Annotated in this window: 54 protein-coding genes (2 of these 54 only partly in view); 37 read left to right on the top strand and 17 right to left on the bottom strand. The window is 62.2% G+C overall.

The genetic code is table 11. From position 1 onward, the window contains the following. Both ACFQND_RS09490 and ACFQND_RS09485 read left to right on the top strand, forming a co-directional pair. Window positions 1-346 carry the end of a DHA2 family efflux MFS transporter permease subunit gene (locus tag ACFQND_RS09490; protein ID WP_377413243.1) on the top strand. It extends 1,130 nt beyond the left edge of the window, so 346 of the gene's 1,476 nt are visible here — the last part of the coding sequence; its start codon lies off the left edge, out of view; the stop codon is at window positions 344-346. A 2-nt stretch (window positions 347-348) separates the two neighbouring features. Continuing rightward, window positions 349-1,137, top strand: a complete 789-nt coding sequence (locus tag ACFQND_RS09485; RefSeq protein ID WP_377413240.1) for a class II glutamine amidotransferase — start codon at window positions 349-351, stop codon at window positions 1,135-1,137. A 10-nt stretch (window positions 1,138-1,147) separates the two neighbouring features. Here ACFQND_RS09485 and gshB read toward each other — a convergent pair whose 3' ends face one another. From gshB to ACFQND_RS09470, 3 genes are read right to left on the bottom strand one after another with little or no spacing between them, the layout of a single operon-like run. After that, window positions 1,148-2,104, bottom strand: coding sequence for a glutathione synthase (gene gshB / locus ACFQND_RS09480; protein WP_377413237.1), 957 nt, complete (start codon window positions 2,102-2,104; stop codon window positions 1,148-1,150). 12 nt (window positions 2,105-2,116) lie between these two features. Beyond that, window positions 2,117-3,328 carry a benzoate/H(+) symporter BenE family transporter gene (locus tag ACFQND_RS09475; RefSeq protein ID WP_371439123.1) on the bottom strand — a complete coding sequence of 404 codons (1,212 nt, stop codon included), beginning with the start codon at window positions 3,326-3,328 and terminating at the stop codon, window positions 2,117-2,119. A 43-nt stretch (window positions 3,329-3,371) separates the two neighbouring features. After that, window positions 3,372-4,178 carry a spermine/spermidine synthase domain-containing protein gene (locus ACFQND_RS09470; protein ID WP_371439122.1) on the bottom strand — a complete coding sequence of 269 codons (807 nt, stop codon included), beginning with the start codon at window positions 4,176-4,178 and terminating at the stop codon, window positions 3,372-3,374. 170 nt (window positions 4,179-4,348) lie between these two features. Here ACFQND_RS09470 and ACFQND_RS09465 point away from each other — a divergent pair, with 170 nt between their 5' ends. Continuing rightward, entirely contained in the window at window positions 4,349-4,684 is a 336-nt protein-coding gene (locus ACFQND_RS09465; protein WP_371439121.1) for a hypothetical protein, read from the top strand. Between the two features lie 14 nt (window positions 4,685-4,698). Here ACFQND_RS09465 and ACFQND_RS09460 read toward each other — a convergent pair whose 3' ends face one another. Both ACFQND_RS09460 and ACFQND_RS09455 read right to left on the bottom strand, forming a co-directional pair. Next, window positions 4,699-4,977, bottom strand: coding sequence for a hypothetical protein (locus ACFQND_RS09460; protein WP_371439120.1), 279 nt, complete (start codon window positions 4,975-4,977; stop codon window positions 4,699-4,701). Between the two features lie 59 nt (window positions 4,978-5,036). After that, complete coding sequence (locus ACFQND_RS09455; RefSeq protein WP_371439119.1) at window positions 5,037-7,622, bottom strand: DUF1631 family protein; 2,586 nt, start codon at window positions 7,620-7,622, stop codon at window positions 5,037-5,039. Between the two features lie 339 nt (window positions 7,623-7,961). Here ACFQND_RS09455 and ACFQND_RS09450 point away from each other — a divergent pair, with 339 nt between their 5' ends. The 9 genes from ACFQND_RS09450 to ACFQND_RS09410 all read left to right on the top strand — a co-directional run bounded on the left by ACFQND_RS09450 (window position 7,962) and on the right by ACFQND_RS09410 (window position 16,971). Continuing rightward, window positions 7,962-8,486, top strand: coding sequence for a hypothetical protein (locus ACFQND_RS09450; protein ID WP_371439118.1), 525 nt, complete (start codon window positions 7,962-7,964; stop codon window positions 8,484-8,486). 127 nt (window positions 8,487-8,613) lie between these two features. After that, window positions 8,614-8,979, top strand: a complete 366-nt coding sequence (locus ACFQND_RS09445) for an SPW repeat protein (RefSeq protein WP_371439117.1) — start codon at window positions 8,614-8,616, stop codon at window positions 8,977-8,979. A 374-nt stretch (window positions 8,980-9,353) separates the two neighbouring features. Then, window positions 9,354-10,397: a LacI family DNA-binding transcriptional regulator gene (locus ACFQND_RS09440; protein WP_371439116.1), complete on the top strand. Its 1,044-nt coding sequence runs from the start codon at window positions 9,354-9,356 to the stop codon at window positions 10,395-10,397. Between the two features lie 111 nt (window positions 10,398-10,508). Beyond that, window positions 10,509-11,522: a Bug family tripartite tricarboxylate transporter substrate binding protein gene (locus ACFQND_RS09435; RefSeq protein WP_371439115.1), complete on the top strand. Its 1,014-nt coding sequence runs from the start codon at window positions 10,509-10,511 to the stop codon at window positions 11,520-11,522. A gap of 1 nt (window position 11,523) precedes the next feature. Beyond that, window positions 11,524-12,807: a glucarate dehydratase family protein gene (locus ACFQND_RS09430; protein ID WP_377413230.1), complete on the top strand. Its 1,284-nt coding sequence runs from the start codon at window positions 11,524-11,526 to the stop codon at window positions 12,805-12,807. A gap of 75 nt (window positions 12,808-12,882) precedes the next feature. Next, window positions 12,883-14,073, top strand: coding sequence for an ABC transporter substrate-binding protein (locus ACFQND_RS09425; RefSeq protein ID WP_377413227.1), 1,191 nt, complete (start codon window positions 12,883-12,885; stop codon window positions 14,071-14,073). Window positions 14,074-14,130: 57 nt separating this feature from the next. Further along, window positions 14,131-15,228 carry an ABC transporter ATP-binding protein gene (locus ACFQND_RS09420; protein ID WP_377413224.1) on the top strand — a complete coding sequence of 366 codons (1,098 nt, stop codon included), beginning with the start codon at window positions 14,131-14,133 and terminating at the stop codon, window positions 15,226-15,228. Between the two features lie 4 nt (window positions 15,229-15,232). Further along, complete coding sequence (locus ACFQND_RS09415) at window positions 15,233-16,117, top strand: ABC transporter permease (protein WP_377413554.1); 885 nt, start codon at window positions 15,233-15,235, stop codon at window positions 16,115-16,117. Then, window positions 16,114-16,971 carry an ABC transporter permease gene (locus ACFQND_RS09410; protein WP_377413221.1) on the top strand — a complete coding sequence of 286 codons (858 nt, stop codon included), beginning with the start codon at window positions 16,114-16,116 and terminating at the stop codon, window positions 16,969-16,971. The genes ACFQND_RS09415 and ACFQND_RS09410 overlap by 4 nt, the downstream gene beginning before the upstream one ends. A 183-nt stretch (window positions 16,972-17,154) precedes the next feature. Here ACFQND_RS09410 and ACFQND_RS09405 read toward each other — a convergent pair whose 3' ends face one another. Beyond that, the gene (locus ACFQND_RS09405; RefSeq protein WP_371439109.1) at window positions 17,155-18,057 is read right to left on the bottom strand and encodes a LysR family transcriptional regulator; all 903 of its coding nucleotides are present in this window, start codon (window positions 18,055-18,057) and stop codon (window positions 17,155-17,157) included. 135 nt (window positions 18,058-18,192) lie between these two features. On the opposite strand from ACFQND_RS09405, the gene ACFQND_RS09400 reads away from it, so the two are divergent. Beyond that, complete coding sequence (locus ACFQND_RS09400) at window positions 18,193-19,167, top strand: tripartite tricarboxylate transporter substrate binding protein (RefSeq protein WP_377413218.1); 975 nt, start codon at window positions 18,193-18,195, stop codon at window positions 19,165-19,167. Beyond that, on the top strand, window positions 19,164-20,339 hold the full coding sequence (locus tag ACFQND_RS09395; RefSeq protein ID WP_377413215.1) for a M20 aminoacylase family protein: 1,176 nt from the start codon (window positions 19,164-19,166) through the stop codon (window positions 20,337-20,339). Before ACFQND_RS09400 ends, ACFQND_RS09395 begins: the two co-directional genes overlap by 4 nt. Window positions 20,340-20,456: 117 nt before the next feature. Here ACFQND_RS09395 and ACFQND_RS09390 read toward each other — a convergent pair whose 3' ends face one another. Both ACFQND_RS09390 and ACFQND_RS09385 read right to left on the bottom strand, forming a co-directional pair. Beyond that, entirely contained in the window at window positions 20,457-21,719 is a 1,263-nt protein-coding gene (locus tag ACFQND_RS09390; RefSeq protein ID WP_377413212.1) for a CaiB/BaiF CoA transferase family protein, read from the bottom strand. Between the two features lie 23 nt (window positions 21,720-21,742). Further along, complete coding sequence (locus ACFQND_RS09385; RefSeq protein ID WP_371439105.1) at window positions 21,743-22,717, bottom strand: Bug family tripartite tricarboxylate transporter substrate binding protein; 975 nt, start codon at window positions 22,715-22,717, stop codon at window positions 21,743-21,745. Between the two features lie 95 nt (window positions 22,718-22,812). Here ACFQND_RS09385 and ACFQND_RS09380 point away from each other — a divergent pair, with 95 nt between their 5' ends. After that, window positions 22,813-23,751, top strand: coding sequence for a LysR family transcriptional regulator (locus ACFQND_RS09380; protein WP_371439104.1), 939 nt, complete (start codon window positions 22,813-22,815; stop codon window positions 23,749-23,751). 109 nt (window positions 23,752-23,860) lie between these two features. Here the strand turns inward: ACFQND_RS09380 and ACFQND_RS09375 are convergent, their stop codons facing one another. From ACFQND_RS09375 to ACFQND_RS09365, 3 genes are all read right to left on the bottom strand, one after another. After that, complete coding sequence (locus tag ACFQND_RS09375; protein WP_371439103.1) at window positions 23,861-26,080, bottom strand: malate synthase G; 2,220 nt, start codon at window positions 26,078-26,080, stop codon at window positions 23,861-23,863. A 49-nt stretch (window positions 26,081-26,129) separates the two neighbouring features. Beyond that, complete coding sequence (locus ACFQND_RS09370) at window positions 26,130-26,837, bottom strand: haloacid dehalogenase type II (protein WP_371439102.1); 708 nt, start codon at window positions 26,835-26,837, stop codon at window positions 26,130-26,132. Window positions 26,838-26,925: 88 nt separating this feature from the next. Next, window positions 26,926-27,654, bottom strand: a complete 729-nt coding sequence (locus tag ACFQND_RS09365) for an IclR family transcriptional regulator (RefSeq protein ID WP_371439101.1) — start codon at window positions 27,652-27,654, stop codon at window positions 26,926-26,928. A 116-nt stretch (window positions 27,655-27,770) separates the two neighbouring features. Between ACFQND_RS09365 and ACFQND_RS09360 the strand changes: the two genes are divergently transcribed. The 5 genes from ACFQND_RS09360 (at window position 27,771) to ACFQND_RS09340 (ending at window position 32,670) form a co-directional block, all read left to right on the top strand. Then, complete coding sequence (locus tag ACFQND_RS09360; RefSeq protein ID WP_371439100.1) at window positions 27,771-28,703, top strand: hydroxymethylglutaryl-CoA lyase; 933 nt, start codon at window positions 27,771-27,773, stop codon at window positions 28,701-28,703. Next, complete coding sequence (locus ACFQND_RS09355; protein ID WP_371439099.1) at window positions 28,696-29,898, top strand: CaiB/BaiF CoA transferase family protein; 1,203 nt, start codon at window positions 28,696-28,698, stop codon at window positions 29,896-29,898. Before ACFQND_RS09360 ends, ACFQND_RS09355 begins: the two co-directional genes overlap by 8 nt. Window positions 29,899-29,901: 3 nt before the next feature. Next, entirely contained in the window at window positions 29,902-30,885 is a 984-nt protein-coding gene (locus ACFQND_RS09350) for a Bug family tripartite tricarboxylate transporter substrate binding protein (RefSeq protein ID WP_371439098.1), read from the top strand. Between the two features lie 118 nt (window positions 30,886-31,003). Further along, entirely contained in the window at window positions 31,004-31,540 is a 537-nt protein-coding gene (gene speG / locus ACFQND_RS09345; protein ID WP_371439097.1) for a spermidine N1-acetyltransferase, read from the top strand. 176 nt (window positions 31,541-31,716) lie between these two features. After that, window positions 31,717-32,670: a LysR family transcriptional regulator gene (locus tag ACFQND_RS09340; protein WP_371439096.1), complete on the top strand. Its 954-nt coding sequence runs from the start codon at window positions 31,717-31,719 to the stop codon at window positions 32,668-32,670. A 55-nt stretch (window positions 32,671-32,725) separates the two neighbouring features. Here ACFQND_RS09340 and ACFQND_RS09335 read toward each other — a convergent pair whose 3' ends face one another. Beyond that, entirely contained in the window at window positions 32,726-33,175 is a 450-nt protein-coding gene (locus ACFQND_RS09335; protein WP_371439095.1) for a hypothetical protein, read from the bottom strand. A 130-nt stretch (window positions 33,176-33,305) separates the two neighbouring features. On the opposite strand from ACFQND_RS09335, the gene argS reads away from it, so the two are divergent. The 8 genes from argS to ACFQND_RS09295 all read left to right on the top strand — a co-directional run bounded on the left by argS (window position 33,306) and on the right by ACFQND_RS09295 (window position 41,756). Further along, the gene (gene argS, locus ACFQND_RS09330; RefSeq protein ID WP_371439094.1) at window positions 33,306-34,982 is read left to right on the top strand and encodes an arginine--tRNA ligase; all 1,677 of its coding nucleotides are present in this window, start codon (window positions 33,306-33,308) and stop codon (window positions 34,980-34,982) included. 74 nt (window positions 34,983-35,056) lie between these two features. Further along, window positions 35,057-35,701 (top strand): SPOR domain-containing protein, encoded by a 645-nt coding sequence (locus ACFQND_RS09325; protein ID WP_371439158.1) that lies wholly within the window; start codon window positions 35,057-35,059, stop codon window positions 35,699-35,701. Window positions 35,702-35,795: 94 nt separating this feature from the next. Then, complete coding sequence (locus ACFQND_RS09320; RefSeq protein ID WP_371439093.1) at window positions 35,796-36,458, top strand: thiol:disulfide interchange protein DsbA/DsbL; 663 nt, start codon at window positions 35,796-35,798, stop codon at window positions 36,456-36,458. A gap of 161 nt (window positions 36,459-36,619) precedes the next feature. Beyond that, complete coding sequence (gene lptA, locus ACFQND_RS09315) at window positions 36,620-37,261, top strand: lipopolysaccharide transport periplasmic protein LptA (RefSeq protein WP_371439092.1); 642 nt, start codon at window positions 36,620-36,622, stop codon at window positions 37,259-37,261. 7 nt (window positions 37,262-37,268) lie between these two features. Beyond that, window positions 37,269-38,084 (top strand): LPS export ABC transporter ATP-binding protein, encoded by an 816-nt coding sequence (gene lptB, locus ACFQND_RS09310; RefSeq protein ID WP_371439091.1) that lies wholly within the window; start codon window positions 37,269-37,271, stop codon window positions 38,082-38,084. Window positions 38,085-38,241: 157 nt separating this feature from the next. Then, window positions 38,242-39,789 (top strand): RNA polymerase factor sigma-54, encoded by a 1,548-nt coding sequence (locus tag ACFQND_RS09305; protein WP_371439090.1) that lies wholly within the window; start codon window positions 38,242-38,244, stop codon window positions 39,787-39,789. Window positions 39,790-40,015: 226 nt separating this feature from the next. Next, the gene (locus ACFQND_RS09300; protein ID WP_371439089.1) at window positions 40,016-41,356 is read left to right on the top strand and encodes a THUMP domain-containing class I SAM-dependent RNA methyltransferase; all 1,341 of its coding nucleotides are present in this window, start codon (window positions 40,016-40,018) and stop codon (window positions 41,354-41,356) included. Further along, a complete protein-coding gene (locus ACFQND_RS09295) occupies window positions 41,346-41,756 on the top strand; it encodes a putative toxin-antitoxin system toxin component, PIN family (RefSeq protein WP_371439088.1) in 411 nt (136 codons plus the stop codon). The genes ACFQND_RS09300 and ACFQND_RS09295 overlap by 11 nt, the downstream gene beginning before the upstream one ends. A gap of 53 nt (window positions 41,757-41,809) precedes the next feature. Here ACFQND_RS09295 and ACFQND_RS09290 read toward each other — a convergent pair whose 3' ends face one another. Continuing rightward, window positions 41,810-42,787 carry a D-2-hydroxyacid dehydrogenase family protein gene (locus ACFQND_RS09290; protein WP_371439087.1) on the bottom strand — a complete coding sequence of 326 codons (978 nt, stop codon included), beginning with the start codon at window positions 42,785-42,787 and terminating at the stop codon, window positions 41,810-41,812. A 164-nt stretch (window positions 42,788-42,951) separates the two neighbouring features. Here ACFQND_RS09290 and ACFQND_RS09285 point away from each other — a divergent pair, with 164 nt between their 5' ends. Beyond that, a complete protein-coding gene (locus tag ACFQND_RS09285) occupies window positions 42,952-43,845 on the top strand; it encodes a LysR family transcriptional regulator (protein WP_371439086.1) in 894 nt (297 codons plus the stop codon). A gap of 26 nt (window positions 43,846-43,871) precedes the next feature. Here the strand turns inward: ACFQND_RS09285 and ACFQND_RS09280 are convergent, their stop codons facing one another. Further along, window positions 43,872-44,864: a Bug family tripartite tricarboxylate transporter substrate binding protein gene (locus ACFQND_RS09280; RefSeq protein ID WP_371439085.1), complete on the bottom strand. Its 993-nt coding sequence runs from the start codon at window positions 44,862-44,864 to the stop codon at window positions 43,872-43,874. 22 nt (window positions 44,865-44,886) lie between these two features. Next, complete coding sequence (locus tag ACFQND_RS09275) at window positions 44,887-45,861, bottom strand: Bug family tripartite tricarboxylate transporter substrate binding protein (RefSeq protein ID WP_371439084.1); 975 nt, start codon at window positions 45,859-45,861, stop codon at window positions 44,887-44,889. A 273-nt stretch (window positions 45,862-46,134) separates the two neighbouring features. Here ACFQND_RS09275 and ACFQND_RS09270 point away from each other — a divergent pair, with 273 nt between their 5' ends. The 6 genes from ACFQND_RS09270 (at window position 46,135) to ACFQND_RS09245 (ending at window position 51,139) form a co-directional block, all read left to right on the top strand. Next, the gene (locus ACFQND_RS09270; RefSeq protein ID WP_371439083.1) at window positions 46,135-46,584 is read left to right on the top strand and encodes a hypothetical protein; all 450 of its coding nucleotides are present in this window, start codon (window positions 46,135-46,137) and stop codon (window positions 46,582-46,584) included. A 2-nt stretch (window positions 46,585-46,586) separates the two neighbouring features. Next, window positions 46,587-47,045, top strand: a complete 459-nt coding sequence (locus ACFQND_RS09265) for a MaoC family dehydratase (protein WP_377413199.1) — start codon at window positions 46,587-46,589, stop codon at window positions 47,043-47,045. Window positions 47,046-47,068: 23 nt separating this feature from the next. Further along, complete coding sequence (locus tag ACFQND_RS09260) at window positions 47,069-48,301, top strand: CaiB/BaiF CoA transferase family protein (RefSeq protein WP_371439081.1); 1,233 nt, start codon at window positions 47,069-47,071, stop codon at window positions 48,299-48,301. Further along, window positions 48,298-49,065 (top strand): enoyl-CoA hydratase/isomerase family protein, encoded by a 768-nt coding sequence (locus ACFQND_RS09255; RefSeq protein ID WP_377413196.1) that lies wholly within the window; start codon window positions 48,298-48,300, stop codon window positions 49,063-49,065. The genes ACFQND_RS09260 and ACFQND_RS09255 overlap by 4 nt, the downstream gene beginning before the upstream one ends. A gap of 9 nt (window positions 49,066-49,074) precedes the next feature. Then, window positions 49,075-49,833: an SDR family oxidoreductase gene (locus ACFQND_RS09250; protein WP_371439079.1), complete on the top strand. Its 759-nt coding sequence runs from the start codon at window positions 49,075-49,077 to the stop codon at window positions 49,831-49,833. A gap of 256 nt (window positions 49,834-50,089) precedes the next feature. After that, on the top strand, window positions 50,090-51,139 hold the full coding sequence (locus ACFQND_RS09245; protein ID WP_371439078.1) for a fatty acid desaturase: 1,050 nt from the start codon (window positions 50,090-50,092) through the stop codon (window positions 51,137-51,139). Here ACFQND_RS09245 and ACFQND_RS09240 read toward each other — a convergent pair. After that, window positions 51,127-52,860, bottom strand: coding sequence for an FMN-binding glutamate synthase family protein (locus ACFQND_RS09240; protein ID WP_371439077.1), 1,734 nt, complete (start codon window positions 52,858-52,860; stop codon window positions 51,127-51,129). The genes ACFQND_RS09245 and ACFQND_RS09240 overlap by 13 nt on opposite strands. A gap of 107 nt (window positions 52,861-52,967) precedes the next feature. Here ACFQND_RS09240 and ACFQND_RS09235 point away from each other — a divergent pair, with 107 nt between their 5' ends. Then, complete coding sequence (locus ACFQND_RS09235; protein ID WP_371439076.1) at window positions 52,968-53,780, top strand: UPF0149 family protein; 813 nt, start codon at window positions 52,968-52,970, stop codon at window positions 53,778-53,780. Window positions 53,781-54,146: 366 nt separating this feature from the next. On the opposite strand, the gene ACFQND_RS09230 is transcribed toward ACFQND_RS09235, so the two are convergent. Beyond that, a complete protein-coding gene (locus ACFQND_RS09230) occupies window positions 54,147-54,809 on the bottom strand; it encodes a helix-turn-helix transcriptional regulator (RefSeq protein ID WP_371439075.1) in 663 nt (220 codons plus the stop codon). Window positions 54,810-54,911: 102 nt separating this feature from the next. On the opposite strand from ACFQND_RS09230, the gene ACFQND_RS09225 reads away from it, so the two are divergent. Next, window positions 54,912-55,475 carry the beginning of an MFS transporter gene (locus ACFQND_RS09225; protein WP_371439074.1) on the top strand. Its footprint extends 912 nt past the window's final position, so the window shows 564 of its 1,476 coding nt (coding positions 1-564); it begins with the start codon at window positions 54,912-54,914; its stop codon lies off the right edge, out of view.

The following is a 55,475-nucleotide window of genomic DNA, read 5'->3' as shown; positions in this document are numbered from 1 at the left end:
GGCGTGGGCCATCATGGGGCGTATCGGGCTGGGCTTCATCCTGCCCTCGCTCAATCTGGGTTCATTGCGGCCGCTGCCCAAGGACCTGATGCCGCAGGGTGTCAGCGCCATCAGTTTCATACGCATGCTGGGCGGTGCCATCGGCGTGAGCCTGTGCGGCATCGTGCTGGAGTGGCGACTGACCGCACACGGTGACTCCCTGGCCAACGCCACCAGCAGCCTGGCGCGGCTGACCGCTTTCAACGAATCCTTCCTGATGCTGGCAACCCTGTGCGTGGTGGCCATGATGGCAGCCTCCCAGCTGCGTGAGCCGAAAGCTGCGGCTGAACCTTCAGGAGTGAAATAAGCATGTGCCAATTAATGGGCATGAACTGCAATGCACCGACGGATGTGACTTTCAGCTTCCGCGGTTTTGCGCACCGGGGCGGCCACACCGATCACCACTCCGATGGCTGGGGCATTGCTTTTTTTGAGGGGGAAGCCGGTGCCGGCTGCGACAAGGGCCTGCGCCATTTTGTGGACCACCAGCCGGCTTCCAGCTCGCCGGTGGCCGAGCTGATCAGCCACTACCCGATCAAAAGCCGCAATGTGATTGCGCACATCCGCAAGGCCACGCAGGGCCGCGTGGCGCTTGAAAACTGCCACCCCTTTGTACGCGAACTGTGGGGCCGCTACTGGGTCTTTGCGCATAACGGCGACCTTAAAGATTTTGCGCCGCGCCTGCACGGCAGCTTCCGGCCGGTCGGCAGTACCGACAGCGAGCGGGCTTTTTGCTGGATCATGCAGGAGCTGGCCAAATCGCATGCGGATGTGCCCAGTGTTGAAGAGCTGAGCATCACGCTGCGCGAGCTGGCGGGCAAAATAGCCGGCCACGGCACTTTCAATTTCCTGCTGAGCAACGGGCAGGCCTTGTGGGCCCATGCCTCCACCAGCCTGTATTACGTGGAGCGCAAACACCCGTTTGCACACGCCACCTTGAGTGATGAAGACGTGAGCGTCAATTTTGCGGAACACGCAGACCCTGCGGACCGGGTGGCCGTGGTGGTGACCGCGCCGCTCACCACCAATGAAAACTGGACCGCCTTTGCGCCGGGCGAACTCAAGGTGTTTGTGGACGGGGCGCTGGCGGCAGCCTAGTCTTGCCGCCTCAGCCCTTCAGGGCTGCTTCCAGCGCATCGATAAACATCGCCGCCACGTCAAAACCAGTCTGGTCAAAAATTTCCTGGAAACAGGTCGGGCTGGTGACATTGATCTCCGTCACCGAATCGCCAATCACGTCCACGCCCGCCAGCAGCAGGCCGCGCGCAGCCAGAACGGGGCCGAGCGCGTTGCCGATTTCCTGGTCGCGTGCCGACAAAGCTTGTGCAACACCCTTGCCGCCGGCCGCCAGGTTGCCGCGCACCTCACCACCCTGGGGAATGCGCGCCAGGCAATAGGGCACGGGCTTGCCGCCTATCACCAGCACGCGCTTGTCGCCCTGGGCAATCGCGGGCAGGAACTTCTGCACCATCACGCTCTGGCTGCCATCCTTGTTCAGCGTTTCTATGATGCTGCCCAGGTTCATGCCGTCCTGTGTGACGCGAAAGATGCCCATGCCGCCCATGCCGTCCAGCGGCTTGAGGATGATGTCCTTGTGCTCGGCGTGAAAACGCCTGATGTCGGCCGCCCTGCGCGTGACCAGCGTCGGCCCGCTGAACTGCGAGAACTCCAGCAGCGCCAGTTTTTCGGGGTGGTCGCGCAGTGCACGCGGCTTGTTGAAAACCCTGGCGCCTTCGCGCTCGGCCTGCTCCAGCAGGTGCGTGCTGTAGAAAAACTCGCTGTCAAAAGGCGGGTCCTTGCGCATCAGCACGGCGTCGAAGTCGGCCAGCACTTCAGGCCCATCGGGGCGCTTGCTGTCGGGTGCAAACCAGTTGTCCTTGTCGCCCGTGAGTGTGATGTGCCTTACCTGGGCGCAGACCTTGCCGCCGGTCTGCCAGCTGATGTCCTGCGTTTCGCAGGCGCTGATGCTGTAGCCGCGCCTTTGCGCCTCGCGCATCATGACAAACGTGGTGTCCTTGTAGATCTTGAAGGATTCAAGCGGGTCGGCGACAAAGAGGATATTCATGGATTTCAGTCGTTAAGGGGCCGGGCTGGCAGCGGGCTTTGCGTATTGTTGTACAAACAGCGCCAGCGCGCCTGCGACCACCCCCCAAAAGGCCGAGCCGACACCGGCTATTACGACGCCCGACAGCGTGACCAGAAAAGTGATCAGTGCAGCCTCGCGGTGCGCCTCCTCCTTTACCGCGGCGGCCAGGCCGCTGCCTATCGTGCCCAGCAGGGCCAGCCCGGCAATGGCCACCACGAGTTCCCTGGGAAAGGCCGTCAGCACGCCGGTGATGGCCGCGCCAAAAATACCGATCACGATATAGATGGCACCGCAGGACACCGCTGCGGTGTAGCGCTTGCCGGCGTCTTCATGCGCTTCTTCTCCCATGCAGATGGCCGCGGTGATGGCACTCAGGTTGAGTGCGAATGCACCGAAGGGCGCGAGCAGCAGCGTGACCACGCCGGTGAGGGTGATGACTTTTGAGACCGGTATGCCGCCGTCTGCCGCATCCGGCCCGTAACCTGCGGCGCGAATTGCCGCCACGCCCGGCAGATTCTGTGAAGCCATGGTCACCACAAACAGCGGGATGGCCAGGCTGACGATTGCTGCCAGCGTGAATTTTGGCATCACCAGTACCGGTGCTGCAAAGGAAAAAGTGACCTCGGACCAGGTCAGCTGCCCGCGGACAGCTACATAAACAATAGCGCCCAGCAGGGTCAGCACCACCGCATAACGCGGCAGCAGGCGTTTGGCGAGGAGGTAGGTGGCCAGCATCACCAGCACCAGCGGCAAGGCTGTTTGCGCCGCCGCGAAAGCCTGCATGCCAAAGCGCGCCAACACGCCCGCAAGCAAGGCGGAAGCAATTGCCACTGGGATGCGGTTCATGACTTTTTCGAACCAGCCGGTCACGCCGAACAGGGTGATCAGCGCCGCGCTGGCCATGAATGCACCCACCGCCTCGCCCATGGAGAACCCGCCTGCCAGCCCGGCCGTCGCCAGCACGGCAGCCCCCGGCGTGGACCAGGCCACCATCACCGGCTTTTTCAGCCACAGGGAAGGGATCACCGAGCACAGTCCCATGCCTATGCCCAGCGCCCACATCCATGAGGCAATCTCGGCAGGTGTGGCGTTGAAGGCGAGCGCCGCCTGGAACACAATGGCCACCGAGCTGGTAAAGCCGACAAGCACGGCAACAAAACCCGCCGTGAAAGCGGAAAGATTGAGGTCTTTGAAAAACTGCATTCCAGATTCCTCAGACGGCGCGGGGCGCAGGGGCATGCTGTCTTTATGTTTCATCCAGGTCTTTCATGGTCCACACAATGCGGGCGAATTCCGGTTTTAGCTGTGCCCTGGCTTCGCCGTCCAGCCGGGCCAGGCTGGCATGCAGCCTGATGCGGCGGGGCGAGATGGGCGCGCCGCGCGACGCAAAAATTATGCAGTTGCTTTTTTCCGGCGCAGGCACCTCGACCGCATTGCCGCCAAAGCTGCGCAGTATGCGTTCAGCCCAGACAGGGTAGTTGCTGTCATCGTAGTGCAGGTTGACGGCCAGCACGCCGCCCGGGTTGAGCGCGGCAAAGCAGTCGTCATAAAACGGTTGTGAGCACAATGCGGCAGGCTGGCCTTCGTGGTCAAAACCATCGATCAGCAGGACGTCAAAGCCGGCAGCCGGGGAGGCCATGAACGCTGCACCGTCGCCTTCCATGACCTGGAAGCGGGCGTCATCATCGGGCACGCAGAAGTCGCGGCGCAGGGCGATCACGTGCGGATTGTTTTCAAGCACGGTCATCCGGCATTCAGGCAACTGGCGGTAACAGAACTTGGCCAGCGAACCGCCGCCCAGCCCCACCATGGCGATGCTGGCCGGGGCCGGCTGCAGCAGCAGGAAGCCCATCATGGTGAGGGTGTAGTCCACCTCCAGCTGCCAGGGGCTGTGCCTGTTCATCCGGCTTTGCAGCTCGCCCTTTGTGAAGTGCAGCGACCTGGCCTGCCCGTCGTCGTGCACAAAGGGTTTGGTGAAGTCCTGTCCGTGCGCGCGGTCCGGCGTGGCGCTCATGCCGGGCGGCAGGTCGGGAAGTGTTGGCCATGGGGTCATGCGCGGATCTGCAGCCTTGGTCTGGGTGCGTACATGTTGACGCTAAGATTGGAGCGGTTTTATGAGTTTAAGGTGTTTTTCGTATAGTTCACGGGCGCAGCAAGCTATGATTTTGATAGCTGCCGTCAGGCGCCACGAAAACCCGCCCATTGCGGAGTGATTGCAAGCACATGGCCAGCCGGCAGCGTGGACACCATTACAGCGTTTATGTGATCGAGCTGGCGCCCGAGGTGTGGGACATCGCGCGGTTTCGCCGCGCCAACCCTGACTACATCCTCGGCAAGCCTTTTGTCTACGTCGGCATGACGGGGCTGGACGTGGACCAGCGTTTTGACAAACACAAGGCGGGCATTCAGGCGAATCGTTATGTGCGCGATTTTGGCTTGCGGCTGCTGCCCAAACTCTATGAGATGTACAACCCCATGCCCTACGAAGGCGCACGTGACATGGAAGTCGAGCTGGGCATTGGCCTGCGCGAGGCAGGCTATGGCGTCTGGCAGGCCTGATCTTAAGCAGGTGCTTATTCGATCGCGCTCACGGTCATGCCCTGCTGTTCGCAAAAGCCCTTGAGGATTTCAGCGATCCGGGCTTCCGGCAGAGTTGTCACCAGTTCCACAATCCTGTTGTCGCTGCCTTTGTGGCTGTCACTCACGGTAACTGTGGCCCGGCTGTCTCCGGCTGCCAGCAGGGCCTGCAGTGAGGGGCCCAGCGCATGCATGACCTTGCCGCGCTGTGCCGCGGGCGTCGTGGATTGCGCCGCGTAGTAAAGCTCAAAGGAAAAGTTTGTCTTGATGTCCATAGGAAGGCAGTTTGCACCCGGCCGCTGCACCCGTACGTAAGACAATGCCGCGCCTGCGTCTACACGGTCGCGGGCTCGTCCTGCGGCGCTGCGGAGGGCAAAAAGGCATTGCTGCCCTGGCGCAGGGGCGGTGCCTGCGCTGCGACTTCGGAGGCCACGGCATCCAGCGCCTGCGCCACCACGGCCTGCGTGTCGACCGGACGCAGCCAGCGCTGCATGATGAGTTTTTCGCAGCTGCGTTTGGTCATGGAGTGCGGCTGGCCGCCATGGCTTAAAAACATGAACAATGTCGCCTTGCTGCTGGCCCAGATCAGCTGGGCGCGCAGCCAGCGGCGCTTTGAATACAGGTCTACCCAGCTGCCGGTTCTCAGGCTCAGCAAAATGGCCTCGGCTTCCGGACTGGTATGCGCAGGCCGGCTTGTGTTGTCCCCTTCGGCTTGCGCTGTTGCGTCCGGGGCTGCTGCGGCGGCCTCCACGGCCATGGGCAGGGGCCTGGCTGCTGGCGGGGCTGCCGGTAACTCATCCAGGAGTTCACCCGGTGCCGTCGGCAGGGTGTCTTCAAAACCCGCTGCATCCAGGTCGTCACGGCCCAGCCAGGGTTGCTCGGCAACCCTGGCGCGCCGCTGTTCCGGCGTGGCCGGCAGTTCCTCGGGCTCCAGCGGGATGGCGCCGGACTCTTCTGCATCGCGCTTGCTTTTAAGCCGCCGCAACTTGAGTACCGGCTGGTGCAGCTTCATCAGCGACTCGAAGAATTTCTCGTTTTCCCTGGGGGTCTGTCCCAGCATGCTCAGGCCGCTGTGGAGCTTGTCCAGCAGGCCGGGGATCATTTCAATCAGTTTGGCGGGGCGCTTCAGGGTCACGTCGCGCTTGACGCTCCAGAGCAGGTCTGGCACGACCGAACCAAACCCTTCGGGGTCTACCTGGTTGCGCTGGTCCACCAGTTTGGCGTGGGCCATGGCCAGCGACCAGGGGCCAAACAAGAAGTCCAGCACCACGCCGGGCACATTGTCCAGGTCCGAACGGGCGCTCAAATCAAAGGCAATCTGGTCCGCACGCTCCTGGCGCTCCTCGGCAAAGTGCAGGGCCTGCAGGACCTTGTGCCGGGTTTCAAATTCACGCTGGTCCTGTGCGTCCCACGCATGTTCCAGCGCGGCCAACGCCGTGCCAAACGGTTTTGCATCCTCAATCGACAGGGCATTGAGTTCATTGAAGCTGCCTGTCACCGCCTGGAAAAAAACGGCGAATTCCGGACTGAATTCGTCGTTGTATTTAAAGCTGCGCTGGGCGACGCGCTCCATCAACCGCCTGCCGGGGTGCCCTTCATCGCTGAAAAAGCGCGGGTCCACCATCGCCAGGCGCAGCAGTGAAGGCTCCAGCGCCACAATGGCTTCGCGCACGGGCACCAGCAGGCGCGGGTCCTGAGCGACCTGGTTGACCAGCTTGCGCACCACTTCCAGGCCCAGCACCTGGCCTACCTTGGTGGCTTCCTTCCTGAGCTGGGTGCGCACGATGGCCCGCTCGCGCGAGCGTCCGTACGTACCCCAGACCTTGGCACTGAGAGGGCTTGATACGTCGACAAAACGTTGTGGCCTGTCCACTGCGGGCACGGCCTGGTAACTCGCTTCATCCTCGGCTGCCGGACCGGACAGCGGGGCGGCGGTGGAATCGGGCGCCGCCTTCAGTGCGCTCAGCTCTTCGTCAACAGTGGCGTAATACGAAGGTGCGAGGCCGTGGTGTGCATTGCTGCCGCCATGAAACAGGAAGTCCTGGAACAGTTCATCCCTGATCTCATAGTTCGACAGGTCGGCATATTGCGAAGGTGGCCTGGCCGGTTTGCCGCCTGCATAAGCGCCTTCTCCACCGCTGCCGGAACCTGTACCGCTGCCGCCTGGTAGTCCGCCCGGCGTGCTCCCTGCCTTGCCGCCTCCGGCCCGTGTTTTGCCTGCGATGCCGGCAGGTGTCTGCAGCACGCGGTAGTTGGCCGCCTGCACATTCGCCTGCTCCAGGAGGTGTATGAGTTTTTCGTAGATGCGCTTGAGTTCCCGGCCCATCGGGTCGGCCAGGTGCCTGACCCAGGTTGAAACAAGCGGCGGATCAGCCGCGGCGTTTGCCATCAGGCCTTGCAGGACCTGCGTGAAAACTTCCGGTCGCAGGGGATTGAGTTCGGGCCTGACATTGGCCAGGCCTTGCGCCGAACTGATCAGCGTGTCCAGTTCGGCCAGCGTTTGCTCTACACATGGGAGGATGTGCTGCAACAGGCGCGATGATTCGATGGCTTGCGTGACATCGGCATCGTCGACCAGCGAAAACGCATCCATTCCCAGGCTGCCGGTGCGGCGCAGGCCTTGTGCCGTGCTGGTGGCAAAAGCCGTGTTGCCGTTTTCCCCGGCGGCCAGGGCCGCCGCAATACCCTTGTCGAATGCAGCCAGAAGGTCTGCCTGGTAACGTGCGCTCCAGGCCGCCTTGTTATCCAGCAGGCCACGCCAGGCGCTTGCCAGCTCGTCCCGCTCGGACGTCTTCATGCTGTGTGTCTCGGCAGCCTGCAACGCAGTGATGGCCGTTTCAATGCAATGCTCCAGCGCGGGTTTGGCCGCCCTGGCCGCCTCTTGGAGGCAGGATTGAAGAACGTCAGGTTGCGAAGCCATCTGGAGCCGAGTTCCCGGAAAAAGTTTTGGTGAGGCTCCGCCCATCGGCGTGCAACCGTCAATGCCTGGGTCGAATAGCGCCTTAGGGTAAGGGTCAATCGCAATTGAATTGAGATGTTTGCAAAGTGTTTCAATTGGTTTCGAATGCACACATATGATTATTTTGCTTCATGTCTGGATCTTTATGCGCGACCCCGTATAGATCGTAAACAGGCTCTAAGATCAGTGCCTGTTTTAAAAGGTCTGTTTGGCGCAACGCTGCCGGCAACGGGCCCGGGTGTTGAGCGTGCAGCGTAGTTTGTCGTGAGGTTTTCCAGCTTGTTTCCTGTACGGTTGTTCTTGAGTCTTCGTTTCGCCCTTATGGCGGGTGCTGTCGCGGTGTGCGCCAATGCCTGGTCGCAGACCGTGCTGGAAAATGTCGGCTTGCTGGGCATGAGCCGTGAGCAACTTGAACCCGCGTTGCCGGGTGCCCAGCCGGTGAGGTCGCCCCGGCGGCTCTCGTCAGGGGCGTTGGGTTTTTTGCGGGTGCCCGATGTGTTGCTGGAGGGTTCGCATTTTGAGCAGACCTTGTATTTTGCGCACCAGAGGCTCGAACAAATGGACCTTGTGCTGCTGATCCCTGGCGCCGGCCCGGGCACGGACGCTGCTGCCACGCAGACCCAGGCAGCTCTGCTGCAGTCCCTGCGCGCGAAGCTGGGTCCTGAACTCGCCTCGTTCGCCACCTCGCCTGAAACGCTGCCGGATTCGGCCTCATGGGTCAGCGCTGGCGCCGATGTGATGCTGTTCCGTACCGGTGCCCCAAACCGCCCCACTGTGCGGCTGGTGATCAGGCAGCGGCACCTTGTGGATGCCAGCGAGCTCTAGGGCCTTGACCAGCTGCTGTTGCTGGAAAAAGCCGCTGTGCCTTGCGGGAATAACGGGGAACAAAGCGGCGTGCGACCAGTCTAAATTCTGTCGGCGGGATTTTTTTCTGTTGGCAGGAGGTGACATCATGAAGCAACTCAAGCACTGGCAAGATCCGCTTAACGGCCTGTTAGGCGTATGGATGCTGCTCTCTCCCTGGGCACTGGGATTCCAGGGCACAACGATGGCGATGGCCAACGCGTGCATTATCGGACTGGCCCTGATCGCCACCGCGCTGGGCGCGATCTTCGTTCCCCGCGCGTGGGAAGAGTGGACAGAAGCGGCTCTGGGCCTATGGCTGGTCATATCGCCGTGGGCACTCGGATTCAACACGCATTACCAGGCGACGATGAACGCCGTGGTCAGCGGCATGGTCATCCTGGTGCTCGCCTTGTGGACGCTGATGACCGACAAGGATTACAACGGCTGGCTGCGTCACTGGACGGCACATTGACTTGCGGGTCGTTGTACGCAGCGGACTGCAGCCGGGCGGGGTATGCGGTTTGCCCGACATCGCGTGTGCGTCGCGGTGTGGGGCTTTTGCTTGGGGAGGGCTGTCCGGGCTGCAGCAAGCGCCAGTCCGGGCTCTTCTTGGTGCCCTGATCCGGTCCGAATGCAAAACGGCGCCCCAGGGCGCCATTTTTTTTGAAATTCATGAAGAATCGGCCGGCAGCCATTGTGGATGTTACGCAAGCAGCTACTCAATCGATAGCAAGTGATTTTTCCGGTATCTGGCCCGGCGGGTAGCCGCGCGGCGGGCTGATGGCCGTACATGCCGCAGCATTCTTCGCCAACGGGGGGCTCAAAAGATAGCGTTAACATGACGCCATGAAAGAGCCAGCTGCGCCCCCCAGAAAGCTTCCCCGTGCAGCCCGGCCCGGCACGGGTGGCATCACCCTGAACGATGTGGGCAGGCTCGCCGGCGTGTCGGCCATCACCGTCTCGCGCGCCCTGAACACCCCTGCCGCCGTGTCGCCGGACACGCTTGAGCGTGTGCGCAGCGCCATCGCGCGCAGCGGTTATGTGCCCAATCTTGTGGCGGGCGGGTTGGCCTCCAATCGCAGCCGCCTGGTGGCTGCGCTGGTACCCACGATTGCCGGGCCGGTGTTTCTGGAAACCATACAGGCGCTGACCGACGCACTCGCTGATGCGGGCTGCCAACTGATGCTGGGCCAGAGCGGTTATGGCGGCGCGCGTGAAGATGCACTGCTGGACGCCATCATCGGCCGCCGCCCGGATGGCATTGTGCTGACCGGCATCATGCATTCGGCCGAAGGCCGCAAGCGCCTGCTGGCCTCGGGCATCCCGGTGGTTGAAACCTGGGACATCACGCCCACGCCGATTGACATGATTGTGGGGTTCTCCCACGAGAAAGTAGGCATTGCCGTTGCCGACTACCTGCATGGACAGGGCTTTCGCAAACCCGGCATCGTGATCGCCGGCGATGAACGTGCGATGCGGCGGCAAGCAGGTTTTGAGCAGCGGTTTGCAGAGCTTGGCGTCCGGGACATTCCGGTATGCCTGGTGCCCGCGCCTTCCGCGCTGGGCAATGGCCGCATGGGCTTTGCCGATCTGCGGGCCCGCCACCCCGGCATCGATGTGGTGTTCTGCGGCTCCGACGTGATCGCGCATGGTGTCATCACCGAAGCCCAGGCGACGGGCCTGTCCGTGCCGGGCGAGGTTGCCGTCATGGGTTTTGGCGACCTGCCGTTTGCGGCCTTTACCCATCCGCTGCTAAGCACGGTGCGCATTGACGGTACGGCGATAGGCCGGCAGGCTGCACGCTTCATCCTGGACCGGGTTGAAAACCGCGATCCAGGACCCCGGGTGCGCGACCTAGGGTTTTCGATAGTCAAAAGAGCCAGCGCCTGACTTGACTCGCTAAATCGTCCCATCTAACATTAATTTGTTAGCGCTAACATTTGAAGATCAAGGAATATCTTCAGCTGGTCAGGCGATGAATGACTCAAACAGGAGACCTCAGTGAGCACAAATTTCTCGCGCCGCAAGGCGGTACTGGGCCTGGGTGGCCTTGGCCTCGGCGCGCTGTTGCCCATGTCGGGCACCGCCCAGGCTGCCGACATCGCTACGCCAGGCTGGCCGGTCAAACCCATCACCTATGTGGTGCCCTTCACGCCTGGCGGCTCGACCGACGTGATAGGCCGCACGCTGTCGCAAAAACTCGCTGAAATACTCGGCCAGCCGGTGGTGGTCGACAACAAGCCGGGTGCCGCCGGGGCGGTGGGTGCAGCTTATGTTGCCAAGGCCAAACCTGACGGCTACACACTTTTTGGCGGCACCATCAGCACGCACGCCATCAATGCCAGCCTTTACAAAAACCTGCCTTACGACCCGGTAAAGGATTTCGAGCCGGTGGCACTGGTGGCCACATTGCCCAATGTGCTTATCGTCAACCCCGCCCTGGGCGTGAATTCGGTGGCCGAGCTGGTGGCGCTGCTCAAGCGCGACCCGTCCAGGCGGAGCTTTGCCTCGTCGGGCGCCGGCACATCCACGCACCTGGCGGGTGAAATGTTTGCCGAACTGATAGGCGTGCCGCTGACGCATATCGCCTACAAAGGCACGCCGCCGGCCATGATGGACGTGTCCTCCGGCCAGGTGCCTTTCATGTTTGACCAGATGACGGCTGCGGTTTCGCTGGTGCAGGCCGGCCGCCTCAAGCTGCTGGCCGTGACTTCGCCCAAACGCATGACGCTGGCGCCCAACCTGCCGACCATGATGGAAGCCGGCATCAAGAACTTCCAGATGTCGTCCTGGCAGGCTGTTTATGCACCCAAGGGCACACCGCAGCCCATAGTGCACAGGCTTAACGCCGACATCGTGAAGATCCTCAGGATGCCGGATGTGATGAGCAAACTCACCGACCAGCTGGGCATGGAAATCGTCGGCAGCTCGCCCGAAGAGCTTGCGGCCTTCATGAAGGTGGAGATCGCCCGTTGGGCTGAACTCGTCAAAAAATCCGGAGCCACGGCCAGCTGACATGAGAAAAGACATACGGATCAAACACGTGCGCGTCACGCCCATCGCCTTTCGCGACGGGCCCTTGCTGAACGCCAGCGGCATTCATGAGCCCTGGGCGCTGCGCAGCATTGTTGAAGTTGAAAGCTCCGATGGCCGCGTCGGCATTTCCGAAACCTATGGCGACGAGCCCATGGTGCGGGTGCTGGAGCAGGCCAGGATGTTGTTGATAGACCTTTCACCCTTCGATCTCAATGTGATGGAAGAGCGCGTGCGCGCCGCCATCAAGCCGGGCCGTGCAGGGGATGGCAGTGTGCAGTTTGAGTTGGCGCCCGGCTCGCACACCGCCAAAAATGCCGACAAGGTCATCAGCGCCATGGAGGTCGCCATGCTGGACCTGCAGGGCCAGATACTCGGCCTGCCCATCTGCGACCTGCTGGGCGGCGCGGTGCGCAGTGAAGTGCCTTACAGCGCCTACCTGTTCTACAAATACGCCGAGCATGCGGGCCAATCTTATGCGCCGGATGCCTGGGGCGAGGCGGTGACACCGGAGCAGATCGTCAGGCAGGCGCAAATGATGGTCGCGCAATACGGTTTCAAAAGCATCAAGCTCAAGGGCGGTGTGTTTGAACCGGCGCAGGAGATTGCCGCCATGAAAGCGTTGCGCCAGGCCTTCCCGGGCCTGCCGTTGCGGCTGGACCCCAATGCCAACTGGACGCTGCAAACCAGCATCGCTGCGGCCAGGGAACTGGACGGCCTGCTGGAGTATTACGAAGACCCGACACCAGGCCAGGATGGCATGGCCGAACTCGCCAAACACTGCCGCGCGCCGCTGGCCACCAATATGTGCGTCACGACCATGGAAGAGTTCAGGCGCAATGCTTCCACGCATGCCGTGAAGATATTGCTTTCGGATCACCACTACTGGGGCGGCCTGCGTGCCACGGCATCGCTGGCACGCATGTGCAGCGTATTTGACATGGGCATGTCCATGCATTCCAATTCACATTTGGGCATCAGCCTGATGGCCATGACGCATGCGGCGGCGGCCATCCCCAACCTCACCTATGCCTGCGACACGCATTACCCGTGGCAGGAAGAGGAGGTGGTCAAGGGCGGCAGGATTGTGTTCAATGAAGGTGCGGTCAAGGTCCCAGCCGTGCCGGGACTGGGTGTGGAAATCGACCAGGCGCAACTCGCCAGGCTGCACCAGCAATACCTCGATTGCGGCGTGCGCAACCGCAACGACCTGGCGCAGATGCGCAAATACGATGCCGCTTTTTCGGGGACCAGCCCGCGTTTTTAGGATTGCACAAAAAGAAAGACGACAAAAGCACAAGAGTCAGCAGCCAGTGTTCATCACCAAAACGGAGACAACATCATGAAGATCACATGCCTTTCCCAAATTCGGTTTTGCAGCCTGCGCGCTGCAGGGTTTATCGCGGCGGCCATCGGCCTTTCCGTGGTGGCCGCAGGCGCGGCTCAGGCCCAGCCTGTGACACTCAATGTGGTGGACGTGGCGGGCAACCTGGCGCTGACGCAGGACGCGCTGGAAGCCTTTGCCGCGAAAAACCCGACCCTGGTGTCGCGCATCACCTTCACCAAAGCGCCCGCACCCGAGCTGCCGGGGAAGATACGGGCAATGCAGGCCGCCGGGCGCACCGACATTGACCTGGTGCTGACCGGGACCGATGCGCTGGCTGCGGGCATTGCGCTCAACCTCTGGGAGCCACTGCTGCCGGCGCAGGCGGCGAAATTTCCGGGCCTGCTGGACAACTACCTGCCCAGCGCACGCAAGATGCAGGACCTCTCCAATGGCCAGGGCATCATGGTGACCTACATGCCGGCCGGCCCGCTGCTTGAATACAACCCAGACAAGGTAAAGGTAGTGCCCAAGACACCTGCAGAGCTGCTCAGCTGGTGCAAGGCCAATCCCAACAAGCTCATCTACGCCAGGCCTGCCAACTCCGGACCGGGCCGCACCTTCCTGATGGGCCTGCCCTACCTGCTTGGCGACAAGAACCCGAAAGATCCCATGGCCGGCTGGGACAAGACCTGGGCCTACCTCAAGGAACTCAACAGCTGCATCGAGTACTACCCCACGGGAACGGGCGCCGTCATGAAGGAGCTGGGCGAGGGCTCGCGCGACATGACCGTGACCGTGACTGGCTGGGACATCAATCCGCGAGCCCTGGGCGTGGTGCCCAAATCGTTCAAGGTGGCGCAGCTCAACGGTTTTACCTGGGTCAATGATGCGCACTACATGGTGATGCCCAAGGGCTTGTCTCCAGCCCGCCAGGCCGTGGTGCTGGACCTGATGGCTTTCATGCTCAAACCCGAGCAGCAGGCACTGACCTATGACGCCGGTTATTTTTACCCCGGCCCCGCCGTCAAGAACGTTCCCCTGAGCGCCGCGCCGCAAAAAAGCCAGGACGTGATCAAGGAGTTCGGCCGCCCCGAGTACGCCGACTGGATTGCCAAACAGCCGCACGCCCAGCCTCTGGAAGACAAGGCCATGGTCGCCGCCTTCAAGAAGTGGGACCAGGAAATCGGCTCCGGCAAGGCCAAATAAAACCCGCCAGCTTGCGAACAACACGCCCGCGCAAGTGGGCCACAACAAGGGGTTTTGATGGCCGGTCAGCAGAACGCCGCCGCGAATGGCGCGCGGAAAAATGAATTCAGGCAGTTGCGCCTGGACGGGGTGAGTCGCCAGTTCGGCGGCGCCAACGCCCTGGACAGACTCTCCCTGACGATAGAGCGCGGGGAGTTCATCGCGCTGTTGGGGCCATCGGGTTGCGGCAAGTCCACGGCGCTCAATTGCATGGCCGGATTGTTGCCGCTCACCAGCGGCAGCATCTGGCTGGACCAGCAACGCATAGACCCGCTGCCGCCTGAAAAGCGGGGCTTCGGCATGGTGTTCCAGAACTACGCGCTGTTTCCGCACCTGTCGGTCAGCCGCAATGTGGGCTTTGGCCTGAAGATGCGCGGCGTGCCGGCGGCGGAGATTGATCGCCGGGTGGCGGCAGCGTTGGACACGGTGCAGTTGCAGGCCCACGCCGGCAAGCTGCCCGGGCAGCTGTCGGGCGGGCAGCAGCAGCGCGTGGCGATTGCGCGCGCGATTGTCATAGAGCCGCCGCTGATCCTGATGGACGAGCCGCTGTCCAACCTGGACGCCAAGCTGCGCATAGAAATGCGCTCCGAGATACGCCGCATTCACCGGGCACAGGGTTGCTCGACGGTGTATGTGACACATGACCAGGACGAAGCGCTGGCCATGGCCGATCGTGTGGTGGTCATGAAGCTCGGCGTGGTGCAGCAGATAGGCACACCGCAGGATGTGTTTGCCCGGCCCGCCAAACTCGACATCGCGCGTTTCATGGGTTACCGCAATGTGCTGCCGGTCAATGTCATGCAATCCGATGGCGCAGGTGTGACGGTCGAAGGCGCGGGCAGCCTGCGCCTGCCGGGCACGGCCATGCAGGCCTTGCCGCTTGGCTCGGCAGTGGCAGCGATAAGGCCCGATGAAATCGTCATCGGCGAAGGCCCGAATGCCTTTGCCGGCACGGTGGAAACCGCGGAGTATGGCGGGCGCGAATGGCTGCTCCAGGTCAGGACGGTATTCGACGAGCTGCTGTATGTGCGTTCAGCGGCCGTGGTCACGCCGGGCGACCGCGTCATGCTGAGCGCCCCGCCCGAGCGTGTGCTGGTTTACGCGAAAGAGGATTGAGATGATGGCCGTCATTGCGAGTCCGCCGGGCATCAACCCGCGTCCGCCGTTCGACCCGGCCGTGCTGCTGGTGGCGCCGGCCGCTGCCTTGATGGTGATGTTTTTTGTTTACCCGTTTGCCTACGGGCTGCTGCTGTCCTTCCAGCCGGCGCAGGGCGGTGTTTTCCAGAACTACATCCACTTCTTCCAGACTGGTGATCTGTGGAAGACCATAGGCAACACCATGCAGCTGGCCCTGCCGGCCACCGTGATCAATGTGGTTTGCGCACTGGCGATTGCCTATGCCACGCGCAGCAAAAGCCCCAACCAGCGGCTGCTGTCCACCTTGCTGGTGGTGCCGCTCACGCTGGGCACGGTGCTGATTGCCGAGGGCATGCTGACCTATTTCGGCCCGCAAGGCTGGCTGGCGCAAAGCCTGCGCTGGCTGCATCTGTATGAGGGCTCGATACGTCTGACGCACAACTACTGGGGCGTGCTGATTTCCCTGGTCATCACCGGCTTTCCATTTGCCTACCTGCTGATCCTGTCCTATATCACCGGCATAGACCCGGCCCTGCCGCGCGCGGCCGCAACCCTGGGCGCCGACGGCTGGAACCGTTTCCGTCATATCTATCTGCCGCTGCTGATGCCGGGCCTGGTGATGGCCTTCTGCCTGAGTTTTGTGCAGGCCTTCTCGGTCTTCCCGTCTGCCGTGCTGCTGGGCTCGCCGGCCGGCACCACGCGGGTGATTGCCATTGCCGCCTACGAGGCTGCCTTTGAGCAATATGACTACTCGCTGGCCTCGGCCATCGCCATGATCATGGGCCTGGCCCAGCTGGTCATTGTGGTGGCGGCGCTGGGCCTGCGCTCCATGTTCTATCGCGGCCCGGTCGCCGGAGGCAAGGGATGAGCACAAACGCATGGAATGCTGGAGCCTTGCGTGATCGCGCCTGGCGCGCGCTGATCTGGGGCGTGATTGCCTTTTTCCTCGTCAACGTCGGCATGCTGATTGTGGCGGTCGCCACCAACTCCGTGGCCACACGCTGGCTGGGCACCTGGCTGCCCGAGGCCTACACCACGGGCTGGTACCTCTCGGCCTGGAAGGAGTTCCAGCTCGGCCACGTGCTGGTGGTGACGGTGGTGGTGGTGTTCTCGGTGGTCTTCTTTTCGCTGCTGCTGGGCGTGCCCGCGGCCTACACGCTGGCGCGCAAGGACTTTCGCGGCAAGAAGCTGCTCATGCTGCTGTTCCTGCTGCCGCTGATGGTGCCGCCGATTACCTACGGCATTCCGCTGGCCACCGTGATGTACCAGTTGCACCTGGCTGGCACCCTGCCGGGCGTGATCATTGCCAACATGATTCCGGCGCTGCCCTTTGTGATCCTGGTCATGACGCCTTTTGTCGAGCAGATAGACACCAATATTGAATCCGCTGCGCGCGTGTTTGGCGCCAACACCCGGCAGATGTTCATCTACACGCTGGTGCCGCTGTTGGCGCCCGGCGTGCTGGCCGCCGGCTTGCTGGTGCTGGTGCGCACCGTGGCCATGTTCGAGCTGACCTTCCTGGTGGCCGGGCCCGATTCGCAGACGCTGGTGGTGGCGCTGTACTACGCCGTGTTTGCGGCAGGCGTGCGGGCCGGGCAGTCGGTCGATGCCATGGCCATGATCTACATGGCGATCACCATGCTGTGGCTGCTGATCGCGCTGCGCTTCGTCAACCCGACGCAACTGGTGAGCCGGGTCAAGGAGCACCCGGTGAATGCCTGAGCGGGTTTTTCAAACAGTTTTCCGTTGGTGGAAATTAGGCGCGGGAAGAGGTTTCAGACTCTTCCCGTGCTGTTTTTTTAATGAAATCGACCTGTGGCCGCCGTGTAGTGAGCGCATTAAGCTATTGATTTGATAGCGTATGGGGTTTTGCCGGCAGGACCCGTGCAGGCCTGGCACAAGGCCTCAGTCGCGCAGTTGTTCGGATACAAACTGGCGAAAGATGCCCATGGACGGCGCTTCGGTGCGTCCGGCCAGCGTGACAAACGCGAAGCGCGCGCCGGTGCTCAGCGGTGGCTCGGTGGCCAGTTCGGCGAGCTGTCCCGCGGCGATGCCAGGCTTTGCGGGCGCCAGGATGCCGAGGTAGACCGCGTCCGAGGCCTTGACCGTTTCTATCAGGCTGATGATGTCATCGCAGCGCAGGCTGACGGCCTGCTGCGGGTCGGCACGCGGCCCGAAGTGGGTGACCAGGGCATGCGCCACTTCCGTGCTCAGGGGTATCGAGGCCAGCGGGTAGCGCAGCAGTTCGTCAAAAGACACAGGTCCGCCGGTCTGTAGCAGGGGATGGCCGCTGCGGCAGGCAAAACCTGCACGCAGCTCGGTCAGGTACTCGATGGCCAGGTCGGGTGCCGGGGCGATGCGGCGAACGTCTATCACCAGCGCGTCCAGCGTGCGCTGGCGCAACTGCATCAGTTGCAACTCGGTTGCGCCCGGCGATACGCTGACCTGCACGCCAGGGTGGTGCCTGGCCATGTGCAGCAAAAACGGTGTCATCAGCATGGCGCCAGGCCCCGATCCCAGGCCTATGCGTATGGCACCCAGGTCGCCCTGTTTGAGTAACTCGGCACTGCGGCGCAGTTCGGCCGCCTCGAACACCATGCGCCTGGCGCGCACCGCCACGGCCTGGCCCAGCGGCGTGAGTTCATTGCGTTTGCCGTTGCGGTCTATCAGGCACGCGCCCAGGTCCTCTTCCAGGGCCTGGATGCTGCGGCTCAGGGCGGACTGGGTGAGGTGTTGTTGCTCGGCTGCACGGCTGAACGAGCCGGTCCCGGCCACAGCCAGCAGGTGTTCGAGTTGTTGGAGGTTCATGGTTTTCGCGTCATAAATGAGTCAAATGAATGATAAGTAGAAAAATAATGCATTGGACACATCAATTCGGGCAATCTAGCATGCCCTGGCGTGTATCCCCCGTGCATCGATTCCAACAAGACAAGGAGACAAACCATGAACCTATTCCATAAAGTCAGCATGTTGCTGGCCGGCCTGTTGCTGGCTGGCGGCGGCGCCCTCGCCCAGTCGGGCAAGCCGGTCAACCTGATGGTGCCCTACCCGGCCGGTGGTCCGTCGGATTCCATCGCGCGAATCTTTAACGTGCCGCTCGGCAGAGAGCTGGGCGAGCAGGTCCTCGTGGAAAATGTGGGTGGCGTTGGCGGCGCGATCGCCGCGCAGAAGGTGCTGGCGGCGCCTGCCGATGGCCACTACATTTTTCAGGGCTCGCCGAACGAGGTGATTCTTTCGCCACTGGCCAACGCGGCCGTCAAACTCAAGACCGAAGATTTCCGGCTGGTTCATCCGGTCGCCGATGCGGTGATGGTATTTGTCGCGCGCAAGGACCTGCCTGCCAGTAGCGTGGACGAGCTGATCGCGCTGGCGCGCAAATCGGGCGACAAGCCGCTGACTTATGGCAGCGTGGGCATAGGCTCGCTCTACCACTTGATCCTCGAGAACGTGCAACAAGTCGCCGGCATCAAGCTAATACACGCACCCTACAAGGGCAATGCCCCTTTGCTGCAGGACATAGGCGGCGGATCGGTCGACTTTGCCGTACTGGTGTACAGCGCGGGCATGGGCGCGCTGGCCGATCAGGGTCGGCTCAAGATAATCGGCCAGCTTGGCGCGCAGCGTTCCGAACTGCTCAAGAACGTGCCGACGGTTAGTGAAGGCAAGGAACTGAAAAACTTCTCCTACAAGATATGGACCGGCTTCATGGTGCCGAAGAAAACGCCGGAAGTCGTGGTAAAGCACCTGCACGTGGCCATCGGCAAGGCCCTGCAGGACCCTGCAGTACGCTCACAGCTGGCGGCGCAGGCGCAGGTGCCATCGGCCCCGATGTCGCTGGCCGAATCGGCGAAGTTCTTCGAGACCGAGACGACGCGCTACCGCGCCATCGCCAAGTCGATCAATCTGCAACCGGAATGAGCACGCTGCTGCTTGATGCGCTGAACCAGAAGGCCGATGCGTTCATCAGCCTGCGGCGCGACATCCACCGCCACCCCGAGCTGGCTTTTGACGAACACCGCACCTCGGCGCTGGTGGCCGAAAAGCTGCAAAGCTGGGGCTACGCGGTCGAACGCGGCCTGGGCGGCACCGGCCTGGTGGGGCAACTGGTGCGCGGCGACGGCCAGCGCCGGCTCGGCCTGCGCGCCGACATGGACGCCCTGCCCATCCACGAGGCCACGGGCCTGCCGCACGCCAGTTGCCACGCCGGCGTGATGCACGCCTGCGGCCACGACGGCCACACAGCCATGCTGCTGGCCGCCGCGCAGCACCTGGCGCAGAGCGGGGACTTTTCCGGCACCCTGAACCTGATTTTCCAGCCCGCCGAGGAAGGCGGCGGCGGCGCGCTGCGCATGATGGACGACGGCCTGTTCGAAAAATACCCCTGCGACGCAGTCTTCGCCATGCACAACATGCCCGGCATCCCGCAGGGCCGGCTGGTGCTGCGCGAAGGCGCGGCCATGGCCTCGTCGGACTACGTCACGGTCACGCTGACCGGCGTTGGCGGCCATGGCGCCATGCCGCACCGCGCCGCCGACCCCGTCGTGGCGGCCGCCAGCATCGTCATGGCGCTGCAGACCGTGGTGTCGCGCAACATAGACCCGTTGCAGATGGCGGTGGTCACCGTGGGCGCGCTGCACGCCGGCAAGGCCAACAACGTGATCCCGCAAAGCGCGACGCTGGAGCTCAGCGTGCGTGCGCTGGACCGCGAGGTGCGCACCAGGCTGGAGCAGCGCATCAAGGCCTTGATCGCCGCGCAGGCCGCCAGCTTTGAGGTGCGGGCGCAAATCGACTGGCGGCCCGGCTATGCGGTGCTGGTCAACACACCGGACGAAACCGCCTTCGCCCGCGAGGTGGCGCTGGAACTGGTCGGCGATGAGCGCGTCACCCTGCAAGGCCCGGCCGTGACCGGCAGTGAGGACTTCGCCTTCATGCTCGAACGCGTGCCCGGCAGCTACCTGTTTATCGGCAACGGCGATGGCGACAGTGCCGGCGCCTGCATGGTGCACAACCCGGGTTACGACTTCAACGACGCCAACCTGCCAATAGGCGCGGCCTACTGGGCGCTGCTGGCGCAACGTTTCCTGGTGTGAAGCCGGCGCTGCAGCATGAAAAAACGACACCCAGGGTGCCGTTTTGCAGGTTTTTCAAGCCAAAAAGGCCCTTGGTCGGCGCTGAATGCGCGCCACCAGCTATTGATTTGATAGCAATCAACTTGCCGTTGAGTTGCCGGCTGGCAAGGCGGTATGCCGCACCACGCCGGCCTGCCCGAGTGCTGCGACGGCCTCCGTCTCCAGGCCCATTTCCGTGAGCAGGGCATGGGTGCTTTGTCCCAGCGCCTCGGCGCCTCGGGCACTGGACTCGCCTTCCTGCGCAAAACTGAAACCCAGGCCCCGTGTGCGCACCTCCTGCGTGTTCTGCGAAAACCGGAAGTCCGGCAGCTTGACGCAGCCGGTGTCGTCGACTTCCTGTAAAAACTCGCCGAGCTTGCGCACGCGCGCGGCCGGCACACCGGCGTCGCTCAGGCTTGTTTCCAGTTCGGCGGCACTGCGGCTTTCAAAAGCTGCGCGCAGGCGGCCGACCACATAGGCGGTGTCGCGCGGCACGACAAAACCGCCGCCCGGCGAATTGAACGCATCAAGGTCCAGCGCGCGGGCGTCCTCGCACAGCCCGTTCATGTCGAGTACGGCCGCGAGTTTGCGAAACTGTGCCGGCGTGTTGGCGGCGACGGCCAGCCAGCCGTCGGCACAGCGGTAGGTGTCGGCGGCGGGGCTGCCCGTGTAGCCGCGGTTGCCTACGCGCTGGGTCTCGGTGCCGTTGGTGAGGTAGGCGCTGGCATTCGGGTACATCAGCATCAACGAGGCCTGCACCATGGAGGCGTCTATGTACTGGCCGGCGCCCTCGCGCGTCCGGCGATGCAACGAGGAAACAATGGACAGCGCACCCAGCATGCCGACCGCCACATCGATCACCGGAAAGCCGACCTTGATGGGCGGCGCTTCTGGCTGGTCGCCGGACATCATCATCATGCCGGTCAGCGCCTGCACCACATGGTCGTAGGCGCCGCGCCCGGACCACTCGCCTTCCTGCCCATAGCCGGAGATGGAGCAGTAGACGATGTCGGGCTTCACGGCCTTGATGGATTCGTAGTCCAACCCGTACTTGGCCACCACACCGGGGCGGAAGTTCTCTATGAACACATCGGCCGATAGTGCGAGTGAACGCACCAGTTCCGCGCCTTCGGGCGTGCGTATGTCCAGCGCCAGCGAGCGTTTACCGGCGTTGCACGCCACAAAGCCGGCGGGCGTGTCGCCCTCGCTGGCGGACTTGCTGGCGCGCATCACTTCGCCGCCGTTGGGCGGTTCTATCTTGATGACTTCGGCGCCCATCTGGGCCAGGTAGAAAGAGGCCAGCGGCCCGGCGATCACATGCGACAGGTCGAGTACGCGCACGCCTTCCAGTGGTTTTGACATGGGGTTTCTTTTCTGATTGGCGCTTATGCCGTGATGCCGGCAAGCTGGATGATCTGTGCCCACTTGCGGTTTTCGCTTTGCACAAAGGCCGCAAAAGCTTGCGGACTGGCGCTGGGCGCTACCGTGGAGCCGCCTGCCTCGAAGCTTGCCTGGAGCGCGGGATCGGCCAGCGCCTTGTTGGTGGCGTCGTACAGCCGTGCCACTACATCAGCGGGTGTTTTAGCGGGCACCCAGAGGCCGAACCAGGATTCCTGCACCGTGAGCTCGTTGCGCAGAACCTCGTTCAGCGTCGGCACATCGGGCAACTCCTTCAGGCGGTTGCGGCTTGTCACGGCCAGCGCGCGCAGCTTGCCGCCTTTGGCCTGCGGCACGCCGGTGCCTGCGATGGGGAAGGCAAAGTCCGTGTCCCCACGCAGCAACGATGCAGTGATTTCCACAGAACCTTTGAGTGGGATATGCGTGGCCTTCAGGCCAGCCAGCGATACCAGCGTCGCGCCCGCGAGGTGAGCCGACGTGCCCACGCCGCCCGAACTGTAATTGAACTTGCCAGGGCTGGCCTTCGCGGCTGCGATGACGTCTTCCACTTTCCGGTAGGGCCCGTCCGCGCGCACCATCATCACCGTGGCTGATGAGGCCAGGCTGCTCACCGGGATGAAGTCAGCTATAGGGTCGAATTTGAGCGTCGGCTGCATGATCTTCTGGACCAGGTGCGTGTTTGCGCTCATCAGCAGGGTATAGCCGTCGGCGGGCGCTTGTGCCACATATTGCGCCGCGAGCACGCCGCCAGCGCCCACCTTGTTTTCAATCACGAGGGGCTGGCCCAGCATTTCGCCCAGTTTCGGGCCGGTCTGACGCATCTGCACATCGGGCCCGCCTCCCGCGGCCCAGGACACGATGATGCGCACCGGCCTGTTCGGAAACGGGTCGGCGGCATGTGCGCCTGTCGCGGCGAGCAGGGCGGCGGAACAGGTGCTGAGGCAAAACGAGCGGCGGTCCATGGTGTCTCCTGTATTGGTTTTAGCGAAGCATAGGCCTGGTATCGAATATCTAAAAGTGATATCTTTTCAGTCATTGCAAACCTTTGGTTATCTCCATGCCTGAACACACCCTGCGCGAAACCGAACGCCTGGTGGCGCGCCTGCGCTTTCGCCACCTGCGGCTCATCACGGAACTGCAGCGTGGCGGCAGCCTGCGTGCTGCGGCGCAGACGCTGAACCTGACCCAGCCCGCCCTGAGCAAGGCGCTCGCCGAGATCGAGGGCGCTTTTGGTTTTGCGCTGTTCACGCGCACTGCGCGCGGCCTGACGCCGACTGCGCAAGGCGCGGTGGCGCTTCGCGGCGCCGTGTTGTTGCTGGAGGAGCTGGCGCATCTGGGCCGTGAGGCTGCGGCCGGTGAAAGCGCTGCCGCGACAGTGCGCGTAGGTGCGCCGCCGTTTGTGGCGCAGGGTTACCTGCCCGAAGTTCTGGCCAGGCTGACCCGGTGTGACCCGCCGGTGCGCGTGCAACTGCTTGAGGAGCGGGTGCCGGTACTGATGCAGGCGCTGCAGCAGGGCGAGGTGGATGCGCTGCTCACCACCTACCCCATGCACATGCCGGAAGCCGGCGCCGTGCAGCTGCGTTATGAAAAACTGTTCGAGGTCGAGTTCAGCATCATCGCGCCGCCGGGCCACCCGCTCACCCGGGCCCGCCAGGTGAGCTGGCAGCGGCTGGCAGAAGAACCCTGGATCATGCCCGCCAGAACGTCCATGGCGCGCCGCATGATAGAGGAGTGTTTCATGCTCGCAGGTGTCGTGCCGCCGCTGCCCGTGGTCGAGTCGACCAGCCCGGTGACCAACGTCCAGCTGGTTGCTGCAGGGATAGGCCTGAGCATCGCGCCCGCCAACACCGTCCTGCGCCATGCGCAAAACATGAGCCTGGTGAAGCGGGTACGGGTGTCGCCGGCCATCCCGACGGGGCCGGTGGCGCTGGTCTACCGCGCGGCCGTGGCCAATCCGCGGGTGGCGCTGCTTCGGGATGCTCTCGGGCTGGCCTGAGCGCAAAAAAAACGGCACCTCAGGGTGCCGTTTTTGCAGGTTTTCAAGCCAAAAAGGCTCCTGGTCGGCTCAGAATGAGCGCAACCAGCTATTTAATTGATAGCGGTTTTCAGGCGCTTGCAGCTTTGACCTTGAGGCGCCAGGCATGCAACAGGGGCTCGGTGTAGCCGCTAGGCTGCTCCAGGCCCTTGAACACCAGGTCGCAGGCGGCCTTGTAAGCCATGGAGGTTTCAAAGTTGCCCGCCATGTTTTTATACAGCTTGTCGCCGGCGTTCTGCTTGTCCACCACGGAGGCCATGCGTTCAAAGGTTTCCCTGACTTGCGCTTTGGTCACCACGCCATGCAGCAGCCAGTTGGCGATGTGCTGGCTGGAGATGCGCAGGGTGGCGCGGTCTTCCATCAGGCCTACGTTGTGGATGTCGGGTACCTTGGAGCAGCCCACGCCCTGGTCAATCCAGCGCACCACGTAACCGAGGATGCCCTGGGCGTTGTTGTCCAGCTCCTGCTGTTTTGCCTCGGCGCTCCAGTCCGGCGTGGCCGTGACGGGAATGGTCAGCAAGCCATTGAGCAGCGCGTTGCGCTCCTTGTTGGCGTCGATTTTTTCAAGGTCTTTCTGCACCTTGCTGACCTTGACCTGGTGGTAGTGCAGCGCATGCAGGGTGGCGCCGGTCGGGCTGGGCACCCAGGCGGTGTTGGCGCCGGCTTTCGGGTGGCCGATCTTTTGCTCCATCATGGCCTTCATCAGGTCGGGCATGGCCCACATGCCCTTGCCGATCTGCGCCTTGCCGCGCAGGCCGCAGTGCAGGCCCACCAGCACGTTGTTGCGTTCATAAGCCTGGATCCACGCGCTGGTTTTCATGTCGCCCTTGCGGATCATGGGGCCGGCGTGCATGGCGGTGTGCATCTCGTCGCCGGTGCGGTCCAGGAAGCCGGTGTTGATAAAGGCCACGCGGCTTTTCGCTGCGGCGATACAGGCCTGCAGGTTGACGCTGGTGCGGCGCTCTTCGTCCATGATGCCGAGCTTGACGGTGCTGTCGGGCAGGCCCAGCACTTTTTCAACGCGGCTGAAGAGTTCGGCTGCAAACGCGACTTCTGCCGGGCCGTGCATCTTGGGCTTGACGATGTAGACCGAACCCTTGCGCGAGTTCTTGATGCCGGCCTTGCCCTTGCGCTTGAGGTCATGGATGGCGATGGTGGTGGTCACCATGGCGTCCAGGATGCCTTCGGGGATTTCCTTGGTGCTTCCGTCCGCGGCGACGTACAGGATGGCCGGGTTGGTCATCAGGTGGCCGACATTGCGCACAAACATCAGCGAGCGGCCATGCAGCGTGACGGCTTTGCCCTTGGGTGAGGTGTACTCACGGTCCGGGTTCAGGCCGCGGGTAAAGGTCTTGCCGTCCTTGGTCACGCTCTCGGTCAGGGTGCCCTGCAAAATGCCCAGCCAGTTGCTGTAGGCCAGCACCTTGTCGTCGGCATCCACCACGGCCACGGAATCCTCCAGGTCCAGGATGGTGGACAGTGCGGCTTCCACCACCAGGTCGCTCACGCCGGCGGCATCGCTCTTGCCAATCGGCGTTGCACGGTCAATGCGGATGTCCAGGTGCAGGCCGTTGTGCTGCAGCAGCACGGAAGAAGGCGCAGAAGCCTTGCCCTGGTAACCGATGAGCTGGCCGGCGTCTTCCAGCGTGGTGGATTTCCCGCCCTTGAGGCTGACCACCAGCTTGCCGCCCTTGACGGCATAGCCGGTCGAATCGATGTGCGAGCCCTTCTTCAAGGGGGCGGTGCGGTCCAGCACATGGCGTGCGTACTCAATCACCTTGGCGCCGCGCACCGGGTTGTAGCCCTTGCCCTTTTCCGCGCCGTCCGTTTCTGCAATGACGTCGGTGCCATACAGCGCGTCGTACAGGGAGCCCCAGCGCGCATTGGCGGCGTTGAGCGCATAGCGTGCATTGAGTATGGGCACCACCAGCTGCGGGCCGGCCTGTTTGGCGAGTTCGGCATCGACGTTGCCGGTGGTGATGCTGACCTTCTTGGGCGCGGGCACAAGGTAGCCGGTTTTTTCCAGAAAGGCGCGGTAGGCCTTCATGTCGGCGATGGGGCCGGGGTTGGCCTTGTGCCAGGCGTCCATCTCAAGCTGCAGGCGGTCGCGTTCGGCCAGCAGGGCGATGTTTTTCGGTGCGAGGTCGGCAACGATGGCGTCAAAGCCCCTCCAGAACGCCTGTGCCGACACACCTGTGCCGGGCAGCACCTGGTCTTCGATGAAGCGGTGCAAGACAGTGGCGACCTGCAGCCTGTGTGCCGTGGTGCGGGGTGTGGAAGTCGTGGTCATGGGTGAGTCCTCGAAAAGTAAATGAAAAGGAAAAAGTGAGCGCTGAAATTCAGTGGACAAGCAGCGTGAGCACATCACGCAGGCTGCTGCCGGTATGGCTGGGCTGGGTGCCCAGTGTCTCAAACGGCAACTGGTAGCGGTTGACCCACAGCGTGCGGTAGCCATACCAGGTAGCTGCAAGTGCATCCCAGCCGTTGCAACTGACAAAAGCCATATCCTGCGCCTTCAGGCCGGTGGCCTGCTCACCCAGTGCATAGGCGGCCGGATGGGTTTTGTATTTGCGGATGCCGTCCACGCTGATCACATGGTCCAGCAGGCCGTCGAGCCCGGCGGACTTGACGGCGACATCCAGCATGGACGGGTCGCCGTTGGACAAAATGCCGGTGACTATGCCTTTGTCTTTCAGCGCCTGCAGCACTTCCCGGTTTTCAGGAAAGGCGCTCAGGTGCCGGTACTGATTCATTAACTGCTGCTCGCGCTCCTGCGTGAGGTCGAGTTCCAGGCGCTGGCAGGCGTAACGCAGGCCAGCGCGGGTCAGCTCCCAGAAGGGCTGGTAGTGGGCGCCGTCATTGCTGGTGGTGACGAGGCGGCTGTATTCGATCTGCTTGTCACGCCACAGCACACCCAGTGCCTGGCCGTGACCGGGGAAAAGCTGCTCAGCCAGCAGACCGACGCTGTACACGTCAAACAGCGTGCCATAGGCATCAAACAGGACGGCACGCGGCGCGTCTGTGCTGGGGAGCCTGGATTTTTTCATCCCCCAACTTTATTCGATACCTGTTGGTCGATTAATCAATGAATAATCGTTTAATCCATGACTTTTATGGTGGTAATGATGGGGCTGTTCAGATCAGGCTGCCCAGTTTCCTGGCGGTTTCCAGTACTTTCCGGACATGTTTTTCGTCGTAGCGCTCTACCGGCATGGTCAGCGTCAGTGCGGCCGCCAGGCTGCCGTCGGTTCTGAAGACCGGGGCCGAAATGCCGGCCACCCCGGCCAGCCGGTCCCCGGTGGTTGAAAAGTAGCCTTGTTCCCGGATCCGGGCATACAGGTTTTTATCCCTTGCCGACACCGGTTGTGTGGGCTGTGGGCCAAAAGCGGTGAGGACGCGCCCGCCCGTTCCGCGGTTCATGGGCAGGATATCTCCGGCCTTGATGTGGTCGCGCACGGGCTGCGGTGAATCGACCCGGTACAGGCACAGCCGGGCGTCGCCCTGCACCACATGGTAGGCGGCGCTTTCGCGGGTTGCGGCGACCAGCGAGCGCAACAACGGCAGCACCACGCGGTCCAGCGAAAAGGATGCCGCATACACCGCATTGAGCCTGGCCACTTCGCTGCCCAGCGCATAGCTGCCGCTATCGAGCCGTTGCACCAGCCGCGCGTGCTCCAGCGAGGCGAGCAGGCGCAGCACCGTGCTTTTGTACAGCTGCGTGCGGTCGGCCAGCTCGGTCAGGGTCAGGGAGACATCGCCCTGGCGAAAGGCCGCCAGCAGCGTCAGTGCCCGGTCAACGGCGGCGGCGCCGCCGGGTGCGGCGTGGCTGTCTGCAAGTGATTCCGTTTGGGCTTTGCGGGGCATGGAGAGTCCTTTCAGGGGGCGATCTGGCGCTGGCTTGACAAGGTTTGGCTAATCGATAAATATTTCATTAGAGAGAATTAAGTTCTATCTTACAGAATTAATGAAAGAATGCAAACATGCCTGATCCACAAGTGCTGATCAGCGAAGTGGGCTCGCGCGACGGCCTGCAATCTGTCAGGGCCACCATGCCGACCGCAGACAAGCTGCGCTGGATAGACGCCCTGCACCAGGCCGGTGTACGTGAAATCGAGGTCGCCTCGTTTGTGCCGGCCCGGCTGTTGCCGCAAATGGCGGACGCCGCAGAGGTCGTGCGCCACGCCATCACGCTGCCCGGCCTGACCGTGATGGCATTGGTGCCGAATCGCAGGGGCGCCGAAGCCGCGCTTGCAGCAGGCGTGCACAAACTCACCGTGCCGGTGTCGGCCAGCGCCGCGCATTCACTGGCCAATGTGCGCAAGACGCGGGAAGACATGATTGAGGAGGTGCGTGCGATCTCCGATCTGCGTCGCGACATTGCGCCGCATGTCGGGCTGGAGGCGGGTATCTCCACCGCCTTCGGCTGCACCCTGCAGGGCGATGTGCCGGAGGACGAGGTGATCTGGCTGGCAACGCAATGCGTGGCTGCGGGTGCCGACGAATCGGGTTTGTCCGACACGGTCGGTTATGCGAATCCGGCGCAGGTGCGCCGCCTGTTCAGGCGCCTGCGCGCCGAAATCGGCGACAGGGCGGGCGCGGCCCATATGCACAACACACGCGGCCTGGGTCTGGCGAACTGCCTGGCGGCGTACGAGGAAGGGGTGCGTACTTTTGACGCCTCGCTGGGCGGCCTCGGCGGCTGCCCTTATGCACCCGGCGCTTCGGGCAATGTTGTGACGGAAGACCTGGTCTTCATGTTCGAGGCCATGGGCATTGCAACCGGCATCAGCCTGGAAAAACTCATCGCCGCCCGTGCACCGTTGATGGCTGGTTTGCCGGGCGAGCCGATTTACGGCATGACACCCGAGGCCGGTTTGCCAAAAGGATTTATTCAGGGAGCTTCTTATGTCTGATAACGCACCACAACCCGCGCCATTGCCTTACGCGGGTGTTCGTGTTGTCGAGTTCACCCATATGGTGATGGGGCCAACCTGCGGTTTGCTGCTGGCGGACCTGGGCGCCGAGGTTGTCAAGGTCGAGCCGATAGAGGGCGACAGCACGCGCCGGCTGCTTGGCTCCGGCTCAGGTTTTTTCCCGACCTTCAACCGCAACAAAAAAAGCATCGCGCTGGACCTCAAGCAGCCCGAAGGCGTGGAAGCGGCCTTGCGCCTGATCGCGACTGCCGACATCGTGAGCGAAAACTTCAAGCCCGGGACCATGAAAAAACTGGGCCTGGACTATGAAACCCTGAAAAAGCTGAACCCGCGTTTGATCTACGTGAGCCACAAGGGCTTTTTGCCCGGCCCTTACGACCACCGCACTGCGCTTGACGAGGTGGTGCAGATGATGGGTGGCCTGGCCTACATGACGGGCCGCTCCGGCGATCCGCTGCGCGCCGGCACCAGCGTCAACGACATCATGGGCGGCATGTTCGGCGCCATAGGCGCGATGGCCGCCTTGCGCCAGCGTGAGCTCACCGGAACAGGCTGCGAGGTGCAGTCCGCGCTGTTTGAAAACAATGTCTTCCTTGTGGCCCAGCACATGATGCAGTTCGCGGCCACAGGCAAGGCGGCCGACCCCATGCCCAGCCGCATCTCGGCCTGGGCGGTGTACGACGTGTTCACCGTGAAGGATGGCGAGCAGATATTCCTGGCCGTGGTCAGCGACAGGCAGTGGACCATTTTCTGCAAGGCCTTCGGCTTCGAGGACATGCTGGCAGACCCGCGCCTTAAAACCAACAATGACCGGGTTCGCGCACGCGACTGGATGATGCCCATATTGCGCTCACTGCTGGCCGGCCACAGTGCGGCAGAACTCAGCGCGGTGTTTGAGCAGAACGAGTTGCCTTTTGCGCCCATCACCAAACCGCAGGAGCTGTTTGATGACCCGCACCTGAACGCCACCGGCGGTCTCGCGCCCATACGCATGAACGACGGCAGCCAGGCCAGGGTGCCGCTGATGCCATTCACCCTGGGCGGGGAACGCCCCGGCATACGCCTGCAGCCGCCGTTGCTGGGGGAGCACAGCACAACACTGCTCAGGGAGGTCGGCTACAGCGATGCGCAGATCGCCGCCCTGAAAAACCAGAACATCACTACCGGAGACTGAATCATGCGATCCCTCACGCGCCGCGCGCTCTGCGCCTGCACCGCTACTCTCACAGCATCATTGATGGCCTTGCCAGTGCTGGCGCAGGGCGGCTGGCCCGACAAGCCGATACGTTTCATCGTGCCCTACACGCCGGGCGGTGCGACCGATGCCGTCACACGCCTGCTGGCGCAGAAGATCAGCGATGACACGAAGTGGGTCTTTATCGTCGACAACCGCGCCGGCGGCAATGGCAATATCGGCATGGACGCCGTGGCCAAGGCCAAACCCGACGGTTACACCATAGGCATGGGCCAGACCGCCAACCTGGCGATCAACCCGACCCTGTTCCCGAAGATGCCTTACGACGCGCTGAAGGATGTGACGGCGGCCTCCATCGTCGCCTCGCAGCCGGTGGTCATGGTGGTGCGCCAGGACGCGCCCTTCAGGACGCTGGCCGACGTGGTGGCCGCCGCCAAAGCCAGGCCCGGTGAGGTCAAGCAGGCACTCGCCGGCACCGGAACGCTGGGCCACATGGCCGGTGAGGTGCTGGCCAAACGAGCCGGCTTCAAGGTGCTGAACGTACCGTACAAAGGCGCGGCACCGGCGCTGACCGACCTGCTTGGCGGGCAGACCGATTACATGTTTGCCACGCCGCAGGGCGCCTTGCAGATGGTCAAGGGCGGCAAGCTGCGCGCGCTGGCCGTGACCTCGGCCAAACGCCTGCCCATGCTGCCCGATGTGCCGACCGTGGCTGAAACCTACAAGGGCTTTGAAGCGGTGGACTGGAAAGCCATTGTTGCACCGGCCGGCACACCACCCGAAGTCGTGAAGACACTCAACGCCGCGGTGGACAAGGCGCTGGCCAAGCCCGGCACCATCTCGCAGTTGCTGGCGGAAGGCAGTGCGCCTGTGGGCGGCAGTGTGGAGAAGGCCAACCAATACATCAAGGCTGAACACACCAGATGGGGCGCGGCGGTGCGCGATGCCGGCGTGCGGCCGGAGTAAATGCCGGCGACTCGGTTTTGCTATTGAATCGGTAGCTAGCTGCGCAGGATGTACGGGCACATAACCAGCTTCAAGTCATGCTTGTTGCCGGGGTCGAAAGAGGATAACAATAAGCTTCATGACGACACTCACCAAACCCGGCGTCAAATTGCGTCCACTCGAGCGTGATGACCTGCATTTTGTCCATCAACTGGACAACAACAGCCACATCATGCGCTACTGGTTTGAAGAGCCTTACGAGGCTTATGTCGAGCTGGTGCAGCTCTATGACCGCCATGTGCACGATCAAAGCGAGCGGCGATTCATCCTGGAAAGCGACACGGGCGAAATGGTTGGCCTGGTCGAGTTGGTGGAGATCAACCACATTCACCGCCGCGCAGAGTTCCAGATCATTGTGGCCCCGAAGGCGCAGGGTAAAGGTTATGCCGAGCTGGCGACGCGATTGGCGATTGAGTACGCGTTTTGCGTGCTCAACCTTCACAAGCTGTGCCTTTATGTTGACAGCGCCAACCTCAAGGCGATGCATATTTACAGCAAGTGCGGTTTCGCCAAAGAGGGCGAGTTGAAGAGCGAGTTTTTTGTCAACGGCGAATACCGCGATGCCATTCGCATGTGCATGTTTCAGGAAGCGTACCTGGCGACACAAAGGCGGTGATGGCGCGGGCTTTTGCTCTGCGGTTTTGCACCGGGGTTTCGCGGTCTTGTTTGTACGCCTGAATGCTTGTGAGGGGCCAGATGGTGAAGCAGGCTACCCTGGTTTTGAACTTAAAACCAGCGTAATCTCAAGATGTTTGCCTTGATTTTTGATTTTCTTGCATGTAATGTCCGCGCATGGACAAACTCAAGCAACTGCAGTCATTTGTGTCTGTCGCCACGCGCGGCAGCCTCACCGCCGCCGCCAGGGCCGAAGGCGTGGCGCCCGCCATCATGGGCCGCAGGCTGGATGCGCTGGAGGAGCGCCTGGGCGTCAAGCTGCTGGTGCGCACCACGCGGCGCATGACACTTACACACGAAGGCAGCGCCTTTCTTGAAGACTGCCAACGGCTTTTGTCCGACCTGGCCAGTGCGGAGGCCAGTGTTTCAGCCGGCGGCGTCAAGGCCAGCGGCCATTTGCGCATCACGGCACCGGCCGGTTTTGGGCGCCGTCATGTGGCGCCGCTGGTCACCAAATTCCGCGAACAGCATGCGGATGTGACGATCTCGCTGAACCTGAGCGACCGTGTGGTGGATCTGGCGGGCGAGGGTTTTGACTGCGCCGTGCGGGTGGGCGATCTGCCCGATTCATCCCTGGTCAGCGTGCGCATGGCCGACAACCGGCGCCTGTGCGTTGCAACACCGGCGTACCTGAAAACTCGCGGAACACCGCAACACCCGTCCGAACTTTCCCGGTTTGACTGCCTGACCTTGTCAAGCGAAGCCTCGCAGACACGTGGCTGGGCGTTTCGCATTCCGCGGGACGCGGAGGCCGTTGGTGAGCATGAACTGGTTTACCTCAAGCCCGGAGGACCGCTGGACTGCTCGGATGGGCAGGTGCTGCACGACTGGTGCCTTGCCGGCTATGGCATTGCGTGGCGCAGTACCTGGGAGGTCGAGGCCGAAGTGGCCGCCGGCCGCCTGGTGACTGTCCTTGACGCATTTGCCGCGCCGCCCAACGGCATTTACGCCGTGTTTCCGCAGCGAAAACACCTGCCGCTGCGGGTGCGTCTGTGGATTGACTTTTTAAAGCACCATTTCAGTGAGCCGGGCTACTGGAACGGCGCCAGCCCGGCCGCTTCGCAAAAATGAAATGGCCCGTTCACCAGTAGCGAACGGGCCATTGCGGCCTATGCCTTAAAGAAAATTACTTCTTGGCGTCTGCCTTGGCCATGGGTTTGGAGTCAGCCATTTTCTTGTCGCCGGAAGCGTCGGCAATGCATTTTTTCTCAAAGCTGGTTTTGGCAGCGCCGGCCAGTTTCTTTTCGGCAGATTGTGCTGCGCAAGCTGCTGCGGGGCTGGGGGCCTCGGCTTTTTTGTCGCCGCCGGCATCGGCAATACATTTTTTCTCAAAACTGGCTTTGGCGGCACCGGCGAGTTTTTTGTCTGCAGAAGCCTTTTCGCAGGCGGCGGCGGGGCTGGCTGCACCGGCATCGGCCACGCATTTTTTCTCGAAACTTGCCTTGGCGGCGCCGGCGAGCTTCTTTTCAGCGGATTGGGCGGCGCAGTCTGCCTTGGCATCGGCGGCATGGGCCACAGGTGCAAGGGTCATCGAGAAGGCGAAAGCGACGGCGATCAGGGACAACAGCTTTTTCATGAGTGGCTCCATGGATTAAGGGGGCGGTGACGGAATCGTCTTTGAGTTCCTCGTGGAATTCCAACATATAACGTGAGCGCTCACAAGGTGGATGACCTGTAGGCTGGCGTCTTAAACGTAAAATCAGGTAATGCTCTCGATTAAAAATGATCTGCTCGCAGCACTGGCTGACGGGCTGGAACAGCTTTCCCCCGGTGCCGGCGACAAAGCGGCTTTTGAGTCGCCCAAGGTGGCGGCCCATGGCGATTTCGCCTGTACGGCTGCCATGCAGCTGGCCAAGGGGCTCAAGCAGAACCCGCGCCAGGTGGCGGAAGGGCTGAAGTCCATCTTGCTGGCCAAGCCGGTCTTTGAAAAGTGGGTGGATGCGATTGAAATTGCCGGCCCGGGCTTTATCAACATCCGGCTCAAGCCTGTTGCAAAACAGGAGATCGTGCGTGAAGTTTTGCACGCTGCCACACAGTACGGCGTCAAGCCGGCGGCCTCCGGCCAGCGCATGATCGTCGAATTTGTCTCGGCCAACCCGACCGGGCCGCTGCATGTGGGCCATGGCCGGCAGGCCGCGCTGGGCGATGCGATCTGCAACCTGTTTGTGACGCAGGGCGTGCAGGTGTACCGCGAGTTCTATTACAACGACGCCGGCGTACAGATCCACACACTTGCAACCAGCACCCAGGCACGTGCCAAAGGCATCAAGCCGGGTGATGCCGGTTGGCCCGAGTCGGCTTACAACGGCGACTACATCGCAGACATCGCCGCTGACTTCCTGGCCAGGAAGACCGTCCGCTCGGATGACCGGGAATACACGGCTTCGGGTGATGTGGAAGATCTGGACTCGATTCGCCAGTTCGCGGTTGCCTATTTGCGCCGAGAGCAGGACCTGGACCTGCAGGCTTTTTCGGTCCGCTTTGACAATTACTACCTCGAATCCAGCCTTTACAGTTCGGGCCGTGTTGATGCGGCGGTCGCCAAACTGAAGGCCGCCGGCAAGACCTATGAGCAGGATGGCGCCTTGTGGCTGAAGTCCACCGACTACGGTGATGACAAAGACCGCGTGATGAAAAAAAGCGACGGCACCTATACCTACTTTGTGCCCGACGTCGCCTACCACCTGGCCAAGTGGGAGCGTGGTTACAGCCGCGCCATCAATATCCAGGGCATGGACCACCACGGCACCATCGCGCGTGTGCGGGCCGGGCTGCAGGCTGCCAATGAGGGCGTGCCCCAGGGCTATCCCGACTACGTGTTGCACACTATGGTGCGTGTGGTGCGCAACGGCGAAGAGGTCAAGATATCCAAACGCGCGGGCAGTTATGTCACCTTGCGCGACCTGATCGAATGGACCAGCGCGGACGCCGTGCGTTTCTTCCTGCTCAGCCGCAAGCCGGACACCGAATACATCTTTGATATTGACCTGGCGCTGGCCAAAAACAATGAAAACCCGGTGTATTACGTGCAATACGCGCATGCCCGAATCTGTTCCGTGCTGGCGGCATGGGGTGGCGATGAAACCAGCCTCAAGGGCGTGGACCTGTCACCGCTGGAAAGCCCGCAGGCGCAGGCCCTGATGCTGCTGATCGCCAAATACCCCGACATGCTGGCCAACGCTGCCAGCGGGTTTGCCCCGCATGACGTGGCTTTTTACCTGCGTGAACTGGCCGCCTGTTACCACAGTTACTACGATGCGGAGCGCATCCTGGTGGATGATGCGGTGGTCAAACTGGCCCGGCTGGCACTTGTCGCCGCCACCGCGCAGGTGTTGCACAATGGCCTCGCGGTGCTGGGCGTTGGTGCGCCCCGCAAAATGTGAACCTGGGAAATGAACCGAGCATGAAGCACTCTGACAAGAAAATGGCGCCTAAAGCAGGCCGGGCGGGCCTGGACATGGGCAAAAAACAGCGCGGGGGGACCTTGTTGGGCATCATCATCGGTGCGCTGCTGGGGCTGGGCGCCGCGCTGGCCGTGGCGGTTTACGTGACCAAGGTGCCGATTCCTTTCCTGAACAAGGGCCAGTCCCACAGCGCCGAAAACGATGCGGCCGAGGCAAAAAAGAACAAGGACTGGGACCCGAACACCTCGCTGGCCGGCAAAAATGCGGTCCGACCTTCTGCGGCGGCCTCTGGCCCGGTAGGCGCCGCCAGCGCGCCGGTTGCCACGGCACCGGCGGTGGCGGCAAGCGCAGCCAGGGCCGCGAAGGCTCCGGTTTCAGAGGATCCGCTGGGCGACCTTGCCAGGGCAAAAGCGGAGGCCAAGCCCAAAGCGGAGGCCTCGACATCCGGTGCGGGCGTCGATCCCTTCAGCTACTTCATACAGGCCGGCGCGTTTCGCACGCCTGAAGATGCCGAGCAGCAACGCGCCAAGCTGTCCCTGCTGGGCTTCCAGGCCAAAGTGACCGAGCGCGAGCAATCCGGCCGCACCGTTTACCGCGTGCGCCTGGGTCCTTTTGACAAAAAGGAAGAGGCCGACAAGACCAAGGAAAAACTGGACAGCAACGCCGTGGAAACCGCGTTGGTCAGGGTCCAGCGCTGAACTTTTTCGGGCAGGCGTGTTCAATCCCTGTCCTGCCCGGGTGTTCCGGGCCGGCAAGTTTTGAGCTGTTTTGTGATATCCAGGAGAAAAATTAATGCAACGACGTGAGTTTTCGCTTTCAGCCGCAACAGTTGCTGCCGCCTCATTGGGCGGCACGATGGCGTTTTCCACAGCCGCACAGGCCCAGGGCAAACCGCCGCAGGAAGGCAGTGACTACCTGGTGCTGGACAAACCCGCATCGACAGAAGCGCCTGCCGGCAAGATCGAGGTGGTCGAGTTCTTCTGGTACAGCTGCCCTCACTGCAATGCCTTTGAGCCGCAACTCGAAGCCTGGATCAAAAAAGCGCCCAAAGACCTCTATATCCGGCGCGCCCCGGTGTCGTTCCGGCCTGACTTTGAGCCGCAGCAGCGCCTGTATTACGTGCTGGAAAGCATGGGCAAGGTCGAGGAGCTGCACAAAAAGGTGTTTTACGCGATCCACGTTGAAAAACAGCCTCTGGCTACGGCCGACCAGGTAGCCGCCTGGGCGGAAAAGCAGGGCATCAACAAGGCCAAATTTGTCGAAGCCTACAACTCCTTCCCGGTGGTGACCAAGGTGCGCAAGGCCACGCAGTTGCAGGATATGTACAAGGTTGACGGCGTGCCGGCGATGGGCGTTGCCGGCCGTTATTACACCTCCGGCTCCCTGGCCCAGACCATGGAGCGCGCCCTGGTGGTGACGGATTACCTGATTGGCCTGGCACGCAAAGGCAAATAAAGCCGCCACGGCCAACTCTCCAGATGGCCTTGAGACAAACCCGCCCTGATCCGGCGGGTTTTTTATTTGCAAAGCCCGGCATCGGGTCCTGAATAAGCGGCTTTCGCCAGCTTGGGTGGCTACAATCAAGCCAACCTTCACGCAGCAAGATTCGTGCCTTTATGAAATACCCCACCTATTTAATGGCTGTCGCCGCGGCCGTCATTGCGCTGGCCGTGTTCCCGGCCGCCGCTGAGCAGGCCGACCGGGACATGCCGATGAACGCCGAGTCCGACGCCTTGCGGTACGACGACCTGAAACAAACCAGCGTGTTTACCGGCAACGTGGTCATTACCAAGGGTACAACCATCATTCGCGGCGAACGGGTTGACGTCACCCAGGACCCGGAGGGCTACCAGAAGGCCATCGTGATCGCCGCCCCGGGCAAGCTGGCTTTTTACCGCAAAAAGCGCGACGGGCTGGACGAGTTCATCGAAGGCGAGTCCGAACGCATCGAGTACGACAGCCGGCCCGATGTCGTCAAATTCATCCGCAACGCCGTGCTGCGCCGTTACAACGGCGCCGTGCTGGCGGATGAGTCCACCGGCTCCCAGATCAATTACGACAACGTCACGGATGTGTTCACGGTTGATGGCGGCCCGCAAAACCGCTCCGCCACCAACCCCAGCGGCCGTGTCCGCGCCCTGCTGTCGCCGCGCAGCAAGGCTTCTGCAGCCGGCGGCACCGCAACGCCTGCTCCTCCGGCCGCCGGGCCATCGCCCAGCCTGCGCCCCAGCCCGGCGCTGGGCTCCGAGAAGAATTAAGGCCGCCATGGAATTGCGTACTTCGAACGCTGAAACAGAACAGTTTGTGGTGGATGCGGCGGCGTCGGCGCCCGGCGAGCCGCCCAGCCGCCTGATCGCCACCGGCCTGCAAAAGTCATACGGCAGCCGCAAGGTGGTGAAGGATGTGTCGCTGGCCGTGCAAAGCGGTGAGGTCGTGGGCTTGCTGGGCCCCAATGGCGCGGGCAAGACCACTTCGTTTTACATGATCGTCGGCCTGGTTCGCGCCGATGCAGGCGAGATCACGATTGACGGCAACTCGGTGGAGCACATGCCGATTCACCGCCGCGCGCGCCTGGGCCTGAGTTATCTGCCGCAGGAAGCCTCGATTTTTCGCAAGCTCTCGGTGCAGGACAACGTGCGTGCCGTGCTGGAGCTGCAGCATGACAGTGCGGGCAAACCACTGGGCCAGGCCGACATCGAGCAGCGCCTTGACGCGCTGCTCAAGGACTTGCGGGTCGACCATTTGCGCGACTCGCCGGCGCTGGCCCTGTCCGGCGGTGAGCGCCGCCGGGTCGAGATCGCGCGGGCGCTGGCGACCCAGCCGCGCTTTATCCTGCTGGACGAGCCTTTTGCGGGCATCGACCCGATTGCGGTGATCGAGATCCAGCGCATCATCGGTTTCCTGAAGTCGCGCGGCATAGGCGTGCTCATCACCGACCACAACGTCCGCGAGACGCTGGGCATTTGCGACCACGCCTTCATCATCAGTGATGGGCATGTGCTGGCCAAAGGCACGCCTTCGGAGATCGTCAACAACGCCGATGTGCGCCGTGTCTATCTCGGTGAGCATTTCAGGATGTAATGACTCCCCCCCGTTGTCGCTCACTTCGTGTAGCTCCCTCCCCCCTCAGGGGGCTGCGCCTGCGGCCCGGCAAAGCCGGTTCCGCGGCCCATGCTTGTGAATTAGCTCCCTTCCGTGGCGCGCTCACTTCGTCCTACCGTGGGCGCCCGGAACTGTCGTGAAACAGGGTCTTTCGCTACGCGTCTCGCAGCATCTGGCGCTGACGCCGCAGTTGCAGCAGTCGATCCGCCTGCTGCAGCTCTCCACGCTTGAGCTGAGCCAGGAAGTCGAGCAGATGCTCGATGAAAACCCTTTCCTGGAAGTCACGGAGGAAGCCGCGCCGCGTGAAGAGTTTGGCCTGGACCACACCAACACGCCGGTCAGCCAGGACAACCAGGAGTTTGAGTCTGCTATGGAATCGATAGCTGGTGGTGCGCATGAAACGGCGGCCACAAGCCAGAACGACTCCGAAACCACGGCCGAGATCAGCTCCGAGGCCAAACTGGAGGAAAGCTGGGACGGTGACGGCAGCGTGGAGTCCGCGCCTGACGACAGCGAATGGGGCGGCGATGCATTGCCGCGCAAGAGCAATTCCGACGACAGCGATGCCGAGGCCTCGGACCTGGCGCACGGCCATGAGTCGCTGCAGGACCACCTGCACCGGCAGGCCCTTGGCCTGCGGCTGTCGGAAGACGATCGTGCGGCGCTGCATTTCCTGATCGAGTCGCTCAACGATGACGGCTATCTTGAAGACAGCCTGGCTTCGCTGGCCAGCGGTCTTGCGGGCGACGACCTCGAACAGGCCGAAGAGCTGGAGCAGCATTTCGCCATGGCGCTGAACCTCCTGCACCACATGGAGCCTGCCGGCGTAGGCGCGCGCAACCTGGCCGAGTGCCTGGGCCTGCAACTGCTTGACTGCAAGGATGGCGACGAAACCCGGGCCGCGATGGCCATGTGCCGGCAGCCGATGGAGCTGCTGGCCAAGCGCGACGTGAAGCGCCTGTCGCAGCTGTGCGGTTTTCCCGATACGGTCATCAAGGGCGCGATCGCCCTGATTGGCAGGCTGGATCCCAAGCCCGGGCGCCGTTTTGTGAATGTCGAGCGAAACCTTGTCGTGCCTGACGTCATCGTGGTCAAGTCCGGCCGGGGCTTCAAGGTCACGCTCAACGGCGACGTCATGCCGCGCCTGCGCGTGCACGACATTTACGCGAATGCGCTGAAGCAGCACAAGGGCCAGAACGGCCAGGCACTGCAGCAGCGCCTGCAGGAAGCACGCTGGTTCATCAAGAACATCCAGCAGCGTTTTGACACCATACTGCGCGTCAGCACTGCCATCGTCGAGCGGCAAAAGAACTTTTTCACGCACGGCGAGCTGGCCATGCGCCCGCTGGTGCTGCGCGAGATCGCCGACGAGCTGGGCCTGCACGAGTCCACCATCTCGCGCGTGACGACGGCCAAATACATGAGCACGCCCTTCGGCACCTTTGAGCTCAAGTATTTCTTTGGCTCAGCCCTGGGCACCGAGACCGGCGGCAATGCCTCCAGCACGGCGGTGCGTGCGCTGATCAAGCAGTTCGTCACATCCGAGAGCAGCAACAAACCGCTCAGCGACAACCAGATTTCCGAAATGCTCAAGGAGCAGGGCATCGAATGCGCCCGCCGCACCGTGGCCAAATACCGCGAAGCCCTGCGCATTGCACCTGCCAGCCTGCGCAAATCCCTGTGAATATGGCCCCCACGTTCGCGCACTGCGTGTCGCTCTCTGCACCTTGCAGGCCGCCGCTCGCCAGAGGCTTCGCTTCTGTCGCCTGTCCAAACCTGCTCAAGCAGGTTTGGAGCCGCAGGCTCCAGCCCCGAGGGGGCCGCTGCGCCTGCGGTCTGGCCAAGCCAGTCCCGCGGCCCCTGTTTGAAAAGAGTATGGTTTGATACGCCCCAAGGGCAACCCATAATTTATGAATCAACTTCAATTATTTTTGCCCTGCGCCGCCGGCGTCGAGGCCTTGCTGGCCAGCGAAGTCCAGCGTGTCACCGGCATCCAGGGCAAAGCCTGGCGCGCCGGCGTGCAACTGCAAGGCTCATGGCGCGACGCCTTGCAGCTCAACCTGCACAGCCGCCTGGCGCAGCGTGTGCTGATCGAGCTGCAGCACAACCAGTACCGCAGCGAGCAGGACCTGTACAACGCGGCAGCCAATGTTGCCTGGGAAATCTGGTTCACGCCGAAGCAGACCTTCAAGGTCGAGATCACCGCGCAGCACAGCCCGCTGACCAGCCTGAACTTTGCGGCGCTCAAGATCAAGGACGCGATTGCCGACCGCTTTCGCACCAAGTTCGATGTGCGTCCCGATGTGGACACGCGCTGGCCCGATGTTCGCGTTTATGTGCACCTGACCACCGACACCGTCACCATCTACATAGACACCTCGGGTGAGCCGCTGTTCAAGCGCGGCTGGCGCGAGGACAAGGGCGACGCCCCGCTGAAAGAAACCCTGGCCGCCGCCATGATCGCCGCCAGCGGCTGGGACCAGTTGTGCAAGGACGGCGTGCCGCTGTATGACCCGTGCTGCGGCTCCGGCACGATTGCGATAGAGGCCGCGCAGATCGCCTGCAACATCGCGCCGGGTATCAACCGCCGGTTTGCCTTCCAGAAGTATTTGCCCTTCCAGCCCCACGTCTGGGAAGGCCTGCTCGACCAGGCCGAGGCCGCGATTACCGAGCCCACCGCCCCGGTGTTCGGCAGCGATGTGTCTTTCCGTATGGTGGACTTTGCCGAACGCAATGCCGAGCGCGCGGGCGTGGCCAAGGCCGTGCAGTTCCGCGGCGGTGACGCATTGCAGCGCATGCCGCCTGCGCCGACGGGCGTGATGCTGGTGAACCCGCCTTATGGCGAGCGTATCGATGTGGCCGGTGTTGCCGGCGTATCGGGTACAGAAGGCGCCCAGCGCCGCTCGCAGTTCCAGGGGCAAGCCATCGACGAGTTCGGCCAGCCGGTCAACCAGGATGAGGCCGGCCACGAACCCCGGCGTGACCGCAATGCGAATCCGGCACGCGAGCAGGCCGTGACGGAAAGCGGCGAAGAGGCTTCCAACTTCTTCCCGCAACTTGCCGCGCACTGGAAGAAAAACTATGCCGGCTGGACCGCCCATGTTCTCACGCCGGACCTCAAGCTGCCCGGCAAGATGCGCCTGAAGGAGTCGCGCCGCGTGCCGATGTGGAATGGCCCTATCGAATGCCGCCTTTTCCGCTTTGACATGGTGGCCGGCTCTGCCCGCACCAGGCCGCCGCGTGAAGCCTGAACCCATCATCCTGGACACCAACATCGTCCTTGACGTGTTTGTGTTCAACGACACCGCGGCCCAGCCGCTCAGGCAATCGCTGCTTGACGGCAAACTCGACTGGCTGGCGACACAGCCCATGCGGGACGAACTGGCCCGCGTGCTGGCCTATCCGCAAATCGTGCCGCGCCTGGCCTTTTACGCGATCAGCGCCGGCGACGTGCTGGCCGGGTTTGACCGGCACGCGCGCCTTGTTGACGTCGCCGCCAAGGCCGGCGTCACCTGCAGCGACCCGGACGACCAGAAGTTCATTGACCTGGCCGTGGCGCACAAGGCCTTGCTGCTGAGCAAGGACAGGGCCGTTATTTCAATGTCAAAAAGGCTTGTGGCTCTTGGGGTACGCGCGCAGGAAGCTATGTAATTTGTAGCATCCAAAGGCCGGAAATACCTTGATGCTTTCGGCGGCTGCACGCCTCATCTGCCGTTGCGAGCCAGTTCGTCGGCGTTCAGCAAATGGCGGGTTTCGCCTGCTGCGAATCGATTGATATTGTCGAACGCGATGCCGAAATATGATTCGTAATTCGTACGCTCCACAAAGCCGATGTGAGGGGTCGCCAGTACTTTGGGGTGGCGCAGCAATGGATGGTGAATATCGAGCACCGGCTCGTTCTCGAACACATCCAGGGCCGCGAAGCCTGGTCGACCTGCGTTTAATGCTTGCAGCAATGCCCCCGGCGCCAGCAGTTCGGCCCGCGCGGTATTGACGAACAAGGCATCGGCCTTCATGGTCAACAAGTCGCCGGCGCAGATGCCACCCTCCGTCTGCGGCGTAAGCCGAAGATGCAGGCTCAACACGTCGCTACAGGCCAGGAACTCCGCCCGGGATGGCGCCGCCCCGTAGCCATCGGCCTGGGCCCTGGCCCGGCTGCCTTCGCTGCCCCAGACCCAAACGGCCATGTCAAAAGCCCGGCCGTAGGCCGCGATCTGGCGGCCTACACGGCCATAACCCCAGATGCCAAGTCGTTGCCCGCGCAACTGCTGGCCCAGAAATCCCTGCCAGCGCCCACTGCGCAGCGAGTCGACTTCCTCCACCAAACGGCGCCGGCTGGCCAGGATCAGTGCCCAACACAACTCCGCCGTCGGTGCCCCCGTACCGTGGCCATCCGCAACGGCAATGCCGCGTTCACTGCACGCCTGCAGGTCCAGATTGCCGGGAAGTGATCCTGCCGCACTGATCAGGCGCAGGCGCGGCAGGCGATCAAGCAAGGCCGCATTCACCGCCGTGCGTTCGCGCGTGAGAACCAGGGCATCAGCCGATGCCAGGCAGTGGACCAGTGCCTCGGTCCCGTGCAAGGGCTTCTGGTGTACCGTGACCTCATGGCCCGAGAGCCGGGCAAATGCATCAAGCTGGTGGACGCAGTTTTGATAGTCATCCAGTATCACAATGTTCATGTTTGTTTTCTTCCTTGAAGGGGACAATACCCTGTACTTGCCGTCAATTCGACCTGCGCCCAGGCAGCGAGGTCCTGTTTATCAAGCGGCGTTCAAATGCTACGTAGAATAAATAGCCCGCTCAACCATCAAACCATTTCACTACCTTGGATTCATTTCATGCAATGCAGGTATTTGTTCGTGTGGTGCAGCACGGCAGCCTTTCGTCAGCAGCCCGGCAGCTGGATACTTCGCCGGCATCGGTGTCGCGGCAGATAAAGGCGCTTGAGGACACACTGGGTGCGCGCCTGCTCAACCGTACCAGCCGCAAACTGACACTGACCGAGGCGGGTGAAACTTACTTTCACCACGCCGAACAAATCCTTCATCAATTCGACGAAGCGCATCACAGCGTTTCACAGCTGCAGCACTCGCCACGTGGCACCTTGCGGGTGCACTCGCGTATTCTTGTCGGGCAATTGTTCCTTGTACCGGCGATTACGAAATTCCTGTTGACACACTCCGAGATCAAGATTGATCTGATGTTGTCGAACCATTCTGTTGACCTGGTCGAGCAGAACATAGACGTTGATATCCGCATCGGAAAACTCAGCGATTCGTCGTTGATCGCCCGACAACTGGCCGTTAGCGAACGCATCGTTTGCGCAGCTCCGGCATACCTGCAAAGCCATCCGCCCATCCAGGGGCCACACGACCTGGTCCATCACAACTGCCTGACCTACCGCTTGAACATGGGCAGCGTTGAATGGCGCTTTCTCGATCCGCAAGGCCAGACCACCGACGTGGCAGTCAGTGGTTCACTGCGCACCGACTACGGACCGGCATTGCGTGACGCCACGCTGGCCGGCCTGGGCCTGTCACTGATGCCCGACTGGTCCGTGCGCGAGGATATCCGCCGTGGCGACCTGGTGCGTCTCTTTCCTGCCTATAAGGTCTGTTTCCTGGAATTCGAAAACGGTGTTTATGCGCTTTACCAGCGCAGCCGTCACACCTCGGCCAAAGTCCGCTTGTTCGTCGATCACCTGATCCAGACATTTGAACCAAAGCCAGGCGGCTGAAGCCGGGGTAGCTGCTCTGGCTCCTTTCAATCTATCGTTATTCGCGCCGACTCAATGATGGAGCGGTAGCGCTGGATATCACCATCCAGAACCCTGGCAAACTCGGACGGGCTCAGCCCCTGCGGCACGTTGCCCTGATCCATCATTCTGGATCTTACGGCCGGGCTATCAAGCGAGCCCTTGAGAACACGGTAGAGTTTGTCGACGACAGCTTGAGGTGTTTTGGCCGGTGCGAAGATACCCAGCCAATACACTGCGGAAAAATCCTTCAGGCCGCTTTCCATCACAGTCGGGATCTCCGGCATGAGGCCTGAACGCTCCGGGCTGGTCACTGCAATGGCGCGCAGCTTGCCGGCTTCAACCAGCGAGCGCGATCCCCCGAAAGTGTCGAACACCAGTTGCACCTCGTTGCCAACCAGCCCGGCGATGGACGGTCCGCCACCCTTGTAGGGCACATGCACCATGTCGATTCCCGCGGCCTTCTTGAACAACTCGCCAATCAAATGCCCCGAGGAGCCCTGCCCGGCCGATCCGAAGTTCACCTTGCCCGGGTGGGCCCTGGCATAGGCAATCAGCTCGCCGACATTGCGTACCGGCAGCGTTGGGTTCACGACCATCAGGTACGGGCCGGTCACCGCCAGGGACACGGGTACCAGGTCCCGTTTGATATCGTAGGAGGCATTCTTTTTCAGTGTCGGGTCGGTGGATATGACCGAGGTGTGGAGCAGCAGTGTGTAGCCGTCGGGCGCCGCGCGGACAACCGCTTCGGTGCCGATAGCACCCGCCGCGCCAGGCCTGTTGTCCACAACCACGGGCTGACCCAGCCGAGTGCCGATATCGGCCGCGAGCAGGCGCGCAGCCGGATCAGTGGAGCCACCAGGCGGGTAGGGGACGACCAACTTGATGGGCCGATCCGGGTAGCTCGCGCCGCTGCCCTGCTGGGCAGCCACCTGGGAGACGGTCAAGATGGTGGTGAGCGCCATCAGTACGCTGATCCATGCGGCAGTTTTGATTTTCATGCTGTACCCCTTGTCGTGATGGTCATTCGACCTTGACGCCTGATGCTTCGATGATGCGTTTCCATTTTTCGCGCTCGCTGTTCACCTGACGCACGATTTCGTCGGGCGTACTGGGGGCTACGAGGACACCCATCTCCAGCAGGCGCTGGCGCAGTACCGGTGCGCCAAGTACGACGTTGACCTCCCGGTTGAGCTGCGCAACTATTTCCGGCGGCGTGCCGCCACGCACCGCCAGGTAGTTCATGGGCGCGGCATCAAAACCTGCAAAAGTCTCAGCCAGCGTTGGCACATCGGGAAGGCTGGGCGAACGCTGGACATGACCCACGGCGATGGCGCGCAACTGGCCTGATTTGATCAAGGGCAGGAATGCGGCGATGCTGTCCAGGCTCAGCTGGACGTTGCCCGCCACCAGGTCCTGAATTGCCGCGCCCGTGCCCTTGTAGGGTACATGCACGATCTCTATGCCGGCAACGCGTTTGAGATATTCGCCCGCCAGATGACCGCCCGAGCCGATGCCCGGACTTGCAAAGCTGAGTTTTCCGGGATTGGCCTTGGCATAGGCCACCAGCTCTGCAACATTTTTTACCGGCAGCCTGGGATTGACGACCAGGACGTTGACAAAGACACCAAGACGGGCAACCGGCAGCAGGTCTTTGACCGGGTCGTAGGGCAACTTGGCCATCAAAAAGGGGTTGGTAATCTGTGGCCCTGGTGATGTGTGCAGCATGTTCAGGCCGTCCGGGGCCGACCTCGCCACATAGTCCGCGCCTATGGTCGCATTGGCCCCGGGCTTGTTTTCCACAATGACAGGTTGCCCCAGACGCTGCGAAAGCGGCTCGGCAATCAAGCGCGCCATCACGTCGGAGCCTCCGCCTGCGGCGAAAGGCACGACAAAATGCACGGGCCGGTTGGGATAGGTCTGGGCCTGCGCGAGGCAGGTGGCCGCCAGGCTGGCAATAGCCAGGGCGCGATGCCAACAGGCAAAGGGTCGTGTCATGGTCATGTCTCCAAATCGTGTTCTTGTGATGCAGACCGTATCAGTTCCCATGCGTGCCAAAAAGGCATGAATGCGAGAAGCACCTTTGCAGTTTGTGCAATCAAGCGTTTCCGTGTGTTTAGTCAAATCGCCTGACAGGCGAGGATTTCCCCGGTCGCAACCCGTGACGGACATCTTTACGATTTATGCACAGTTGCTACTCAGGCACGGTGCTTGTTCTTGCAGTGGTGCGAACTTATAACTGATGACTTCACAACACACATCAGGAGCATCATGGCTGTTGGCCGCTACACCACAGATCTCGAAAAAGGCGACGTGCTGGGTCCCATCGAGTATTCGATGAGCAAGTTTGTCGTGCGCGAGTACTGCCATGCAAACGAATTGCATCAACAGTGTTATCAGGGCGCGCAGCCGCAATTTGCGCCGCCCACGCTGGTGCACCTGGACAAACTCAAACTCTACAAGGCGGCCTGCCCGGCTGGTACTGGCCCTACCGCCCGCATCCATTACCAGTACGACGCCACCATCCACGAGCCTATCCCGGTGGGTGTGCCGCTTCGCATCACCGGAACAGTGGTGGACCGCTATGAGAAACGCGATCGCACCTATGTGTTGATGGAAATCGACATGCGCGCAGCCGCCGACAACCGGCCGCTGGTCACCTACCGCGACACCATCATCGTGTCGTACAGCGACCGTCAAGGCAGCAGGAAAGGGGAATGAACATGACAGACATTGCACACTACCAGGTTGGAACGGAATTTCGTCTGGCGCCTCGCCCCATGACCCGGGAGCGTATGCGCTGGTACGTGGACATCCAGGAAACGGTGCAGGTTGATGACGGCCGTATCCACACGCAGCCGCCCACCATCCACGATGACGAGGCCTACGCCCGCAAACAGGGGCTGCCCGGCATCATCTCTGACGGCATGATCACCACCAACTGGATTCATGGCCTGCTGATAGACATGTTCGGTCCGGCCGCTGCAGCGAAGGGCCGGCTGCGCACCAAGTACATCGCACCCATTTACGAGGATCAGGTCGTCATCACCTGCGTGCGTATCGTCAGCGCACTGGAAAAAGACGGGAAAGAAACAGCTTACTCGCTGGATGTCTGGTGTGAGGACGATCAGGGAAAAAAACTCACCGTGGGTGACGCCCTGGTGCATCAGCGCCACAACTGACATATTAAGCCCGGGACAACTTCATGTGGAATGTACTCAACGGCGTGCGCATCCTCGATCTCTCGCGAGTGTTTGCAGGACCTGCCGCAACGCAGGTTCTGGGCGACCTCGGCGCAGACGTGGTCAAGGTCGAGGAACCAGGAAAAGGCGATGAGGCGCGCGGCTTCGGTGTTACGAAGGAGATGGTGGAAAGCGGCATCACCGTCAGCCCTTCCTTTGTTGCGCTTAACCGCAACAAACGGAGTGTCGCGATCAACCTCGCGTCGGAGGCTGGCCAGCGCGCCATACGCAGCATGGTGCGCGAATGCGACGTGGTTGTGAACAACTTCAGGCCGGGCACCATGGAAAAATACGGCCTGGGCTACGAAGACCTGCGGGCAGAGCGGGCCGACATCGTCTATTGCCAGTTTTCGGCCTACGGTAACGTCGGGCCGCTTGCCAACTTTGGTGCCAATGACGTTGCGCTGCAGGCGCACAGCGGCCTGATGAGCATCACCGGTGAAGCCGACCGGTCGCCCGTGCGCTGCGGTACTTCCGTCATCGACCTGCATGCAAGCCTGGCTCTGGTCATTGCCATCATGGCCGCGCTCATGCACCGTGAGCGTACAGGCGAGGGGCAGATGGTCGAAAGTTCGCTGCTCCGCAGCTCTGCCCACCTGATGAATTATTTCTACGGGGAGTACTGGGTAACGGGCGCGATCCGCAAGCCCATGGGTACGGCAAACCATCTCAGCGTGCCCAACCAGGTTTTCCCGACCGCCGACGGCAGCGTGGTGATCATTGCGCCCGGCGATGACATGTGGCGACGCTGCGCCACTGCGCTGGATGCCCAGGCACTGGACCGGCCGGAATGGCGCGGCATGCTGGACCGCCAGCGCCACCGCGCCGACCTGATCCAGGCCATGACCGCTGTAACGCTTCGCCTGGGCAGTGCCGAGTTGATTGATCGCCTGGCGCCGGCCAAGGTCAATGTGGCAAGGGTAAACAACCTGGGGCAGGCGGCCGACCACCCACAACTTGCCGCCATAGGTGCCATCACCAGCTTCGAAATGGACGGCCGCGAGGTCAAGGCTGTCGCTTCACCTTTTGATCTTTGCGGCATCCCTCCAGCTCCCAACCGCCCACCTCCGCTGCTCGCCGCCCACACCGATGAAGTGCTGCGCGAGTTGGGCATCGGGGATAGCGATATTGAAATGCTACGTGCGCAAGGTGCATTCAGTCAACCCAGGACGACCACTTCAGGAGATTCAAGATGAGCAATGTTCATGTAGCGGTCAAGGACCATGTGGCCACCGTCACGATGAACCGCACGCCTGTCAATGCCATTGGCCTCGATATGCGGCAGGAGCTGATACGCGTGTTCGACGCCATGCCCGACCGCGACGATGTGCGCGCAGTGGTCCTCACCGGCGCAGGGAAATTTTTTAGCGCTGGCGCAGACATCAAGGAGCGCACGCGGCTTACCGGCGAGCCTGGTGAATATAGCGTCCTCAATCGTCTGGCGCGGGAGATGTTTTACGCCGTCCTTGAATGCCCCAAGCCCGTGGTTGCCGCGGTCAACGGGACGGCGCTGGGGGCGGGCATGGCCCTGGCGCTGTGCTGCGACATTCTGGTGGCTAGCGAAGACGCTGTATTCGGCATGCCCGAAATCGACGTTGGACTGGCTGGCGGCGTCAAATACCTGCAACGCCATTTCACGCCATCCAAGGCTCGCCGGCTCTTGCTGACGGGGCAGCGTATCCCGGCCGCCGAGTTGTACCGGCTGGGGGTTCTGGAAGCTTGCGTGAGTCCTGAAAAAGTGATGGACGAAGCCATGGCCATTGCGCATGCGATCGCGTCCAAGAGTCCGCTGTCAATCCGGATGCTCAAAGACTCGTTCAATATGGTTGAAAACCTTTCACTGAGGGACGGTTACCGCCTTGAGCAGAATGTGACCAGGGCCATGAGCAAGACGGCCGACGCCCAGGAAGCCCAGCGCGCTTTTGTCGAGAAACGCAAGCCGGTGTTCACTGGTACTTAAGGAAAAAACATGCGACTGATAAACACCACTGCGGTGATCACCGGTGCCGGTTCTGGCTACGGTGCAGCCCTGGTACGGCGCTTCGCCGCCGAAGGTGCGCGCGTGGCCTGTGTTGACATCCACCTGGACAGCGCGCAACGGGTGGCCGAAGAACTCAAGAGCGGGGGGGGCGAAGCGTTGGCACTGCCCTGCGATGTCGCTGACAGTGCCTCGGTGGGCAGGATGGTCGCTGCAGTGCGGGAGCACTGGGGTGGGTTTAATGCATTGGTCAACAATGCTGCATTGACCCAAAAGCCGGCGCGAATTGCAAAGACCAGCGAAGAAGACCTGGACCGCCTGCTGGCCGTCAATATCAAAAGCCTCTACCACATGGCGGTGCATGCCCTGCCGGTGATGCGCCAGGGCGGCGGGGGCAATGTGATAAATATCGCTTCCGTCACAGGCATACGCCCACGACCGGGTATGACCTGGTACAACGCGACCAAGTCTGCGATGATTTCCATCACGCAGTCCATGGCCGCAGAACTGGCAACAGACCGCATCCGTGTCAATGCCATCGCTCCCGCCGCCGGACTCACTCCCATGTTCGAGTCCATGTTTGGCGAGAGCCTCGAGTCGGGGATTGAGCAGGTTCTGAAAACCATACCGCTGGGGCGCCTGTGCCAGCCTGAGGACATCGCCAGCGCGGCGGTCTACCTGGCATCGGAAGAGGCCTCATTTGTGACGGGGGTGGTACTCCCCGTTGATGGTGGACGCCTTGTAGGCTGAACATTCGAAAATTGAATTGGTAGCAGGGGATCAAAGTTTCGGGTGTTGGCCAGTCCTCGCGAATGACATTGTTCGACAGTATCAGCGTACCAGGCAATGCGCATGACTTGATGGTTTTGATGCGATTGCCCCGTGTGATGCTTGACGTGGATCAAGATGCCGCAAACCTCAGCGGGTAAGCTGAGAGGCTTTGCTACAGAGGTTTCAGGGGGCTGTGAAAGAGTGCCTTGAAGCGCCTCGCCATCTGCTCCACTCAATGCCCGTCCATCCCCTTGACCCGATTCCGCACCGAAAAATCATCCGTTCATGGCTGGCGCCCGTGAGTCGCAAAAACACGGCCTGGGCTTTAAGCCTGGTGGGGCTGGACCTGATTCTTTTCACGGCAATGCTTGCCGGCGCAGTGCTGTTGCCGCACCCCGTGCTGCAGCTGCTGGCCGGAGCCCTTGCCGGTCTGGTGATCGGCCGGCTTTTTATTCTGGGCCATGACGCATGCCACCAGAGCTTCACGCGACATCGGCGGCTCAACCGCTGGCTGGGGCGGCTGGTGTTCATGCCTTCGCTGACGCCCTACAGCCTTTGGGATGTGGGCCACAATGTCGTGCATCACGGGTACACCAATCTCAGGGCGTTTGACTTTGTCTGGCAGCCGCTGTCTCTTGAAGACTACCGGAACCTGCCTGCCTGGCGCCAGTTGTGCGAGCGCGTTTACCGCAGCGGCTGGGCGCCGGGGCTGTATTACGCGCTTGAGATCTGGTGGAAGCGGATGTACTTTCCGTCAAGGCAAATCATGCCCACACGCCGCAGCATTTTCACGGCCGATTGTGTGCTGGTGACAGCTGTGGCGATCGCGTGGATTCTGGCGCTGGTGTATGCCGCATCCGCCACAGGCCAGTCGCTGCCCTGGCTTTTATTGACCGCTTTTGTGCTGCCGCTTTTTGTCTGGAATGCCCTGATAGGTTTTGTCGTTTACGTTCATCACACCCATGCCAGCGTGGCCTGGTACGACAAAAAGGCGGACTGGTCGGCCGCCAGTCCGTTTGTGTCCACCACGGTGCACCTGACCTTTGGTGCAGGTCTGGGCACGGCCCTGCACCACATCATGGAGCACACGGCGCACCATGTCGACATGGGTGTGCCGCTGTACCGCCTCAAGCGGGCGCAAGCGCTGCTGGAAGAAAAACTGCCGGGCCGTATCGTGGTCCAGCCGTTTTCATGGGCCTGGTATTTCCGGACGGCACGGCAATGCAAGCTTTACGATTTTGAGCGGCAATGCTGGACGGACTTCGCCGGCCGTCAGGCGGGCTGACCCGCAAGTCCGGGTACTTCGGCGGAGGGATCGCCAGGGCGGGCCGGCGAGAGGCCTTGTACCTGGATGGCAGCACTGTTGGCCCGGAAGCTGTGCGCGCTCGCCAGCGGCCAGTAGTAGCGAAACACATTGTTCTGCTGATCCAGGGGGCCCAGCAGTGCGCCGGGCTCGACCTGCATGATCAGGTTGCTGAGCAGCCGCACCTCGGTGTCGGTCAGGCGCCGCACGATGTGGTGTGCGTTGACTTCCTGCGGATGCGTCAGCCCGGCGGCCTGCACCAGTTCCTGCAGCGCATGCAAGGTGCTGCGGTGGAAGTTGCGTACGCGTTCGGCCTTGTCTGGCACCACCAGCGCCTGCTGGCGCACCGGGTCCTGTGTGGTCACGCCGGTCGGGCATTTGCCGGTGTGGCAGCTCTGCGCCTGTATGCAGCCCAGCGCCATCATGAAGCCGCGCCCGGCATTGCACCAGTCCGCGCCCAGCGCCATCAGGCGCACCAGGTCGAAGGCGCTGACAACCTTGCCGGCTGCGCCTATGGAGATACGGTTGCGCAGGTTCACGCCTATCAGCGTGTTGTGTACCAGCAGCAAACCCTCCTGCAGCGGTGCGCCTACGTGGTCGCTGAATTCGACCGGCGCCGCGCCGGTGCCGCCTTCCGCGCCGTCAACCACGATGAAGTCCGGCGTGATGCCGGTTTCCAGCATGGCCTTGACTATTGCAAACCATTCCCAGGGATGGCCTATGCAGAACTTGAAGCCGGTGGGTTTGCCGCCCGAGAGTTTGCGCAGGCGGGCGATGAAATGCATCATCTCCACCGGGGTTGAAAAGGCGCTGTGGCTGGACGGCGAGATGCAGTCCTGGCCCTCGGGGATACCGCGCGCGGCGGCGATTTCAGCGGTGACCTTGGGCCCGGGCAGTATGCCGCCGTGGCCTGGTTTGGCGCCCTGGCTCATCTTGATCTCTATCAGCTTGACCTGTGGGTCGCGCGCGTTGGCGCTGAAACGCTCTTCGCTAAAGCTGCCGTCTTCATTGCGGCAACCAAAATAACCTGAACCGATCTCCCAGATCAGGTCGCCGCCGTACACACGGTGGTGTTCGGATATCGAGCCTTCCCCCGTGTCATGCGCAAAGCCGCCGAGTTTGGCGCCCTTGTTCAGCGCCAGGATGGCGTTGGCCGAGAGCGAACCAAAGCTCAGCGCCGAGATATTAAAAACACTGCCGTGGTAGGGCTGGGTGCAGGGCTCCCTAGAGGCCGAGGGTTGCTCCGGCGTGCCGCCTATCCAGATGCGGAAGTCGTGCGACGGCAGTTTGGTCGGCGACATCGAATGGTTGACCCATTCGTATCCTTGCGCGCCCACATCCAGGTGCGTGCCAAAGGGCTGGTTGTCGGGGTCGCCCTTGGCGCGCTGGTAGACCAGCGAACGCTGGGCACGCGAAAACGGCGTGGCCTCGCTGTCGCTTTCGATGAAGTACTGGCGCATCTCCGGCCGTATGAACTCCAGCAGGAAACGCATGTGCCCTATCACCGGGTAGTTGCGCAGTATCGCGTGGCGCGTTTGCCGCAGGTCGTGGACGCCGACCCCGACCAGCGCCGCGCAGGCGATAAGGGCGATCCAGCCGACGCCGAAAAAAGTCAGGCTGAACAGCGCCAGCAGGGCGCCAAACGCGCAAAGCGCCATAAAGCTGTAACGCACGGGGAACTGGGCATCAAGTCGCTGGAACATGGCTATGCCTTCTTTTCTTGTTGCGGGGGTCAAACAGGGCTGCCGGCAGGCGGCAGATACACTTGTGCATCATAAGAGCGCCCTGTGGCGCTCAGCCCCATACGCCCATGAAACCCGTTGCCCCCGCCCCTTCCCCCGATACATTCCTTGACGTCGAAGCCTTCGACGAACTGGACGCCATTCTTGACGACCTGCGCACCCGCTACGACGAAACGCCGCAGTGGGAGTTTTGCGAAGGCTTCATGGCCGCCGTGATCTGTTCGCGCCGCCCGATTGCCGAAGACGAATACCTGTCCGTGCTGCTGGCCACGCCGGCTCCCGGCGAAGACGCCGACCCCGAAGGCGGCTCTTTCGCCAGCTCTGAACAGCGCGAGCGTTTCCTCACGCTGTGGAAGCAGCGCTGGAGTGAAGTCGAAACCGCGCTGGATTCCGAGGTGGACTCGCTGGAAGACGACAACTGCTACCACCCCGAGGTGATGGACATACGCGGCGCGGTGGCCGACATGCCGGCTGAAGAGCAGGCCGCCTTCAAGGGCGAAGACCTGCCCGCGTTTGCGCAGGTGTGGGCGTTGGGTTTCATGTTTGCGGTCGAGAGCTGGCCCGACGAATGGGCCGCGCCGCGCGACAAGGATGCCGCCAAATGGCTGGACGGCGCGCTGGAGGCCGTGGTCGCCATGACCGAAGACGACAGTGCCGCGCCTGAAGTCTCACCCCTGAATGAAGAAGGCGCGCCCAGCACCAGCATTGCCCGGCTCAATGCCTTTGGCGAGGCGATCTGGGCGGTGTATGACCTGCGGGAATTGTGGAAGACCATGGGGCCCAAGGTGGAGACGGTTCGCGCCGAGGTCACACCGGGGCGCAATGACCTTTGCCCTTGCGGTAGCGGGAAGAAATACAAGAAGTGTCATGGGGCTGGGTGATGCGAGCAGGTCCGGCCTGGCTAGCGTAGGAGCTTGCCAAGGCACTTTTTGATTGAGCGCCATCTACTCAACGAGCAGGCCGGGTCTCGCCCCGGCGGGCGAGTTACCTTTCTTTGTCTCGCCAAAGAAACCTAACGGAAAGAAAGGCGACCCGCAGTCTGGGTCCCTTCACTTCGTTACGGGCACCTTGCGCTGCTCGGAGTGGACGGAAATTTCAGAAACTTGTCTGCTGCGCAGCCTTCGGACATCTGAAATTTTTAATCCGTCCCCTCCTGCGCTGCTCAGCCCAGCCAGGACGGGTTTGGAGCAAGAAATCGGGATCGGGGAGCAGAACGCGCATGCGCGTTCTGCGTATTCGGTTGCCCGCTAAGGCTTTTCCGGCTTGTGTGCCGTGACCGGCGTGATGCGGTAAACGCAGCGGCGCGCGCCGGCGATCAGGTGCTCTTCGCGGCGTAGCGCGCCGCCCGGGCCTGCGACCTCGCGAAAGACGTCCAGCTCGGAGCGGCAAAAGCCCTGGCAGCTTTCTGCCGCCGCGCAGATCGGGCAGTGGTCTTCGACCAGCAACCAGTCGCCACCGTCGCGTTCCAGCCGTGCCATATAACCTTCCTCGTCGCGCAACTCGGCGAGTTTGCGCAGGCGCGGCTCCAGTTCGGTGAGGTCTTCGCAGGCTTGCAGGTAGGCGCTGCGGGAGGCGTTCTCGCGCTGGCTTATCAGGCGGTCCAGGCCGGCTTCGCCAAAGACTTCACGTACTGTGGTGATCAGCGAGCGCGTGAGTTCGGCGTGTCGGTCGGGGAAATGCGCGTGGCCGGCTGCGGTCAGCACCCAGGCCTGGCTGGGGCGGCCTGCGCCTGTGTGGGTGGCCTGCGCTTCGGTGGTGCCGCGCACCAGTCCGGCCTCCACCAGCTTGTTTACCTGCTGGCGCGCCCCTTCTGTTGTGGTTTGCAGGGCGCTGGCCAGCTCGGCCGTCGAGGTCGGGCCGCGGCTTTTCAGCAGCAGCAGGATGCGGTCGGCGGTGGAATGGGGTGCCATATTAAGCAAGAGTTTACTTGCTTAATTCGGGTGCGTCGAGTATTATCCAAGTAATTACTTTTGTATTTGGTTGCTTCAGGCGGCCAGCCATTGATTGCATCCATGACCCAGCTTTCCACCACCGTCCCCGCCGACTCGTCCAGCCTGCCCCAGGAGGCGCAGCTTTCACCCACCGCTTCCTGGGGCGAGCTGCTATCGGGCCGCAATGCCTGGCGGGCGGTGGCGGTTACCGGCGGGGTGGCCTTGCATGCCATCAATGTGCATATCGTGACCACGGTGCTGCCTTCCGTGGTGCAGGACATAGGCGGTGTCGCCTGGTATGCCTGGAACACCACCCTGTTTGTGGTGGCCTCCATCCTGGGCGCCACCTTGTCGGCGCGCCTGCTGCAGGGGCTGGGGCCGCGCCGCGGTTACCTGGCGGCACTGGCGCTGTTTGTCTTCGGCAGCATGGTTTGCGCGCTGGCGCCCAGCATGGCCTGGATGCTGGCCGGGCGCACGGTGCAGGGCCTGGGCGGCGGCGTGTTGGCTGCCTTCAGTTATGCGCTGATTCGCTATATGTTTGATCCCCGGCTGTGGCCGCGCGCGGTGGCGCTGGTCTCGGGCATGTGGGGCGTGGCGACCTTGTGCGGGCCGGCCGTCGGCGGCGTGTTTGCGCAGCTGGGCCAT

Origin of the sequence: Polaromonas aquatica (assembly GCF_042659145.1) — a bacterium.
Lineage (GTDB): Bacteria > Pseudomonadota > Gammaproteobacteria > Burkholderiales > Burkholderiaceae_C > Polaromonas > Polaromonas aquatica.
Note: the sequence above shows the minus strand (reverse complement) of the source record. Positions and strands in the feature narration are given on the sequence as shown.

What these genes read in the sequence shown, in the direction of transcription:
- ACFQND_RS09245 (WP_371439078.1), top strand. Translation starts at nt 50,090, where the DNA reads ATGCCCGTCCATCCCCTTGACCCGATTCCGCACCGAAAAATCATCCGT.
- ACFQND_RS09405 (WP_371439109.1), bottom strand. Translation starts at nt 18,057, where the DNA reads ATGAACCTCCAACAACTCGAACACCTGCTGGCTGTGGCCGGGACCGGC.
- ACFQND_RS09260 (WP_371439081.1), top strand. Translation starts at nt 47,069, where the DNA reads ATGTGGAATGTACTCAACGGCGTGCGCATCCTCGATCTCTCGCGAGTG.
- speG (WP_371439097.1), top strand. Translation starts at nt 31,004, where the DNA reads ATGACGACACTCACCAAACCCGGCGTCAAATTGCGTCCACTCGAGCGT.
- ACFQND_RS09235 (WP_371439076.1), top strand. Translation starts at nt 52,968, where the DNA reads ATGAAACCCGTTGCCCCCGCCCCTTCCCCCGATACATTCCTTGACGTC.
- ACFQND_RS09465 (WP_371439121.1), top strand. Translation starts at nt 4,349, where the DNA reads ATGGCCAGCCGGCAGCGTGGACACCATTACAGCGTTTATGTGATCGAG.
- lptB (WP_371439091.1), top strand. Translation starts at nt 37,269, where the DNA reads ATGGAATTGCGTACTTCGAACGCTGAAACAGAACAGTTTGTGGTGGAT.
- ACFQND_RS09440 (WP_371439116.1), top strand. Translation starts at nt 9,354, where the DNA reads ATGAAAGAGCCAGCTGCGCCCCCCAGAAAGCTTCCCCGTGCAGCCCGG.
- ACFQND_RS09275 (WP_371439084.1), bottom strand. Translation starts at nt 45,861, where the DNA reads ATGACACGACCCTTTGCCTGTTGGCATCGCGCCCTGGCTATTGCCAGC.
- ACFQND_RS09370 (WP_371439102.1), bottom strand. Translation starts at nt 26,837, where the DNA reads ATGAAAAAATCCAGGCTCCCCAGCACAGACGCGCCGCGTGCCGTCCTG.
- ACFQND_RS09300 (WP_371439089.1), top strand. Translation starts at nt 40,016, where the DNA reads ATGAATCAACTTCAATTATTTTTGCCCTGCGCCGCCGGCGTCGAGGCC.
- ACFQND_RS09425 (WP_377413227.1), top strand. Translation starts at nt 12,883, where the DNA reads ATGAAGATCACATGCCTTTCCCAAATTCGGTTTTGCAGCCTGCGCGCT.
- ACFQND_RS09410 (WP_377413221.1), top strand. Translation starts at nt 16,114, where the DNA reads ATGAGCACAAACGCATGGAATGCTGGAGCCTTGCGTGATCGCGCCTGG.
- ACFQND_RS09360 (WP_371439100.1), top strand. Translation starts at nt 27,771, where the DNA reads ATGCCTGATCCACAAGTGCTGATCAGCGAAGTGGGCTCGCGCGACGGC.
- ACFQND_RS09280 (WP_371439085.1), bottom strand. Translation starts at nt 44,864, where the DNA reads ATGAAAATCAAAACTGCCGCATGGATCAGCGTACTGATGGCGCTCACC.
- ACFQND_RS09470 (WP_371439122.1), bottom strand. Translation starts at nt 4,178, where the DNA reads ATGACCCCATGGCCAACACTTCCCGACCTGCCGCCCGGCATGAGCGCC.
- ACFQND_RS09255 (WP_377413196.1), top strand. Translation starts at nt 48,298, where the DNA reads ATGAGCAATGTTCATGTAGCGGTCAAGGACCATGTGGCCACCGTCACG.
- ACFQND_RS09285 (WP_371439086.1), top strand. Translation starts at nt 42,952, where the DNA reads ATGCAGGTATTTGTTCGTGTGGTGCAGCACGGCAGCCTTTCGTCAGCA.
- lptA (WP_371439092.1), top strand. Translation starts at nt 36,620, where the DNA reads ATGAAATACCCCACCTATTTAATGGCTGTCGCCGCGGCCGTCATTGCG.
- ACFQND_RS09475 (WP_371439123.1), bottom strand. Translation starts at nt 3,328, where the DNA reads ATGCAGTTTTTCAAAGACCTCAATCTTTCCGCTTTCACGGCGGGTTTT.
- ACFQND_RS09365 (WP_371439101.1), bottom strand. Translation starts at nt 27,654, where the DNA reads ATGCCCCGCAAAGCCCAAACGGAATCACTTGCAGACAGCCACGCCGCA.
- ACFQND_RS09320 (WP_371439093.1), top strand. Translation starts at nt 35,796, where the DNA reads ATGCAACGACGTGAGTTTTCGCTTTCAGCCGCAACAGTTGCTGCCGCC.
- ACFQND_RS09340 (WP_371439096.1), top strand. Translation starts at nt 31,717, where the DNA reads ATGGACAAACTCAAGCAACTGCAGTCATTTGTGTCTGTCGCCACGCGC.
- ACFQND_RS09415 (WP_377413554.1), top strand. Translation starts at nt 15,233, where the DNA reads ATGGCCGTCATTGCGAGTCCGCCGGGCATCAACCCGCGTCCGCCGTTC.
- ACFQND_RS09230 (WP_371439075.1), bottom strand. Translation starts at nt 54,809, where the DNA reads ATGGCACCCCATTCCACCGCCGACCGCATCCTGCTGCTGCTGAAAAGC.
- ACFQND_RS09250 (WP_371439079.1), top strand. Translation starts at nt 49,075, where the DNA reads ATGCGACTGATAAACACCACTGCGGTGATCACCGGTGCCGGTTCTGGC.
- argS (WP_371439094.1), top strand. Translation starts at nt 33,306, where the DNA reads ATGCTCTCGATTAAAAATGATCTGCTCGCAGCACTGGCTGACGGGCTG.
- ACFQND_RS09460 (WP_371439120.1), bottom strand. Translation starts at nt 4,977, where the DNA reads ATGGACATCAAGACAAACTTTTCCTTTGAGCTTTACTACGCGGCGCAA.
- ACFQND_RS09290 (WP_371439087.1), bottom strand. Translation starts at nt 42,787, where the DNA reads ATGAACATTGTGATACTGGATGACTATCAAAACTGCGTCCACCAGCTT.
- ACFQND_RS09455 (WP_371439119.1), bottom strand. Translation starts at nt 7,622, where the DNA reads ATGGCTTCGCAACCTGACGTTCTTCAATCCTGCCTCCAAGAGGCGGCC.
- ACFQND_RS09375 (WP_371439103.1), bottom strand. Translation starts at nt 26,080, where the DNA reads ATGACCACGACTTCCACACCCCGCACCACGGCACACAGGCTGCAGGTC.
- ACFQND_RS09325 (WP_371439158.1), top strand. Translation starts at nt 35,057, where the DNA reads ATGGGCAAAAAACAGCGCGGGGGGACCTTGTTGGGCATCATCATCGGT.
- ACFQND_RS09485 (WP_377413240.1), top strand. Translation starts at nt 349, where the DNA reads ATGTGCCAATTAATGGGCATGAACTGCAATGCACCGACGGATGTGACT.
- ACFQND_RS09380 (WP_371439104.1), top strand. Translation starts at nt 22,813, where the DNA reads ATGCCTGAACACACCCTGCGCGAAACCGAACGCCTGGTGGCGCGCCTG.
- ACFQND_RS09420 (WP_377413224.1), top strand. Translation starts at nt 14,131, where the DNA reads ATGGCCGGTCAGCAGAACGCCGCCGCGAATGGCGCGCGGAAAAATGAA.
- ACFQND_RS09385 (WP_371439105.1), bottom strand. Translation starts at nt 22,717, where the DNA reads ATGGACCGCCGCTCGTTTTGCCTCAGCACCTGTTCCGCCGCCCTGCTC.
- ACFQND_RS09350 (WP_371439098.1), top strand. Translation starts at nt 29,902, where the DNA reads ATGCGATCCCTCACGCGCCGCGCGCTCTGCGCCTGCACCGCTACTCTC.
- ACFQND_RS09390 (WP_377413212.1), bottom strand. Translation starts at nt 21,719, where the DNA reads ATGTCAAAACCACTGGAAGGCGTGCGCGTACTCGACCTGTCGCATGTG.
- ACFQND_RS09240 (WP_371439077.1), bottom strand. Translation starts at nt 52,860, where the DNA reads ATGTTCCAGCGACTTGATGCCCAGTTCCCCGTGCGTTACAGCTTTATG.
- ACFQND_RS09335 (WP_371439095.1), bottom strand. Translation starts at nt 33,175, where the DNA reads ATGAAAAAGCTGTTGTCCCTGATCGCCGTCGCTTTCGCCTTCTCGATG.
- ACFQND_RS09355 (WP_371439099.1), top strand. Translation starts at nt 28,696, where the DNA reads ATGTCTGATAACGCACCACAACCCGCGCCATTGCCTTACGCGGGTGTT.
- ACFQND_RS09400 (WP_377413218.1), top strand. Translation starts at nt 18,193, where the DNA reads ATGAACCTATTCCATAAAGTCAGCATGTTGCTGGCCGGCCTGTTGCTG.
- ACFQND_RS09265 (WP_377413199.1), top strand. Translation starts at nt 46,587, where the DNA reads ATGACAGACATTGCACACTACCAGGTTGGAACGGAATTTCGTCTGGCG.
- ACFQND_RS09445 (WP_371439117.1), top strand. Translation starts at nt 8,614, where the DNA reads ATGAAGCAACTCAAGCACTGGCAAGATCCGCTTAACGGCCTGTTAGGC.
- ACFQND_RS09270 (WP_371439083.1), top strand. Translation starts at nt 46,135, where the DNA reads ATGGCTGTTGGCCGCTACACCACAGATCTCGAAAAAGGCGACGTGCTG.
- ACFQND_RS09430 (WP_377413230.1), top strand. Translation starts at nt 11,524, where the DNA reads ATGAGAAAAGACATACGGATCAAACACGTGCGCGTCACGCCCATCGCC.
- gshB (WP_377413237.1), bottom strand. Translation starts at nt 2,104, where the DNA reads ATGAATATCCTCTTTGTCGCCGACCCGCTTGAATCCTTCAAGATCTAC.
- ACFQND_RS09395 (WP_377413215.1), top strand. Translation starts at nt 19,164, where the DNA reads ATGAGCACGCTGCTGCTTGATGCGCTGAACCAGAAGGCCGATGCGTTC.